This window comes from Anabaena sp. FACHB-1391, from assembly GCF_014696755.1.
Lineage (GTDB): Bacteria > Cyanobacteriota > Cyanobacteriia > Cyanobacteriales > Nostocaceae > Dolichospermum > Dolichospermum planctonicum.
This window is the reverse complement of the sequence record NZ_JACJQS010000020.1, coordinates 1-57,671: the sequence shown is the minus strand read 5'-3', so window position 1 is coordinate 57,671 and position 57,671 is coordinate 1. Positions and strand designations below refer to the sequence as shown.

Below are 57,671 nucleotides of genomic sequence, written 5' to 3'. Positions count from 1 at the left end.
TATAGATATTAATAATAAAACTCTTGTGGTGCGGGCATCTTGCCCGCATAATATTTACCTCACTCAAAGCTACTTGCTGTATCATCTAATTTAAGTTTTAAATCTGCAAATAGAGGAGAAAAAATACTATCTCCTAAACGATATTTTTCTTGTTCATATACTCCATTAATTAATTGACAAATTGTTAACGTCGGTTGTTTGGGGTTGCCAATAAATTGCATTCCACCTAATGCCCAAAAGTCTATTATCCAATATTCTGGTATTTCTAAAAAGGCATATTCTTCTATTTTTCTAGCATAATCATCTTGCCAATTTGTGCTGACAACTTCCGCAACTAATTTAATAGTATTACCATAACAAATTATTGGCTCTTTTTGCCAAAGTGGTTCTTGATTAAGTTTGATTTTATCTAAAACTATCACATCTGGACGCAGTGCTGTAGCTGACGCAGCAGGGGGTTTAATTAAGCAGGTTTTGGGAATTAACCAGTTTAATTTATTATCAATAATCTCGGTGTAAATTCTGCCGGCAATATTTCCCGCAACTTCTTCATGGGGTCCTGTGGGTTCGATGTCTCTGAGTTCTCCGTCAATTAGTTCATAGCGGGTATTGTCCCCATATTCAATTAAAAATTGCTCAAAGGTGAGGGTTTTTACTGGGGTATAGGTCATAGGTTTATATTGTTTCTGATGTTGGTTTTATGTTCACGAATTTTTAAGCTCTATTCAATATAGGACTTACGCAAGATTCATGGAATAACGAACCACAGAGGCACAGAGGTCACGGAGAAATGAGGATTTGAGAGATATTTTGCGTAAGTCCTGTCAATATTACCAATTTTATAGGGTCTTGGTTTCCCGTCAAGTCGCAAAGGAAGATCCTATAATTATCAATTATCAATTATTCTCGTTTTTCCTGTTAACAATTCTTGCATCATTCCCTGTTTTATGGTTTTATATTTGTCGCGTTTTTTTTCTAATGCTTCTATTTCTTTGTCTATGTCTGTTAGTATTTCAGCTATGGCTTTTTGTTCTTCTAAACTTTTTGGAACTGGAAAATTAAAGCCAATGAAATCTTTTTGATATAAATGCGCTATTGTAGATCCTGCTTGAAGTTTTCTTAAAAAATTAGAAAAATAAGAGGAATATAAAACATAATAAAAATAAAGTGGTAAATATATATCGCTTTTAGGTCTAATCACAAAAACCCCACTATTTAAAGTTGCTGGAATTGGTAAAATATCAATATATGCAATTTTGCCAATTGTTCCATCCTTAGTAATTAAAACATCTTCCCTTTTTAATTGGATATTTTTGTCTTGAGAATAGCGTTTTTCATCTACATAAAAACAAGTTTCCCATTTTATTCTTCCATCAAAAAAGTCAGTTCCAGTTATAAGAAAATAATCTCCATTTTTTAAATATTCTGCTGTTGTTAATCCTTGCCATCCAATTCTTGCTTTTAATATTGATGTATCAAAAATATTTATATTTACCCACTTACCGCTAAAACCAGGTAAACGCTTCTTACCCGTGAGGAGTTCCTGCATTGTCCCCTGTTTAAGGTTACGCTTTTTCGTGATCAGTTGATCTATGGCTGTAATTAGGTTATCTACATCACTCAGTGCGTGAGCGATCGCTTTTTGTTCAGCAAGCGGAGGAAGGGGAATTGATATTGAGTAAAAATCATTATGATTTAAATCAGGAATTGTACTTATACCTGCTTTTGTAAGTATTATTTTTTGAACTTTATTGGAACTTAGATATTCAATTAAATATTTTCTATCAAGTAGGCTTCTGTCAAAATTAACTTTAAAAAAATTGTTGTGAAAAATGCCACTTACACCAGATATAACAATTCCAGTATTACCTGTTCTTGTCATTAAAATATCTTCTTCAGAACAACAAACTGACGAAGAATAATCTTTTATAAATTCAATATCCTTTGAGCCATTTAAATATTGAATTGTAATATACTTTTTAGAATTTGGGGTAGGGTACTTTATTCGTTTCTCTATCGCAATTTGTAATCCCTGATTTACTTTACATATTTCTCGAAACTTCTTAACTTCCCAATCATCAGGAATAACCCCCACCTCAGTAACCTTATAACCATCCTTAATATTAATTTCCATTACCAAACCATCCCCATATTTTGCAAATCTGTACGTCGTTTTAAACCTTTGTAGAGACGTTCCATGGAACGTCTCTACCTTTACAAAAGATAACTATCACCAAACCATTCCCATATTTTGCAAATGTCCCTCAACCTTCTGAGTCAAAATCTCCACCTCAGAACTCAACACAGATAAAGGCAGATCATAACGTTCCCCTAACTCCTTAATCCTTTGCGTCAACCGTTGAGAAATCCGATCCATTTCCCTAACTATACCCTGTTTTAATGTCTTCATCCATTTATCATTAACCACCAGAATTTTCACCTCCTCCTCTGTTAAATGTTGATATTTTTTAAGCACCTGATTATGTAAAGATAGAGTCAGATCCTTAATTTTCTTACTCATTTCTGCCTCCGCTTCAATCAATTTCAAATAACTTTTTAACACCTTTAACTCATCTGCATCTGCAAAAAGCGGATTTTTCTGAATTTCCTTCATTCTCACATTAATACTAGTCTTAGTAACTTTCCCACTATCATTAGTCACTTCTGCTAATAAACCCTCTTCTCCACCATATTCTTCTTGCATTTCTTCCTGTTGTCGGACTAGATCATCTTTCTGTATTTCCCACTGGGCAATTTTCCCCTGTTCTGTGAGAAAATAGCGGTTAATCATCAATTCTTCGGGAATCAATTCACAGACATAATCTGTAATAGTCCCCTTTTTATTGGTAATTTCCGTTAATTCCGCTTTCCAACCATCTTCAACTAAAATATAAACATCATCCTTCATTGTTTCTAACCAATAGGTCATCAAATGCTGATAAACATCATACTTATCAATCAGGTTTTTATCTGCAAATGCTGTTAACAAATCTTCCGATAAGGTGTAAATAATTTCCTTGGGTTTATCCCCTGGTTGAATAGCTGTTAATAACGGGGTGTGTTTATTTTCCCAAGTTTGAAAAACCTTGTCAATTTCTTGACTATATTGGATAAATTCAGGATGATTAAAAATACAGGTTTTGACCTCGGAAACCGCAATTTTTAGCTGTACATATCCTGCTCTATTTGTTGCTGCAAATAAATCTTGTTGTAGAGTTGGGTAAACTTGCCAATAATCTTGTAATGCTGCAATATCGCGCTGAGGTATGCCCCCTAATAAATGGGCTGCAATATCTTGAATATCTTCTTCTTCTTGAGAGTCAATATAACGGGGAATATTCAAATTATAATCATTGGCTGCAATTTCTGTAAAAAGCACCATCCGCGAGTATTTGGGAACTTCTAACTGTTTATTGAAAACATCTACTATTTTATGGATATCCTGTTCTCGCAGTCGGTTTTTATTGCCATCTTTAATATAAGCTTTACTTGCATCTATCATCAAAATACTTTGCCGATTTTCGGCGTTTTCTTTATCTATGACAATAATACAGGCCGGTATCCCCGTCCCATAAAATAAATTAGCAGGTAAGCCAATTATCCCTTTAATTATCCGTTTTTGCAGCAGATTTTTTCTAATATCTGCCTCCGCATTCCCCCGAAATAACACCCCGTGGGGTAAAATTATCGCTCCTTTACCATGAGGTTTTAAAGAAGCAACTAAATGTAATAAAAAGGCATAATCACCATTTTTAACTGGTGGAATTCCATAACCCTCAAATCGGTTAAATTCATCTTTGTCTAATTTAATGCCATTACTCCAAGCTTTCACAGAAAAAGGAGGATTTGCAACTGCAAAATCAAAGGTTTTTAACCCACCTTGATCATCTTTAAAATAGGGAGTTGATAAGGTATTATCTTGATAAATTTCCGCACTAGGATGCCCATGTAGAATCATATTCATCCGCGCTAATGCGTAGGTTGCGTTATCTATTTCTTGCCCGTAGATGCTGATATTTACATCGGTTTCATCTGCTGCTTTTAATAATAATGAACCACTACCACAGGTAGGATCATAAATACTTTGTTCTTGACTGGTTGCGGTGTTAATTCCTATGACTTTAGCAATGACGCGGGAAACTTCCCCAGGGGTGTAAAATTGTCCTTTGCTTTTACCTGACTGGGTGGCAAAGTTCCGCATTAAATACTCATAGGCATCACCTAATATATCATCTCCATCAGCGCGGTTTTTACTAAAGTTTAAAGCAGGGGTTTCAAAAATAGCTACCAGGTTAGACAGCCTATCTTGCATTTCCTTCCCTTTCCCCAATTTATCCCCATCATTAAAATCCGCATCATTAAAGATGTTACCTAAGTCATTAGCTGTGGCTAGATTCTGGATGATTTCATTGATTTTCGCCCCTATATCTGGTTTTCCTTTTAAATTGACAATATCCTGAAAACTCCCACCTTCAGGGACTTCTAAGGTGGCATCTTCTACACCTGCATAGCGATCGGAAATGTACTTAACAAATAATAAAACTAATACATAATTTTTATACTGAGAAGCATCCATACCTCCCCGCAATTCGTCGCAACTTTTCCATAAAGAACTGTAAAGTTCACTTTTCTTAATTGCCATTTTGTGTAGTAGCCTCAGAACCCTGATTTTTTCAATTCAATTATTTTCATTAATGTCTTAACTTATCATAAAAGTCCGGGATCTTATGATCATCCTTCCTTATCTGCGTTTATCTGCGTTTATTTGCGTTCAATTATTGATCACAATTTTTCCCTCCTGTTGTTAAGGAGAGGGTTAGGGTGGGGTCAAAACTGGTTTGGTGATCTCTATTTTGGCATTTTGGCGATACTTTGTTAACAACTGTCTATTTTGAGATAGGACAAATGGGGAAAGATTAGCTAAAATGTAAAAACAATCGGTAAAACAGTTACAATTTTTTGATATAAGTAGGTTGGCGTTAAAAATTGTCGTTATGACAAGGGAACTCTTAACTCTTAACTCTTAACTCTTAACTGGGAAGAGGTTTTGGGCAATTTTACTTTTCGTTACTTGTGTCGGTTTTTTTACGTTCACCTACTTAGTTGGTTTTGAGATATTTGGTTTTAAGATAGTTGTGAGTTGGTGCTGTCCGATGATAGAATCACCACAGCAACAGGTAACAGGGAGCAGACAACTAACAAGTGACAACTGACAAATTTCTGTTAAAAATAGTGATATACATAAACTGGATTAAAGATCAGGACTAGGTATATAATGACCTCAGAGCAAGTAATTAGACGTTCGGATATATTAAACACTCAGGTAATTACCCGCGACAACGGTAAGCGGTTAGGTATCGTGAGTCAAGTCTGGGTTGATGTAGATCAAAGAGAGGTTGTGGCGCTTAGTTTGCGAGACAGCCTTATTTCTATTTCTAGTCTCCCTCGCAATATGTATCTTAACACCATTAACCAAATCGGTGATGTCATCTTAGTTGATAATGAGGATGTCATTGAAGATGTGGAAATAGAGATTCTCAGTAACCTCATGAACTGGGAAGTTATCACAGAAACAGGTGAAGTTTTAGGCAAGGTACGGGGCTTTAAATTTAATGGCGAAACAGGTAAAATATACACTATAGTCATTGCTGCTTTGGGATTACCCCAAATTCCTGACCAGTTTTTAAGTACCTACGAACTTTCTATAGATGAAGTTGTCAGCACTGGACCGAGTCGCTTGATTGTGTTTGAAGGTGCTGAAGAAAGAGTTAACCAGTTAACTGTAGGCGTTTTAGAACGGCTAGGTATTGGTAAAGCCCCTTGGGAAAGGGACGCAGAAGAAGAATTTGGTTATACCCCACCTCGGACGGTTGCACCGAGTAATCAATTACCCAGCGGTGTTCCTCTGGAAGCACCTCGGCCCAAGGTGCGTATTCCTGAACCCGTAGCCAAAGAAGAGGAATGGACGGAAGACTACGTAGAGGAAGAAAGGCCTCAGCGTCAAGTTATGAAAGCCCGTTCCTATGAGTCAATTCGGTATGAAGAAGATGAAGAAGATAACTGGAGTGACGCGACGGTCTCTGACCGTTATCAGGAAGCACCTAGATACGAGGCCAAACCTGCTAAAAAGACCTACGCTGACCAGTATGATGACTATGATGATGATTTAGATGGTGATGCTTGGGATGATGCACCAAAGCCGGTAAATATCCCGAAAAAGGTCAAGGAACGACAGGTGGAATACGAAGAAGAAGGCGGATATTAAGTTTTGTAAACCCCCTGATACTGGTAGTCAAGGGGGTTATTTTTTGTATCGGTTTGTTTCTGTAAAGGTGCATTTTTCTTTGTCGGATTTGGAAAATTGAGGATATCCAAACAGTTAAAACTGTCCCCTGTCCCCTGTCCCCTGTCTCCTGTCTCCTGTCCCCTGTTCCCTGCTCTCACAGACGACTTATTCAGCAAGCCCTACTTATAGTTACTTATAGTTACTTATAGTTAAAAATTTAAAATATCTAAAGATGCTTCTATTTCCAATTTTATAATTCTAGCCTGTGTATCTTTATATTCTGCTAATTTTCCCTCTTGCCAATATAAATCTGCTGCTTTATGAAAATCCTCAATCGCTCCTTGTTTATCTCCTATCTCTAATCGGGCATTTCCTCGGTTATAATAAGCATTAATATAGTGGTAATTATAGTGATAATTCATTTTAATTACTTGAGTATATCCGCACTCACTGACCATCTAACTCTATCAATACTACCGTGACGAGATTTGACTTCAACCCCAATTAAAGAGTTAGCGGTGAGGGTAAAATCGCTTTTACCATCACCACCAAAGCGTTTTTCATAATCTATTTCAGTAATAAAATCGGGATACACAACTAACGTAGTTAAACCTTGGTCAAACAGTGTCAATTGCTGATAGTTCGCTCTCTGATTGACCTGACTTCAGGTTCTAGAGTCTGGGGCTTATCCTTGCCCGTTATCGCTTCGGTTTCCATCAAGGAATCCCGAAACTTCTGACTTCTTTCTAACAAGATTTTCTTCACATCGGAATGTTTCATGTATCGAGTGATTTCAACATCACTCATTCTTGCTAGAATATTGTCAGCAGCGTTAGTATCTGAGTGCATTACGACCCCATCGTGTCCGGTAAACTTGTCACCATTTCTACTACCCGTTAAGGTAGCAAATCTGGAGTCAAGTTGTGACGTATACGCACTATTAACACTAACAACCGTGCAACCTGTACGGGTTGAAACTTGTTTGAGAGCATTCGCAACTACCCCCTTGCACCATGAAGAAACATTTCTCTTTATGCGTTTTTTCAAAGGCTTTTTGCTTTTTATTGCTTCCGTCAGATCTTCAAAAGCTACCTTGATTGCATCAGTCATCAAGTGATATGTAGCCGTAAAAACTATTGTTTGAATCCTACCTTGAAATGATGTTTCTCGGTTGTTCCACTTGATTTTACCGAGGTTATTCCGTCTGATTCTATCAGCTTTGGCACTGTTCCCTTTGGCAATAGACTTGTCAAAAACTGATTTGATTTTGTTGCGTTTAACTTGTTTCGCTGTTCTGTAATCAGTTTCTTCTGTTTGGATTTTACCGAAATTATTACCCAAAAATCTAGCACCATCGTTAGATGATGTAGCATAAACTTCTGTATAACCTCTGTCACAGCCAATTATTTTACCTTTGGTCTTTTTTTCGGCTTTTTGAATATCGGTTGTGTAATGTATTTCCCATCTACCATTACGTTTGATTAGCCTTAACTGACATTTTACTTCTGTCGCTAAAGTCGTTGGCAACTTCAGATTTTTACCCTTTGTGAGTCCACCAAAACGCAGCCATACCACGCCTTTATTATCTAATTTAGTATCAAAAGCCTTGACAATAATTTGGTTACAAACTTTTGTGTTACCTCGATACCAGAACTTTCTAACTAAGGTGCAAAGCTTGGGGTGTTTCAACCATTCACGACTTTCTAATGTAAGTTGTAAAACCCCTTTTTTAGACTGAAAGGATTGGAATGATTGACCTAGGGATTTCATCACTTTTTCAATACAAGCAGCCTGAACTAAATGAATATCATCAATTACATCATAAAGGGTTGCTTCCCATAACTTAGCAGGTAATTGGTACTTGTCTTTAGATGTGCGTAGCTGTTTGTCAATTTCAAATTTAGAAATGCCCCAAGCCTTTAAAGAGCCGAACTCATTCCATAAGTCAGAGCGCAGTTGTCCTAAACGCAAAGCAATTAAATCAAGTTGGTTAGATTTCCAAGTATTTAGTTTTTTAGTCCCTAAAATGGCGGTTCTCGTAACGGTTAATTGATTCTTTACTTTGAGTTTCATGAACTTGGTTTGCTACGTCTTTTACTATTATATTCCTATTGACTCGTATTCGCTACTATTTGTTTCATGAATATTTTGCTCTTCGGCTATTTTTTTCTTGTAAGCCCGAAGAAAGTAAAGTTTGGAGGAAAAGCAGTGCATGATAATAAAATCCTGCATTAACTCTTCGTGGGATGATAGCTTGGCATTGTTCACCACAACAATTTTGCAGCCGTGAAGGTTGCAAAACCACTCAACGAATTCAAAACCAAATCTGCATAACCTGTCCTTGTGTCCCACCACAATTTCAGAGATTTGATTTTCCGCAACTTGAGTCATTAATTTAAGAAAGTTTTTCCGCTTCCAGTTCATGCCACTAGCAACATCCTTGACGACTCGACATCCTGGGTAAGTTTTACCTAAAAATTCTATTTGTGTGTCAAGGTCTAACAACTGGGTTTTTGTGCTGACACGGGCGTAAAGAACCCGTTCTTTATCCGTTGGAACTGTTTTGATAAAGGCTGACTCTGGATATCTCCGGTGTCCCCCAGGGAAATACATTCTATTTTCCCTAAGTCAGCCCATTCTGCCGTCGTCTTAGGGTGGTAGCCAAATTGTTTGTAAACTTGTTCTGGGGTTAGGTATTTCATCTTTCGGTTAAATACGATTAACCCCAGTATACTACGTTATTTCGAGATTAGAGAGTATGGCTAATCTTTCTTTAACAACTTCTTCTCCTAATTTACCTTTCAGGTTTTTAATAAAAACATCACGGACTGGGGAGGTGCGTTTATATTTTTCCGTCATTAACCAACAAAATTCCCGTAATGTCTTTAATCTATCACCAGAAATAATAGTTAATTCACTATGTTGACCTTCAACTTCGCAATGAAGTAGACAACCAGATTTTAACCTGTTGAGAAAGTCAGACTGTAGCGATCGCAGTAGAGTAATCCAGTCCATTTTTCATTAACTTATATCATATCTGTCGGGGCTGGTAATTGCTCAGGTTTTCCTCCCTCTTACCCTTTGACAAATGATTATTGAGGATTTTTTCTTTCTTCTTTGATTTGGCGTAACTTTTGGATTAGTTTTTTATGAGACTCAGTATTGCCCGCAAGGGAATTATCTTTATGTGTCGGTAAAGTTACAGGATTAAGAGTATTTACGGTGGCAGTCTCAAGGGTCTTCTTAGTATCCGGGGGTGTAGATACTTTTTCTGGATTGGGAGTTAGTACGGGTTGTGTTTGAGTTGTAGATACTTTTTCTGGATTGGGAGTTAGTACGGGTTGTGTTTGAGTTGTAGATACTTTTTCTGGATTGGGAGTTAGTACGGGTTGTGTTTGAGTTGTAGATACTTTTTCTGGATTGGGAGTTAGTACGGGTTGTGTTTGAGTTGTAGATACTTTTTCTGGATTGGGAGTTAGTACGGGTTGTGTTTGAGTTGTAGATACTTTTTCTGGATTGGGAGTTAGTACGGGTTGTGTTTGAGTTGTAGATACTTTTTCTGGATTGGGAGTTGCAGAAGGTTGAATCTTAGAACTTACTCCAGAAGCATTGAGATTATTTTGGAACTTGAATTGGAAAGGATAAGAGCTAATCAGTTGCTTATCGGCTTGAGGTGGATTATCCTTGAAATATGCTCTTACTTTAGATTGTAACTGAGGCGATATACTGGTCTCTTGGAATTTAATATCTAAAACCTTGCCATCTGAACCTATGAATGCTGCTCCCGAAACTGTACTTTCCATCTCTGCTGTATCACTAGGGATGGTTTCACGAATTACACCTTTTTCTTTGACATTCGGATATTCCTGTTGAATGTTTTGTCTGAAAGCGCGATAAGATTGCAGTTTAGCCACCAATTGCTCAGTTCCCTTACTTTTAAATTCAGACTCGGTTGTGAGTATTTCTGGTGATTTACTTAGAGAATTGTCTGTTAAAGCTATTTTTTCCTGTTCTTGAGGAATTTTAATCACATTATTTTCTGATTTCACTGCTTGTGTTGGTGAAATTTCTGTTGACGTTCTACTGCCAATATCATACTGTGCAGGAGATGGATTATTCAGTGGTTCTCCAGGTATTTCATTATTCTGCTTGAGTTCTGGTAGCCTATTAATTGCTAAGGGTTCGGTTTCTGGGATTCTCTCGCTGAGATTATTGACATCAGGAGACGCTGAGGGAGTATATCTGGCTTCTAATCTAGGTATTTCTCGCTGTGAATTGCTGCGAATCAGTCCCAAGATAGCTTGTCTACTAGGCAGAGAAGAGATGTTATAGTTGGTTGGTGAGCTAGGAATAGGTGAGCTAGGAATAACTGATAATGGTGGATTAAAGGATTCTGGTTGCAAAGGGGGATAGATAGTTGTTAAGTTCCCCAAACTAGCGCCCGGTAGTTGCTGCTGTAGTGGTAGTTGGGGTTGCTGTAATGGAAGCTGGGATATTTTGGGAGGTTGCGGTAATCGCTTTTGATCAGCTGCGCTCAATTCCATGAGCGGAACTGCTTTCGATGGGTCAATCTTCGCAGAATTACTAGAGTTAACTGGCATTAATGGCACAATTAAGGCAATGGCACCATGGATACCAAGGGAAGCTATAGCCGCTATTCCAGTGGGTTGGCTCAATATTTCCGGTATGTTTTTGAGGACGGATACGTAAGACATAATGTTATCGTTTATTGAGATTGGTTAAGGTTGAATAGAAGTTTTATCAACAGAGAATTTAGGACTTATCTTCATGATCAAGTGTGAAGTATCAGTGAAGTATCAATAGTGAGGTTAATGGACATAATGCCCCTCATGCCAAAATTGATTAATTCCCGAATTTGTGTCTTGTGAATTATTTTTTTATATTTTAGACTATTTTGTCATTGCCTGTATCTATCCTAATTCCTAATTAATAATTTCCACTGCGGCTAATTTCAACAGGAAAAATCATGATATTCTAAGTTTCTGTTTTCGTTTCTGTTTTACCGGTTCCCTGTTTTCTAAAGTTGAGGAATCTCGGCTATTTTTCAGTATTACTAGTGTTAATATTTACTTCTTTTGCGCTTACTTAATTATGTTATTATGTTTGCCGTCAGCGTTGGGACTATGATCTATTATCTCATAATAACAAAATAATATATAATTAGATGATAACTGTGTAGATAAGTAATTTTCATTTAACTAATATGCCCAGGCTGCAAAATAGATATAAGTACCAAGAAGGAGAGTTAGGTTAATGATGTTCACCTACGGAATAGAGGGATGCCTCCGCGTTGGTCAACTAGCTCCCGATTTTACAGCAACAGCTGTAGTAGATCAAGAGTTTAAACCAATTAAATTATCTGATTATCGCGGTAAATATGTTGTTCTGTTTTTCTACCCCCTGGATTTTACCTTTGTTTGTCCTACTGAAGTTACTGCTTTTAGCGATCGCTATGCGGAATTTAGCAACCTGAATACGAAAGTTTTCGGTATTTCCGTTGATAGTGAATTTTCTCACCTCGCTTGGATGCAAACAGATCGTAAATCCGGTGGTGTTGGTGACTTAAATTATCCCCTGGTTTCTGACATTAAAAAAGAAATTAGCGCCGCTTACAACGTTCTCGACCCCTCCTCCGGTGTTGCTTTACGTGGTTTGTTCATCATTGACAAAGATGGTATACTTCAACACGCTACCATCAACAACATGGCTTTTGGTCGCAGTATAGACGAAACTTTGAGAATCTTACAGGCAATTCAGCACGTGCAATCTCACCCAGATGAAGTTTGTCCTATTGATTGGCAACCAGGAGATAAAACGATGAATCCTGATCCCGTCAAGTCTAAAATCTACTTCTCTACTATTTAGATAACTGGTTAGATAACTGGTTAGATAACTGGTTAGATAACTGGTTAGATAACTGGGGATTAGGAATTAGTGCTTACAAATTACTTACAAATTACTTAGAAATTACTTACAAATTACTTACAAATTACTTACAAATTACTCTTTATGCTGACTGCAACTGATTTTACTGGCTTATTTAATGAGAGATTTTTCCATAACTTTTTACCTATACCAGCCTTAGATAATTTTAGATTGGGTGTAGGAACACCTGATTTTAAATTATCAGATATTACTAACAACACTGTCATCAAACTCTCTGATTTCCGAGGTAAACAACCTGTAATACTGGCATTTACCAGAATTTTCACAGAAAAGCAATATTGCCCCTTTTGTTATCCCCATATTCAAGCCATAAATGAAAATTATGAACATTTCCAAAATCGGGGAATTGAAATTCTATTAATTACTAGCACTGACAAAAAGCAAAGTCAAATCATCGTCAAAGATTTGGGTTTAAAAATGCCATTATTGAGTGATCCTAGTTGCCACACATTTCGTACTTATAAGACTGGACAAGCATTAGGAGCGCCTTTACCAGCGCAGTTTGTGTTAGATAAAGATGGAAAACTGCTCTACAGGCATTTATTTTCCTTCTTAAATCATAATGCCAGTGTAGAGACACTTCTAGAAAAATATAGCGGTAGGCAATAGTTTGGATTCGCAACGGCTATCTTGTTAATTAGCTCTCAATCGGGACTAACAGGTTCTAACTTACCCGTACGTCGATTATAACGATAACTTTTAGACATGAAACTGGGATGAGGAAGTACACAATATTTTTTACCATCAATCACAATTGATACTACTTTTTCCCCAGAGTTACAGGAGACATCAGTTAATTCCCAACTTTTAATTAGCTCTAAATTGGCATCAACAGGTTCTAACTTACCTGTAGCCCGATTATATTGATACCCCCTAGACATTAAACTGGGATGAGGAAGTACACAGTATTTTTTACCATCAATCACGATTGATACTACTTTTCCCCCAGAGTTACAGGGGACATTAATTACTTGCCAACTTTTAATTATATCCACATTTGGGTCACTAGAAGAATTAGAACTTGGTTTTGGCTGTGGTTCTGCTGGAGAATTAGAACTTGGTTTTGGCTGTGGTTCTGGTAGAGAAACAGGATTTTTAATATAACGTCTTGCAAATATTTCCGAGGCCTTTTGGTAATCTGAAAGTGCATTTTGAAAATCACTAGTTAAAGTGTAAGCTATGGCGCGATTAATGTAAGCATTAAAATCATCAGGATCAATCAGAATAGCTAGAGTTGACACTTTTATAGCTCCTGGATAGTCTTTTAAGTTATTAAGCACATCTGCCTGAATAGTGTACCCATAACTGTTGCGAGGTTCGAGACGAATAGCCTGTTTAGAAGATTCCAAAGCCGCTTGATATTTTCCCATTTTAATATAAGCCATACCTTGATGGGCATAGGCATCGGCATAGTTAGGGTTGAGACGAATTGCGCGGTTAAAATCCTCAAGGGCTGCTTGATCATTTTGTAAGAATAGCTGACTCCAACCCCGGTTGAGGTAGGCATCTAAGTAGTTAGGATCAAGAACAATAGCTTGGTTAAAATCCGTCAGGGCTTCTTGATGTTTGCTGACCCAGGTATATGAATATCCTCTTTTGAAGTATGCTTCTATATATTTAGGGTCTAGCTTAATTGCTTGAGTAAAATCTTCCGCAGCTTCCCGATAATTATATTGATCTAGTTTAGTAATACCCCTACCATAAAAGTCTCTTGCTGACTGAGGATTATTTAAATTATTAGCAGGTTTATTCGTAGGACTATCATCCTTCTTCATGGGGGTGTTTTGAATAATTGGCTCATTTGTAGCTAAAAAAGTATTAATAGGAATCCCGGCATTAAATCCCGTTTTTTGTGTCACCACTGCTCCGGTTTCCGTTTTATTCTTAGCTGAAGTATCAGCTAACCCGTGAATTGCCACAACCCTACCAGCAATATCAAACACCGGACCGCCACTATTACCAGTTATAGTTTTGGCATCATAAATCAAACCATAGCCATTAATAGCTTTACTAGCGCGAGAAACAACCATTCCGGTAGTAAAAGCAAAGTCTCTGGCAGATCCAACTTTACCAAACACCGCTGGAAACCCACCCACAAAGACATCAGCGCCCTCTACCATTTGGTCAGAGTTTCCTAAGGTAGCAATGGGATAATCTTCTGTAGCGACAAAAGTAGCTATAGCTAAATCCGCGTCATTTTTAGTTTTTTGTAAAACTTTAACATCTTTAACAGGGTAATCTTTGCCCGTGTTTGTGCGTACAGAATAGGTAATATCTGTAGCGCAGGTAATTTTTCCTGCCCGTCCTAAATCATCACATACCACATGATTAGCCGTGAGGACAGTGTAAATATTACCTTGTTTAGCAATAATTACACCTGAACCTCCAGGAGTAAGATCACCCTCTGCATTAATTTGGACTGAGGTATTTTTAGCAATTTGAGCAATCTTTTGGGTACTAACAGTATCAGCAGCAGACGTTGGTAGAGAAATTACAATAGTTGCGATTACTGCCGTAGTCAAGATGGTATAATTTACCCTGGTAAAATATAAATTCATATCCTGAGTTTTTTTGTATATCTTGGTAATTATGTTTGATCTTGGTTAACCATTTCTTGTTCTTTGAGAAAATCAAGAACATTGTCAATAGGAATAGCCCAACTAAGAGATTCCATTTGCAAATAATCTTCTTTTTTTGGTATGGTACCATCGGTAAAGGTAAAAGCATCAATACCTTGAAAAGGATACTTTAATAGCCCATTAATCCCAATTAGTTCACCCTGCTGATTTAAGGCAGGTCCTCCACTCATGCCTTGAAAAACATCATTAGTGCTGCCTAATTGATAACCACCAGGGAGAGTTTTGTCCAGCTGCATTTTAATAGTTCCAGTTTTGAGTTGAAAGGCTTTAACTCCCCAATGGCGGGTTTCTTCCATTTTAGTGATCTTCTTACCCTTGAAGACAAAATGCCAAGCGGGAAAACCAGAGGCGTATACTGTTTCACCCTCAGAAATAGCTTTTGACTTTGGCAATGTTACCACTTGATAATCCTCTGGACTAGTAAATTTCACCAGTGCTAAGTCCAATTTTTTTGTATTAACACAATTAACTTGCTCTGCTGGATAAATGTTACCATCAGCAGTCAAAATTTCATAACCATCTTCAGGACTATCAGTAACTACATGATTATTTGTTAATACTGTATAAGTTTGCCCTTCATGTTTAATAACTACCCCTGAGCCAGAACCAAATTTAGTGAAAATTCTGACAGTTACTTGATTGGCAATTTCGGCGGCGGTAATATCAAAATTTATAGAAGACGTAGCACCCAAAACTACCGGGTGGGAATGGGCATACAACTGAATCACAGAAAACGTTGTAATAAATAGTAAAAAGAATCTGCGAGCTATGGGAGAAAACATGATTATTAAACAAAAAATGGGGATTAAATCATGCCTACAAATTATAAGAAATTATATGTTAGCAATTAGGGAAGAGATCAAAACTTCATCTCTTCCTTAACTACTAATTACAAATGACTTTTTTCCTGGATTAACTCAGATAACTAGCAACTTGAGTTAATAATTACAAGCCACGTGAATCATCTCTAACAACAGGTTTTTTCGCGCCTTGGCCAATAGACAGACCACGGTTACTTTTTAGCACATCTTCCAATTTGATCTGCACACGACCTTCTGTTTCCCGAACTACACCGGCGCTACTACCTTCACGACTAATTTGCATGATTTGGGCAAGAACTTGGTCTGCTTTTTTGGCGTTTTCTGGTTTGAGAGTAAACAGAGTATTGCGACCATCACAACCAGTGTCATTTGCGGAAATTACACAAATCACACTGCTTTTGTTGACTCGACCGGTCATCAACACAACATCTTTGAGGCTACCACCACTGTTAGCTACAGCCTCACCTAATTTCTTGGTGACGATTTGGCAACGCTTTTGAGGATTAAATTTATCACCAAAGTATTTTGAAGTTTGAGAAGTCCAGATAATGACGGGAATAGGCTGTCCACCCGGGCGCTGACCAACGGTAGCCACGTTACCCTTACCCTGGGATACACAGCTAAATTTAGTTCCTGTGTTGGCTTCCTCCGATGGGTCTACATTTGAATTATTACTACTAGTATCCACTTTATTATCTACAGGTGGTAAAGCTTGAACTGTAGAACCCAAACCAACAATGCTAGACAAGGCTAAAGTAGCAACTACAATCGCTGTTTTCAATTGATATTTCATAAGACCTCTAAATGTTAAAAAGAAGAAGAAATGAGACTTTTAGGGTTTCCAGTTAAGGATGTGAGAGAATATTTTGAAAGTTGTCAAGTTTACCCATCAAGTTGACTGCATAAGGCCTCCGGGAAACCTTTTCTATGGGGGGAGAGGTTTTGAAACCCCCATTCCCAAAACCAAGGTTTTTCCTTTTCCCTTTCTTCGTCAAATAAGGTTAGGGCGATGGGGGAAACTACAGTCGGAGAATTAGCTTTGCAGGAGCTAATTGTTTTATTGTTTTGAAGCAATTAAACTTAATACTTTCCAAACATCCTCTTACTTATTATAAACCACCAGTAGCTGGTTTAATTCGAGCAGCACTTTTCCCTTTTAGCAAAGCAGTCAATTTGACCTGGACACGACCCCCGGTTTCCCGAATTACGCCAGCACTAGAACCTTGACGACTGATTCGAGCTATTTGGGTAAGAACTTGGTCTGGTCTCTTGGCATTTTTCGGGTTTAAAGTAAACAGAGTATTGCCACCATCACAACCAGTATCGTTGATGGAAAGTACGCAAATGACGGTTTTATTTCCTACCGTACCGCTGGTCAAGACAACATCTTTAAGGCTACCACCACTATTAATTACAGCCTGATTAAATCTTTCTGTCACGATTTGGCAACGGCTTTGAGGACTAACTTTCTGACCAAAATATTTGGAACTGTCTGAAGTCCAAATAATTACGGGAATGGGTTCTCCACCAGGTCGCTGACCAATGGTGGCCACGTTACCATTTTCATCAGATACACAGGTGAATTTAGTTCCTGTATAAGCTTCCTCAGAGGGATCTAGATCTGAATCAGCACTATCATCTATAGTATTATCTACTTTTGGGAAAGCTTGAACTGTAGACCCCAAAGCGAAAATACTGGATAAGGCTAAAGTTGCTACTATGATCGCTGTTTTCAATTGATGTTTCATAAGACCTCGTAAATATTAAAAAAATTGGAAGAGATAATCTAAGACTTTGCTTTTCTGTAACTATTAAATGTCACTTTGATACAGAAACCTATAAACCCTCTCCTGGACGAGACGAAGTAGATGTAGGAGAATCTGCTAAAGCTTTAAGGTTACCAGTAGCCTGATTATATTGGTAACGTTTAGCTGTTAAGTCAGGATGGGGCGTAATGCAGTATCGTCTGCGACTCATGATGATGGTGACTACTTCACTACCAGAGTTACAGTCCATAGGTGTTAGTTCCCATTTTTTTAGCAGTGCTATGTTAGGATCACCGGCGGATAAATCAGCGGTTTGTGAAGAATCAGGTGTTTCTGTCGTTGTGACATCAAACATGGTGTTGTTTTTCGTAGCATTGTGGAAGTTATAACGACCATTATTAGCAATGACATTGCCACCTGGGTTATTACTAGTCCCCAAATCAGGTAAAGCATCATGAATGAGAACAATACCATCACGTTTGTTATTCTGAATTGTGTTTTTACGCACTAAAGGTTTAGCAGATTCAGAAATCACTATACCGTCTTTGTTTTGAATAATTTGATTTTCTGTTAGGGTGGTTGTGGAATCATTACCAATGGCTAAACCAAAGCCGTTATTCTGAAATAAATTATTACGAATTTCCCCCTGGCTTGATTTGGTTAGGGAAATCCCGTTGGCACTATTTCGCACAAATCGGTTATTTTCAATTTTAGGATTTCCTGTACCTGTAACAAAAACTCCTTCTCTAGCATTGTTAATAAAGGTACTGTTTTTGATAGTTGGGTTAGTTGATTCTACCCATACACCTGTACCCCTTTCATTGGTGTTGGTGACGGTTAAACCTTCAATTGTGGTATCTTGATCTGCCAGGATAGTAATATTCTGTTTAGCAAAAATGCTACTGATATAATCACCACCACCAGAAATAACTACCCTCTCACCTTTGCTGGATTCATCACCCCGTAATGTTACCCCTCGTTTGAGTTTGATCGGGAATGATTCGCTGCTATAATTACCGGGAGCTAATTGAATAACTGTACCCGTTTCAGCCCGACTCATAGCATAAGTAATGGTTTTATACGGCTTTGCTGATATTCCAGCTTGATCAGGATCTAAACCATTAACAGGGTCAACATAAATTACTGATGAAACTGGCGGTAATTGGGCTTGTGCTGCAAAGGTGACACCCAGTAAACTAGATATAGCTAAGGTTGTCACTAAAAAAGAGTTTCCTAATCCAAACTTGTTTCTCATTAATTACTCCCTGACTTGAGGAATACATCTTTTATTTATTACATAATACACTATAAATACTAAAATTTTATCAAAGTTAACATATAAATTTTATATAAATTTTTCCCCTCTTTTCGCCTCTTTTCCCTCGTTTCCCAAAAGAGCCAGGGAATGGCAGCGGGAACTTCTACTGTGTTTACTGTATTTGCGGCTTTGCCGCAAATTCTCCTTCCCAGATGGAGTCTGGGAAGGAGTTCATCAGTGCCAGAGGCAGATACAAAAGATTACGGGTACAAGAGGTGATTATCAGGGCTTTAGCCGTGACTAAAAACCAAAAAATTCAAAAAAATTATATTTTTTTGTGCCACTTGCATAAGTCATACCTGAGTCAAGAACCGTTCAGATTTACCGTCCTACAGAGTACGGACTATAAAAACCTGGACTTTGTTAGCATTTTTTAGGTTTTTTAGGTCGGCATAGCCAGCTTTGTCACCTACCACAATTCAGCAACTCCCAGGTATTGTTCAGAGTTGCGTCTGCGTAATTAAAGGTTATTTGATCACAGTTTTCAATTGTTTGAGTATGTCACCAATGCCGACGAAACCGCCATTGCGAGAGAGATTCTTAACAGCTTGCGGTTGACTTTGCAGGATAATCGAGTTGTAGGCAACAATAGCGTCGTTTAGCTTATTGATATTGACACTTATGCCAGCGCTGCCTTGAGCAATGATAGTAACCGGTTTAAAAGGTTTGGTGCTGGCTACTAGCTGTCCTGATGTTGCTAGGGCTAGGGGCTGATTTGGCAAGGAACCTTTAGAAGAAGCAAACAAACCAGTTAGGGCTGTGACTAGTGCTGTTGCTCGTTCCAGGGTAATACCCCCAGCAATGAAGCCGTTTGTTACGTTAGTCGCAGCCTGTTGTGCATCAGCACCACCTGTCAATAGCGTAGTAATGTCAGCAGCATCAACACTTCCTGTTGTACCACCTGTTGTACCACCTGTTGTACCACCTGTTGTACCACCTGTTGTACCACCTGTTGTACCACCTGTTGTACCACCTGTTGTACCACCTGTTGTACCACCTGTTATACCACCTGTTGTACCACCTGTTATACTGTTAAAATTCTGAATAATAGCGGCACCCAACTGATTGATTTCAACCTGGTTTTGTGCGGCAAGGATGAGCACAACAGTCTTTCCCGTTTCACCATCTGTGACAGTGAGGCTAGATGAAGTTGATTCTACGGTCGCTGCTGTAGGTGCAACTGTTGCAGTTGTGTCACCACCTGTAGTTGTAGCCAAGGACAGCTTTCCCTCCGTAGAAATACCAGCTGTAATGCTAATTTTAACACCAGGTATTATAGGAATGGTGACAGGAGTTCCCGCCGTTGTTGTTGCTTGTGTTGTTACGGCTGTTGTTGTTACTGTCTCTCCTCCTATCGTTGTTGTTGTTGTTGTCGTTGCTGCTCCTGGTGCTCCTGCTGCTGCTGCTTCTGTTGCTGGTGTTCCTCCTCCTGCAGCTGCTCCTCCTCCTGTTGGCAGTGCTGCTGGCGGCACTGAGAAAGGGGTAATTGTTGAACCTTGCAAATTATTATTGCCACTCCCAGAGCCAGGTGCATTACCTCCAGCTTGGCTGGGTAATTGCCAGACGGCTAATGTTAATGGACTCAGACCGAGAGCAAAAATGAGATTTCTGATTTTCAACATGATGATTCTTTAAATTCTAAATATTCTAGATATGGAAGTGTTTATTTAGGCAAGAAATTGAAACCATAACCAATGCTAAAGGCAAATATCGTGCCGCCCGTGCTATTATCTGTGAGATCCACACCTTGGAGTGTAATGGTTAAAGGTATGGTTGGTACAGGAACTAGGGAAGCTCCAAGGTTTAAACCAACTCCACTCCAACCTAGACCCACACCGACTTGGGGATGAACTTGCACACCGACTCCACCAAATACACCAGTACTGGCATTACCTTGGCGGAAACTGCCACCCCCAACCCCAGCCGAGAAGGAGACGGGCATTTTATTCACAGAGTCATTAGGCTTCAAAAGGGAGTAACTTGTCACCACACCATAGGCACTGGAAGGTCCGGTAGGGTCAGTACCATAATTGGCAAAGGTATTCCAGCCAGCAGCTACACCAACTCGATTGGTTCCTTTAGCATAGACAATGCGGTGAGCTTTGAGGTCAAAGCTGCCATTAACTCCAAATTTTCTGATACTATTGTTGCTGTAAGCGAATTCCAGACCAACTAGTTTCTGGGAATCTCCTAAACCAAAACCGAGACTAGTACTACCGTCGATCACATTTCTCGTTTTACCAGCGGTCGTTCCTGATAATCCTACAAATGCGTCACTCATGTTAGCCCCGAAGGCACTCGGCCCAGCAAAACTGAGTCCAGGTGGGTAGGTGGGCTTAGGAGCTGGTGCTACTTTGAGCTTAATCAGGGGTTCAATTAGTAAATCCTGGCGGATTTTATTAACATCATCTGGATTACCTTCTCCAGTTTGTGCAATTAGCTGTGGTTGGTTTTGCTCAGGAACAGATGCCACTGTTTTTTCTAATTCTGCGGCGGCGACTACCTGTTTGGTATCGGTTACAGAATTAGCTTTTGCAGTTTTATCGGTGCTTAATTCACTGTTCTGGTTTTCAGTTATTATGTCATCTGCGGCAGATGCGGAATTAACTGAAATGGCTGTGGTCAGGAACAAAGTGGGTAGGGTTAGCGACAAACCCAAGTAGATCAACTGCTTCCAATGATTCCTTAGTATAACAGAATGCTTTTTACTGATCAAAATATCACTCCTCACAAGATGTTTGTTATGCGGTGGCGAAAGTTTATATACAGAAACTTTAATCTAGGACATCTGATGATATACACGGACATAGAGTCCTAAAAACCAAAGTTCTTAACTCGGCATATCGCGCTAACGCGCCGCTACGCTAACGCAATGCTTTGAGGAAAATCCCCAAAGCGCCTTTAATAGTTTTCTGGGCAAATGCCCTGAAGCTATTTTTCCCGGTGTGACTCGGAACCGGTAAACTGTAATACGTACATAAAAGATAACAATTGATCTAGTACGCAAATAAATGCGATCATCAATTGCCCGCCATTATACCATGAACCTAACTTTAAAAGCAAGATAGATCATGAGAAAGTAAGTATATATTTTTGAATAGGGGTGTTCTCAGAAATAAAATGCCCTGTTATGCTGTGGCTAGATTCCATAAGGTAGGAAGTGAAGCATTTTCGAGAGTTTTCACGACTCTGAATTATTAACAGGGGAGAAAAAATGACAATTTTAGCTCATTTTTATGGGGAATATTGTAAACAATCTTTACAATTTAACTTGTGCTAAATGGCTGCGGGGGTTATAGGTACGGATAGCCCTGATTTTCTCATAGTATTCCCGTTCTTGGGGATTGAGGTCTTTTGGCGGAGCGCGATCGCTACTTTGACCAATTGATCACCACGTCCACCCTTAGTTAGCGGCCAACCTTTACCACGTAGGCGCTGAGATTGACCAGAACGAACTCCTGCTGGTAATTTGACATTAACATGACCATTGGGGTTGGGAACATCAATAGCTGCTCCTAATGTAGCTTCGCAAGCTCCGTCACCTACTACAATTCAGCAACTCCCAGGTATTGTTTGGAGTTGCGTTTGCGTAATTAAAGGTTATTTGATCACAGTTCTCAATTGTTTGAGTATGCCACCAATGCCGACGAAACCGCCATTGCGAGAGAGATTTTTAACAGCTTGCGGTTCACTTTGCAGGATAATTGAGTTGTAGGCAACAATAGCGTCGTTTAGCTTATTGATATTGACACTTATGCCAGCGCTGCCTTGAGCAATGATAGTAACCGGTTTAAAAGGTTTGGTGCTGGCTACTAGCTGTCCTGATGTTGCTAGGGCTAGGGGCTGATTTGGCAAGGAACCTTTAGAAGAAGCAAACAAACCAGTTAGGGCTGTGACTAGTGCTGTTGCTCGTTCCAGGGTAATACCCCCAGCAATGAAGCCGTTTGTTACGTTAGTCGCAGCCTGTTGTGCATCAGCACCACCTGTCAATAGCGTAGTAATGTCAGCAGCATCAACACTTCCTGTTGTACCACCTGTTGTACCACCTGTTGTACCACCTGTTGTACCACCTGTTATACTGTTAACATTCTGAATAATAACGGCACCCAACTGATTGATTTCAACCTGGTTTTGTGCGGCAAGGATGAGCACAACAGTCTTTCCCGTTTCACCATCTATGACAGTGAGGCTAGATGAAGTTGATTCTACGGTCGCTGCTGTAGGTGCAACTGTTGCAGTTGTGTCACCACCTGTAGTTGTAGCCACCGACAGCTTGCCATCCGTGGAAACACCAGTTAAAATGGTGATTTTAACACCAGGTATTATAGGAATGGTTACAGGAGTTCCCTCCGTTGTTGTTGCTTGTGTTGTTCCTTGTGTTGTTCCTTGTGTTGTTCCTGTTGGTGTGGAAAAACCACTAGTTTGTGAAGCACCAGTAGCAGCGCCAGCATCAACACCAGCTGTACCTTTACTGGGACTGGAACTCTGGGCTTGGTTTGGTAACTGCCAAGCAAATGACAGTAGAGGACTCAAGCTGAGGGTAAAAATGAGATTTCTGGTTTTTAACATGATGATTATCTAAAATATAGAACTGTTTGACAATTGATGCTATCGTCCCTGATTCCCTGCACTTTTTTTGACTTTAATATCTCTGAAAATCCTTATATCTAAGGTTTTTAGGTTATATTATATGGCTAACGCCATGCTACCCTATCAGCAAGCTCTATTTATTTAGGCAAGAAATTGAAACCATAACCTATGCTTAACGCAAATGTTGTGCCACCTACGCTGTTATCAGTAAGATCCGCACCTTGGACTGTAATTGTTAAGGGTAAAGTAGGCACAGGTACGAAGGAAGCACCAAGGTTTAAGCCAACTCCACTCCAACCTAAGCCCACACCGACTTGGGGGTGAACTTGCACACCCGCTCCAGCAAATACACCAGTACTGGCGTTACCTTGCCTAAAGTCCCCACCTCCAACGCCCAGGGAGAATGAGACGGGCATTTTATTCACAGGATCATTAGGTTTTAAAAGGGAGTAACTTGTTACCACACCATAGAGGCTGGAAGGTCTGATTTCTTCACTACTGTTCTTGGTCTGATACTGAGCAAAGGCTTTCCAGCCAGCAGCTACAGCAATTTGATTGGTTCCTTTAGCGTAGACAATGCGGTGAGCTTTGAGGTCAAAGGTTCCATTAGAACCAAAGTTTTTGACACTACCATTGTTGAACGATAATTCCAGACCAACTAGTTTTTCGGAATTACCTAAACCAAAACCGAGGCTGGTACTCGCGTCTATGTCATTTATAGAGTTACCCCTATTACCAGCGGTTGCCGCTGATAATCCTACAAATGCGTCACTCATGTTAGCCCCGAAAGCACTCTCTCCAGCAAAACTGAGTCCAGGTGGGTAGGTTGGCTTAGGATCTAGTGCTACTTTGATCTTAATCAGGGGTTCAATTAGTAAATCCTGGCGGATTTTATCAACATCGTCCGGATTACCGTCTCCAGTTTGTGCAATTAGCTGTGGTTGGTTTTGCTCAGGAACAGATGCCACTGTTTTTTCTAATTCTGCGGCCGCGACTACCTGTTTGGTATCGGTTACAGAATTAGCTTTTGCAGTTTTATCGGTGCTTAATTCACTGTTCTGGTTTTCAGTTATTATGTCATCTGCGGCAGATGCGGAATTAACTGAAATGGCTGTGGTCAGGAACAAGGTTGGTAGGGTTAGCCATAAACCCAAGTAGATCAACTGCTTCCAATGATTCCCTGGTCTAACAGAATGTTTTTTACTGCTCAAAATATCACTCCTCACAAGATGTTTGTTATGCGGTGGCGAAAATCTGGCGTTGCTGATTTGATGTATGAACATTATTTTTAATGATATTCAACCCTTTGTAGTGGAGACGTGACCTGGCTAGGTATTTTCGGATCTACACATAAATTCATACTTGGTTTCAGCAACGCCGAAAATCTATATAGAGTTAATAGTTTTCTGGGCAAATGCCCTGAAGCTATTTTCCCCAGTGTGACTCGGAATCGGTAAACTGCAATATCGATAAAAAAGACAACAATTGATGTCAGTACGCAAATAAATGCGATCATCAATTGCCCGCCATTATACCATGAACCTAACTTTAAAAAAAGATAGATCATGAGAAAGTAAGTATATATTTTTGAATAGGGGTGTTCTCAGAAATAAAATGCCCTGTTATGCTGTGGCTAGATCCCATAAGGTAGGAAGTGAAGCATTTTCGAGAGTTTTCACGACTCTGAATTATTAACAGGGGAGACAAAATGACGATTTTAGCTCATTTTTATGGGGAATATTGTAAACAATCTTTACAATTTAACTTGTGCTAAATGGCTGCGGGGGTTATAGGTACGGATAGCCCTGATTTTCTCATAGTATTCCCGTTCTTGGGGATTGAGGTCTTTTGGCGGAGCGATCGCTACTTTGACCAATTGATCACCACGTCCACCCTTAGTTAGCGGCCAACCTTTACCACGTAGGCGTAGAGATTGACCAGAACGAACTCCTGCTGGTAATTTGACATTAACATGACCGTCGGGGGTGGGAACATCAATAGCTGCTCCTAATGTAGCTTCATCAGGGGTAATGAAGACTTCGCAGACCAGATGATCACCTTCCATTTGGAAAAAGGAATGGGGTTGTAATTCTACTTTCAAGTATAAATCCCCCCGTTGTTGCGTTTGATGGTTAATTTGGCCTTTTCCCTTAATCCGTAAGCGAGTACCAGCTTTAGCACCAGCGGGGATACGCACATCAATAGTTTCAGTTCCTAAACTAAATCGTTTCTCGACACCGGCAAATGCTTCGCCTAAAGTTAAAGTAATTACTGCTTCTGTGTCTTGTGTTCTAGCAGCGTCTTGAAAAGAAAAATCGTTAAAACCCCCATATCTACCACCTGTTCTCCCAGTGGAGGTAGAATCTGTGGCGGTTTGTCGTCCACTGCGAGGACCAGCGCCACCAAATAATTCATTTAAGAAGTCATTAAAACTGCCGTATTGTCCGAAGTCAAAGCCGCCCATATCGGCACCAGGACCACCGGAGGGGAAACCTTGACCGGCTTGTTTCCAATATTGACCAAATTGGTCGTATTTTTTGCGTTTATCTGGGTCTGATAAGACTTCGTAGGCTTCATTCACTTCTTTGAATTTTGCTTCGGCCTGTTTGTTGTTGGGGTTAACATCAGGATGATATTTACGGGCTAATTTGCGAAAAGCCTGTTTAATTTCTTCCGATGTGGCGGTTTTAGTAATTCCTAAAATTGCATAATAGTCTTTAAAGTCGGTTGCAGCCATTTACTAGCCTCCTGTGGAAATTTAGGTTATGTTTTTTCTAAAATATGAGATCTACTGTTTTCTTGGTCTAATGCCGAAAAGAGTCTAAATATTAAATTAACAAAAAGTTCCCAAAGTTAAGTGTGGTTTTTGCCGAATGTACCAGGGCAATTCCCGCACTCTTGCCATTGTGAACAAGAAATCAACTCATCTATTCCTTCTTCTAAGCTGGGGGGGGCATCCCGGATTTGGCGGTGCATTCGGAAAATGATGTCTTCGGGAACTTGACGAATTCGTCTTTGATTTCGGGCTAAACATAGCCAGATTGGGGTTCTAAGCCAAATTCCGGTAATATGAGTCAAGCCAAAATCACGGGCTAGGGTAATCACTGCTCGACGATTTTTCCTTTGGGCGTTGGTAGCATCGAAAATCACTCCTTGATCCAAGGTTATGGCTTGTTGAAATTGTCGTTCTATTTCCCGCCAAATTAGCGGCCAAGCCCCTTGAATTGCTTCAGAACCAAAAATTTGCCCCCGGATGGCATCTGTGGAAATTAGCTGCATCTGGGAGCATTCTGTTAATAGTTGTTTTGCTAAGGTTGATTTACCGCTACCAGGAAGACCAATCAGCAAAATTAATTTAGTCATTAGTCATTAGTCATTAGTCATTAGTCATTAGTCATTAGTCAAATAACGAACAACTGACTAACTAGATGATTGTTCCATGGGGAATGACAGCGTTTTTGAGAACGACGACAATGCCACTACGAATGTAAAAGCCTTGTTTTTCCCGTTCTGCTTCTTGGACGTTGTCTTTATTGATGATTTTCACATCGTGACCAATGCGGGCATTTTTATCAATGATGGCCCGACGAATAATGGTGTCTGTACCAATACCGACGGGAATATCATTTTCTTCTAGGCTGCATTGTCTCTCTACAAATGGCTGATAATAGTCAGCACCCATGATCAGGGTTTCTTCAATTGTAGTTCCTGATTCTATGCGCGATCGCACTCCTAAAACTGAATGTTGAATCCGGCAATCTTTCAAGATACAACCTTCACCAATCATAGATTCTGTGATTTGGCAATTCAATAGTTTAGAGGGTGGTAGATAACGAGCGCGGGTATAAATTGGTGCTGCTTCATCGTAGAAGCTAAAGGGAGGGAGGGGTTGCTTGGTGAGGGCTAAATTGGCTTCATAAAAAGATTCAATTGTCCCAATATCTTCCCAATAATCATCAAATAAGAAGGCTTGAACGTTATAATCCTTAGCTGCGTCGGGAATAATTTCTTTACCAAAGTCAGTCCGTTCTAAAGATTCTTTTAGCAATTTAATCAAAACATCTTTTTTAAAGACATAAATCCCCATGGAGGCGATATATGGCTGTAATTGAGCTTGTTCTGGCGTTAATCCTAATATGGTAGTATCAACACGCATTTGCGCTAAGGCTTCCCCTTTGGGTTTTTCGCTAAAGTCAATTACTCTCCCGGCTTGATTAATTTTCATTAAGCCAAAATCCGAAGCCCGACGATCATCCATGGGAATTACGGAAAGTGTAATATCCGCATTTGTATCTCTATGACGCTTGATAAACTGACGGTAATCCATACGGTAAAGATGATCACCGGAGAGAATCAGAAATTCCTCTACATCCCAATCCTGTAACATCCAGATATACTGACGCACAGCATCAGCCGTACCTTGAAACCAGTTGGGGTTTTCTGGGGTTTGTTGTGCGGCTAACACTTCTACAAATCCATCGCTAAACCCACTAAAGTTGTAAGCACGAGCAATGTGACGATTCAGGGAGGCTGAGTTAAATTGAGTGAGGACATAGATTTTGAATATTTCCGAATTGATGCAGTTGCTAACGGGAATATCTATTAAGCGATACTTCCCGGCTACTGGTACTGCTGGTTTGGCGCGAAGCTTGGTTAACGGATAAAGCCGAGTACCCGCACCCCCACCAAGAATGATTGCTAAAACTTTTTTCACAAAATTTCTCCCGACTGCTTTTCAATTCTCATCTACAGTTTAGGACTCTATGTAGCAACTGATAAAGATAAAAGCAAAGAATCTTAGGGATGAATTTTCAAGTGGGAGTTAATGGGAAAATGTAGAACTTATGTACTATAATGACGTTTCTATCCAGGATATAAATTACGTACAGCAGCTTTCAGCGGTCAGCGGTCAGCATTAAAGCTTTTTAGTACAATGTCGTTTTGATTTTAGCTTTGATTTTAGTTTGGCTCTCAAATCTCAAGTCAGGGAAAGAGGAAAAAAATTTCAGCCTTGATTTTTTTCGATTGGCAACCAATCATCTAAAATTTGTGCTAGTGAAGCAATGGGGATAAGAGGGAAGATATCAAGGGGAAGTTGAGAACGATCTGATGCTTCTAATCTAGCATCTTGATAACATTGGTCAAATATTTCTAAAATGTAAGGTTTTAAACTTGGACTATCTTTAAGAGATTTCTTAATCTGGTTGCGAAATGTCCTAATTTCTCCTAGCCAATGTCCTTGATTACGTTCTCTTTCACTATCCCAACATTTGAGTTTTAGTAGATGTACAAGCAACTTAGTTAATAAACTTTCAATTGCTCGCTTCTCACTTCTACTTATAGTTTCTAATTCTTCTAATAAATTCTCTAAATCAACAGCAGAAAATTGTCCTGTGCGAAGTTGGTTAATGGTTGTTCTTATCCACAGGTAATAGTCTTGGTCGTATAAGGTTTGAGTTGTGGTTTGTGTTGATGTAACCATATACTGGTGAGGATTTTGCTATTTATTTTATTTTAGCTTAATTTGTTGATGAACTATTAGGACTTCCCACAAGTCACGGAATATAGCTATTTAGCCTAACTTCATAGAGAATCATATACCAACAGAATGCGATCGCTCCCTGAAATTAACTCAAAGCTGAGAGCGATCGCCTTCCGTGGGGTTAAAGTCAGTAATGCGATCGCCAAGTCTATCAATTGGCATTATTCGCTCAAATTCTTTTAATAGTTTCATAAGATAAGCCAGTTGATTCTGCAATAATTTCTATGGCTATATTTTGCTCTTTCAAAGCTTTAGCAACTTTCTCAATACCGGACTTCTCACCTTCTTCAAAGGCTGTATCAAATACATTTTTCACTTCTAAATACTGCACTAAACTCTTCTTATATTGTTCATACTGCTCCACATTTAAGTGAGATATTTCCGCTATTTCAAACCCTTTCTGAAATATTGGTTCATTTAATATCACGGGTATATGATTAAAACTTTCTAAGTTCTTCAAAAAATACAGCCATTTATCAAAATGCGTTATTAATTCATTTTCTTGTTTATTAAATAATGGCATTTGTAAAAATTTAAAGTTTAACTTATCAAAGAAAATATCACCATCTTGATCCTTTAGACACACATCGCGCCTAAATTTAGATGTTATATTTTCGTCATACTCGAAATCTAAAATGGCGATAAAATAGACGGGTAGTAAAAAGAAATTCCAATCGCCTTTTTCTGATTGTTCACGAATGGGGAATGTGGAATAGAATAAAGCTCTATCTTTGAAATTCTTGATTTTTGCTTTTTGCATTTCCACAATAAACTTATCACCAGTTTTACTTTCGCAGTAAATATCAAATATGGCTTTACGTTCTGCTATGGTATCAGCTAGATTTTCCGGATTTTTAAAGGTTAATTGTTGAATTTGATGATGTATTGGTAGAAGTTGGTTGAGAAAATCCATGAGTAGATCTTTACTGCCTTCTTCTCCGAATAGTTTCTTAAAACCGAAATCTGTATAAGGATTAAAATATTTTGTGGACATAACTACTCCTCCAAGATTATTTTATGAAATACTCGCTGAATAACTATGTATTTAGAAAACTCTGTCTAATATTTTCTGAATCAGAACATTAGTATCTAGAACTAGCTTCATAAAATTATCTCAAAAATTTCCTCATCGGTATAACCTGTTTGATTCTTTGCCATCAAATAAGAACGCAAAGCGCGGAATGTGTGGGTAAAAATATAATCCTCAATAGCTTTACCAATGAAACTATCAGGAGATATACCTTCAGCTTGAGTAATTTCTAAAAGTGCTGCTTTTAGTTCTGGATTAATGGTAATAGTCAGGGTATCTTGCATATTTTATTAGCCAGCTACATAATTTATTGTACAGTATCTATCAAGCCTCGGATTACTGATTACGAAGCAAATTCAGATCATAATGACATCAGAAGAAATCAAAGCTTCCATATAATCGCTGTTGTATGCCAAAAAGCATAAATTATTTATTTAAACAGATATTTTTATCTTGATCAAAATCGCTACAATAGCTACCACAGCTAGATTTATTCCCATTTAATTTTTAAGATTGGGGCAATTAAGATTGAATCAAGCTATTTACCTGCCACCAGAAAGCACTAAAATTGATAGACACCTAGCTGAGTTGTACAAACTTTTGAAATTAGGAGTGCATACGTGCCAACACTTGCTAAATACTTGCTGGTTGGATCAGTTGAAGCTTACAGTGGCAAATCTGCAACGGTTTTAGGTTTGTCTCATCAGCTAAAACTTCATGGGTTGGATATCGCTTATGGTAAGCCTTTGGGTAATTTTGTCAAGACACCAACAGGAACAGTAGTTGAGGAAGATGTCCAGTTTATTACTCATAACCTGAACCTTCCAGACAACCGTATTGCTCCCACCTTATTGTCTTTAGATGAAATTACCGTCCAGAAACGCTTACAGGGAGAAGACACAACCAACTATCAACAGTTACTAGTAGAGAAGTATTCACAAATACCAAAGAACAATTTGGTCTTATTAGAAGGACCTGCAAACTTATCAGAAGGAAATTTATTTGGATTATCCTTACTGGAACTAGCAGAAAAATTAGATGCTCCTGTACTCTTAATTAGCCGTTATCAATCACTAACTTCTATTGAAGGGTTGTTGTCTGCTAAACAGCGATTGGGTAAACGGTTAATGGGTGTCGTAATTAATGAAGTACCTGAAGAAAAATCAGAGTTAGTACAAACCCTGTTGCGTCCATTCTTGGAAAAACAGGATATTGCTGTACTAGCAACATTACCCAAAAGCGATATCCTTCGCAGTGTGAGTGTGGGCGAATTAGTTAAGCAGTTAAACGCTGAAGTTCTCTGTCGAAGCGATCGCCTAGATTTATTAGTCCAAAGTCTAGCCATTGGGGCAATGAATGTCAACTCTGCTGTGAAATACTTCCGCAAACGTCAGAATATGGCGGTAGTGACTGGGGGGGACCGGGTGGAAATTCAACAAGCAGCCTTAGAAACATCTACTCAATGTCTGATTCTGACTGGACAACTACCACCTCCTGCATTTATCCTTAACCGGGCCGAAGAGCTAGAAATCCCGATTTTATCCGTGGATCTGGATACTCTGACCACAGTAGAAATCATTGACCGCAGCTTTGGTCAGGTTCGCGTCCATGAACCAATTAAAATAGAGTGTATTCGCTCTCTTATGTCTGAGCATTTTGATATTGATCGTTTATTATCCCAATTGGGATTTAATCCAGCAGGGACAAACCCCCTGTAGTTGCCCCTACTATCATAAATTGCCCAGTTTCCCTTGATTTATGGGAATCAGCAGCGTAAATCCCCTCAATTACTCCTCCTCTGGTTTATTGAATGGGATTTTTTCTGGTAATGCTTCCCCGTCTGGTTTAACTTCCTCAACGTTCATGGCAGGGTTTTGAGTTGCTTCTGTGGTTAATAACTCCGATGTCACTGGATTTGGGGAACTTACTTTTAGTTCAGTGGCAGCATCCTTAGTTTCTGCTTCTAAAACAAGTACCTCAGTCTGAACTATCTCTATCAGAGTTTCAGTTTCTGCTGCTATCAGTGATTCTGAAACAAATACTTCAATTTGAGTTATTTCTGATAGATTTTGAGTTTCGGCTGTCGCAGGTCTTTCTGTTGTCGGAATTACCTGTTCTTCTTGCGGCTGAATAACTGGTGCTGTTGGTGCTAGTTCTACCGTTTCTAAAACAGGTGATGGAGAAAAAGTCTCCTCTGATAAAGCTTGAGTTACAATTGCTGGGGTGACATTTAGCGACTCATCTGGTAATTTTGAGGGTTGAGTTGCTTGAGTTGTACCTGGCTGTAAAATCTCTTGAGTAGTTTTGATAACTGGCTGTTGATTTACAGTCTGTGACGGCTTTCCTTTTGCACCACTAAACACACTACCAATGAATGCGGATAATTGTCGAAATTTCTCTTTCACAGAAAACTTTGACATTTGTTCTTGGAAACTAATTTTAATTAGCTCAGGACTGGGTAAAGGAGTTTGCTGTTCTTCGGGGGCCAACTGTCGCCGTAATGAGAGAGTTTGTGACACAAACCATACTAACAGTGCCACACTGGCTATATGACCCAGTAACAGCCCTCCACTAATTCCAGGTGCAAAAATCCATAGTACCAAGGCGTAGAATAACCCAACTCCACTCCAGATAAAATCATTCTGGCGATGGATTTCTGGAAAAAAGAAGGCTGATAGGTAAATGGCTAAACTACCAAAAGCGACTACCAACGCTATAAAATAGGCCAGCATTTTTTAATACTCCTTACTATTTCATGAAAGAAAGGGAACAGGGAAGAGGGGAGAGGGAAGAGGTGACGGGGGACGGGGGACGGGGGAGAGGGGAGAGGGGACGGGGACAGGGGAGAGGGGACGGGGGACAGGGGAGAGGGGACGGGGGAGAGGGAAGAGATAATAAAGAAAATAGGGGATAGGATAAGGATATTTAATTTTTATTGCCTCTTGCCTCTTGCCTTTCCTTGCACTATGTATTTTAATTTTGCAAATTTTGTCACTAATTTGTCACTAATTTGTTGACTTAAATACAAAATGAAAATAATTATTGATATTGGTCGTAATTTTGGGAAATTCTTGAGAAACTCTTAATATCTTCTTTAGGAGTGAAGCGAAAATCTCGGACTACCCTTAAAGAGAAAGGATCTGCAAGAGAAAGAGCCAAACCCAAACAAAAGATTTGAACACAAACTATGACACTACAAAGCTTTGGTGTGATTGGATTAGCTGTTATGGGCGAAAATATCGCTCTTAACGTTGAAAGAAATGGCTTTCCAATTGCAGTTTACAACCGCTCTCGTGAAAAAACCGATGCCTTTATGGCGTACCGCGCCCAAGGACGGAACGTTAGGGCTGCTTTTAGCCTAGAACAATTTGTCGCCTCATTGGAACGTCCTCGGAAAATTTTGGTGATGGTACAAGCTGGTAAGCCTGTTGATGCGGTAATTCAACAGCTTAAGCCTTTACTACAAGAGGGTGATATTATTATTGACGGTGGTAATTCTTGGTTTGAAGATACAGAAAGACGCACTCAAGAATTAGAACCCACTGGTTTACGTTATATTGGTATGGGTGTGAGTGGTGGTGAAGAAGGAGCTTTAAATGGTCCTTCTCTCATGCCCGGTGGAACAAAAAGCTCTTATGAGTATCTATCCCCGATTTTCAATAAAATCGCGGCTCAAGTTGATGATGGTCCTTGTGTCACTTACATTGGTCCTGGTGGTTCTGGACATTATGTGAAAATGGTTCACAATGGTATTGAGTACGGTGATATGCAGTTAATTGCAGAAGCGTACGATTTACTGAAAAATGTGGCTGGTTTAAATGCAGCACAACTCCATGAGGTATTTTCTCAATGGAATACAACTGACGAACTCAATTCATTTTTGATTGAGATTACAGCGAATATTTTCCCCTATGTTGACCCAGAAACCAAGATTCCCCTCGTTGATTTAATTGTTGACGCTGCGGGTCAAAAGGGTACTGGTCGTTGGACTGTACAAACTGCTTTAGAATTGGGTGTAGCGATTCCGACAATTACAGCAGCGGTAAATGCCCGGATTCTCTCTTCTATTAGAGATGAACGCATTGCTGCTTCTAAGATTATCACTGGACCTAATGCTAAGTATGGTGGCGATATTGCCGCTTTTGTAAACATGGTGCGGGATGCTCTCTATTGTTCTAAAATCTGCTCCTATGCTCAAGGTATGGCGCTGTTGTCTACAGCTTCTAAAACTTACAATTGGGAATTGAATTTGGGCGAAATGGCTCGAATTTGGAAGGGTGGTTGTATTATTCGGGCTGGTTTCTTGAATAAGATTAAGAAGGCTTTTGACGAAAATCCAGCTTTACCTAACTTGTTGTTAGCGCCTGAATTTAAGCAAACAATTCTGGATAGACAAGCGGCTTGGCGGGAAGTAATTGTGACTGCGGCTAAGTTGGGTATTCCTGTTCCAGCTTTCAGTGCTTCTCTAGATTACTTCGATAGTTACCGCCGCGATCGCTTGCCACAAAACTTAACTCAAGCACAACGGGACTATTTCGGCGCTCATACTTACAAACGGACTGACAAGGAAGGAACTTTCCACACTGAATGGGTTCCCATTGCTGAGGCTAAGAAGTAAGATACTTTTAGTTAAGGTTTCACTTTAATTCTTGCTGTTTATTTCAGCAAAATTGTCTATAGGGCGGGGTTTCTCCGCCCTAATTTGTAAGAGTTGGAGAAAAGAAATACTTTTCTATCGCTATTTTAGTAAATTTGGCTTTTAACCGCTTTTTTTACCAAGCATACACACTAAAAATATCAGAACCATTGAGTATAGGTTCTTGTTCAATTTTAATGTTTTTAAATCCTTTGTCTTTTAAACAATGTTCAATTTTTTCTAAACGGAAATCTATATCATGTACTTCTACAAAAACTTGCTTTATTTTTGACCAATCTTCTATTTCAATACCTAATAGCACATCCATTTCACTTTTCTCTACATCAATTTTCAGTAAATCAATTTGCTCAATTTGCTGCTCACGAATAATTTGTGATATTGTTTTCAATTGACAGTTAACTTCTTTTCCTTGAAAAGCAGCGGTTAATTTCCAATTGATAAGACGTGAAAATAAAGACTCTGGTAAATATCGTAACCAGGAAAGAGGAGCAGGAAAATGTTTAAAATTAGCTATAGATATTGATTGAAGTTTATCTATTTCCGCTTGTTGTGTAATGGGATAGGCTGTAGAACCTAAGGTCATATTTGGATAATAAGTAAATTTTACATTTCCAGCTTTTTGAGAAAGTCCACAAGCAAATTCTTTAACATTTTTTAAGCTAAAACGTTGAATGTTTTTATTGAGAACTTCAAAAATATCAGGGATAGGTTCAAAAGCATAAATATTTATTTTCTGATTAAATTTATGTGATAAATAAAGTGCAAATAATCCAATATTTGCACCAACATCAAAAACTGTATCTCCTTGATTTAACCCAATACCATATTTTAAATAATTCTGAACTTCCTGATACATTAATTGTGCTTCATCTTTTTGTAAACACAATATTTTCATCCCATTAGAAAGACGAGTTTATCGAATTACACTTCGCATAAAACTTCTAAACTTAAATAATGCCTGCAAAAACACTATAACACTATATATACCGGATATTAATTATTTTCTTATTTTTTTCCAAAGGCGACACCCGGATTTGAACCGGGGGTGAAGGTTTTGCAGACCCTTGCCTTACCACTTGGCTATGTCGCCGCGCCTACGATTACCTATGATAGCACTATTTTTTTCAATTTGCACTATTTGGGAGAAATTTTTTTAATTATGCTTTTGATTATGAATTTTTTTCACAGACTGGACAGACTGAAAGCCTGTCCAGTATTGGATTTTAGGGATTTAATTTGACTTCTTGGGCAAAATTCCCCCACCGCAGGAAGTAAAAAGGACCAGCGACCGAACCCCAAATATGCTCATCTGTTTCAGGATTTCGCCCTCTGTCGCGGCTGATGAACTTTTCACCATCAATTTCAAAATCACTATCCAAATAGGTTCTTTGCCCGTCACGGATGACAATGCAGCCTTTTCCTGGTTCGACTGTGCCTTTGAATTGGCTGCCAGTCCATTCTACAATCATGTTACAACCAGAAAGCTTTTCTAGGCGATCGCCTGTTAAAGTTTGTAACCGGGGTAAATCACGAGAAGCACCGTAAAAGTCTTTTTCTGCTTTGACTGTATAGTTTTCAATGTGGATTTTATCCCCTACTGTTGTCAGATGTAACACCCGCACGCGGTAGGGTTTATTCAGCATATAGTCGTAAGCTTGTTCTACAAACAAACTCACCCCTGATAATACCTCCCAATTCAGGGGACGCATACATACACGAATATGGGCAAAAAAAGCCGGATTCTCGAAAACTTGGGCTTGATTGCTAAAATCGGCCGCCATCCACCGTGCTAAGGTGGTAATATCTGTAGAATGAGTCATACTAATTTGGGATTTTGCATGAGGAATGCTTATGATTTTAAATCCTGATGAGGCTCAAGCTACATCTTGTATTGAGTTTATTTATCCGTATTTAACCGAAACGTCCAGAAACATAGTCACGGGTACGAGCATCTAAGGGACTACCAAAGATTTGATTGGTAGCACCAAATTCTACCATTTGACCGATGCGACTTTCATCGGTACTAAAAAATCCCGTGAAATCAGAAACACGGGTTGCTTGCTGCATATTATGGGTGACAATGACAATCGTAAATTCTGTTCGCAATTTGTGAATTAAGTCTTCCACTTTCATGGTAGCAATGGGATCGAGGGCTGAACAAGGTTCATCCATGAGTAACACCTTGGGTTTGACTGCTAAAGCCCTAGCGATACAAAGACGCTGCTGTTGTCCACCAGAAAGCCCAAAAGCAGATTGTTTTAGTTTATCTTTGACCTCATCCCAGAGGGCGGCACCTTTAAGCGCGGATTCCACAATTTCATCTAATTCTACTTTCGGACATCGGCCGGCAATTTTTACGCCGTAAGCAATATTTTCATAAATACTCATGGGAAAAGGGTTTGGTTTTTGGAATACCATGCCAATTTCCCGACGCAGACGATTGATATTAATGCGAGGGTCATAGATGTTTTGACCAAAAAATTCGATACTACCTTCAACTTTGACTTTTCCTTCTAATTCACTAATGCGATTAATAGTTTTGATGAATGTAGATTTACCACAACCACTAGGACCAATTAGTGCGGTAACTTGGTTTTTATAGATATCCAATGATATCCCTTGAATAGCTTTATAGTTGCCGTAGTAAAAGCTAAGATTTTTGACTTTGATCGCTGTGGTTAGATTACTCATAATTTAATGCAAGAAACGTTTTTAATTGGCTTTACTTTTCTGAGAGATTAAGCGAGATATCAAGCTAAAAAATAGCACTATGGTCAGAAGAATGATAGAAGTAGTCCAAACTAATTGGTTTACTGCTGGGTCGGGATTATTATAAAGATTAAAAATCAATACTGGTAACGAAGCAGTGGGACTGAATAAACTATCTGACCAATTTTGACTAAATAAAGCGGTAAAAATTAGTGGTGCGGTTTCACCAGCAGCGCGAGCTATGGCCAAGGAGATACCCGTAGTAATTCCGGGAATAGCAGCACTAATAATCACGCGAAAAGTAGTTTGGAAGCGAGTCCCCCCTAAAGCGGCGGATGCGAGACGCTGAGGTATAGGAATTAACTTTAAAGCCTCTTCTGTTGTCAATACTATCACTGGTAGCATGATCACAGCTAAAGCAAAACCTCCAGCAATGGCGCTAAATTGCTTAGTTATTAAAACAATCACACCATAAGCGAACATCCCCACCACAATTGAAGGTACACCCGTGATAATGCTAGTAATAAATCTAACATATTGAGCGACTGGGTTGGTTTGACTAAATTCCGCTAAGAAAATTCCCGTCATTACCCCCACAGGAATACTGAATAATGCACCAATGCTGACCATGAGTATAGTACCAAGAATAGCATTGGCAAAGCCATTTTCAATTAATGGACTAAATAACATCTCCAACCTAAAGCCAGAAAGTCCCCTTTGCAAAATTTCCCACAATATGGACAATAATGGTAGAAGTGCTAATGCAGTTAAACCAAAGGCCAGTCCGTTCATTAAGTATGTAAATACTTGTCTACTGGTAGGTAAGGGCTTGCATAATTCCGATGCTATGGATTGATCTATTTGATTTATTCGGGAATTGAAAGAATCACTCATAATTAACTTTAGATTTTGGATTTTGGATTTTGGATTTTGGAGATTTTAGATTTTAGACAGAAATTTTCATTCTTTCTTCTTCTTGACTCCTTTCATCTATTCTTTTTACCAACCCATTTAACTAATAAAACAGCCCCAATATTGACAGCTAGAGTTAACGCAAATAAAATTAAGCCTAAATAGCTTAACGAACCAATATGTAATCCTGGTTCAGCTTCGGCAAATTCATTAGCTAAAACGGCGGGGATTGTGTATGCTGGATCAAGTAAAGATAGTTTTATTTGAGCGTAATTACCAATTACCATGGTTACTGCCATTGTTTCCCCTAAAGCCCTACCAAGAGACAACATAGCCGCACTTACTAACCCGGAAAATCCTGCTGGTAATAACACCCGAAAAATTGTTTCCCAGCGAGTTCCTCCCAACGCCATAGATGAACTACGTAAATCCTTAGGAATGACCAACATTACATCACGAGAAATAGCTGCCATTGTGGGTAAAATCATAATGGAGAGAATAATTCCCGCTGTCAACATATTATTCCCCGCTGGATCTTCGGTATTAAATAGTGGTATGAATGCAAAAGTGCCACCTAACCATTTTTCCAAAGGTTTTATGACAGGAATAAATACAAAAATTCCCCATAAACCAATAATTACACTGGGGATAGCTGCAATTAGTTCTACCACAAAAGCGAGGGTACTTTTAACCGGAATGGGTAAGAAGTCCTCACTAGTTACTAAAGCTATGGATATACCCACGGGTACAGCTAGTAAGATGGCGATCGTACTACTTACCAGTGTTCCATAAATATAGGGCAACGCGCCGAAAATTTGATTACCTGTATCCCAATCTTGACTCCATAAAAAGCCCAGTCCGAATTGACCAATAGCCGGTTGTGCTTGCTGAAAAATTACCCAAGTCATCACAAATAGAATGGCTACAGTAATACCAGCAAAAATATACACCAGCCAGGTAAATCCTCTATCGAACCAGAAGTTAATACCACTGATCGATATTAAATCAATATTTCCATTATTTAAACTCAGTGAATTCTTATCCCGTTCTTCAAAGAAATTAGTCATAATTAATAACAGGTGGAGGAAATAAAAGGAATATACATTTTATAGGGTATTTGAAACAGGGTATTTGCAAAGTTTTAGTTAGTGATATTACTCCCCCCAGTCTCCCCAATGCTTTAGGAAGAGATTATTCCCTCCCCTTGACAAGGAAAGGGTGGGGTGTGCTACTTATAACTGTGTGTAAAAATTACTTGACAGTGCTATTTACAGTCTTTAATACACGATTGACAACATCACTGGGAATTTTAGTGTAGTTGAGGTCATCATTATATTGTTGACCGTCATTGAGAACCCAGTTAATCCATTTTTTAATTGCATCAGCTTTAGTAGGATTAGAATACTGTTTGTAAACCATCATCCAAGTTAAACCAACAATAGGATAACCTTGTTCTGGGTCTCCAATAAAAACGCGGTAGTTGTCAGGAAAAGTTACATTTGATAAAGCTGAGTTAGCAGATGCTAGGGAAGGAGCGACAAATTGTCTTTTCTTGTTTTGCACTTCTGCCGATTTTAGATTGTTTTTGGTAGCATAGTCATATTCAACATAACCAATAGATCCGGGATTGCTTTTCACCAATGCAGCTACCCCTGGATTTCCTTTACCTTTGAGGGCGTTTGGTAAAGTCCATCTGGGAGCAGTATTAGCACCAATTCTACCTTTGAAATAACCGCTAATAGAACTTAAATGGTTAGTAAAAATGAATGTTGTACCACTACCATCAGCGCGAACCACAAATTTAATTGGTTGATTTGGTAGATTTACACCAGGGTTATCCGCTTTAATTTTCGCGTCACTCCAGTTAGTAATTTTTCCAGAGAAAATATCTGGTAATGTAGTCCGAGATAATCTGAGGTTGTTGACACCAGGTACATTATAAACAACGGAAACAGCACCACCAGCAGTAGGTACTAAGATGACACCATTTTTAACTTTACCAATCTCATCATCTTTCATGGCTGCATCACTAGCACCAAAGTCCACAGTTCCCGCAATGGTTTGACGAATACCACCACCACTACCAATGGCTTGGTAATTAACTTTCAAATCAGGATATTTTTTCCTAACTTCACGGGCATATCTTTCGTAAAGAGGAGCGGGAAATGTTGCTCCTGCACCGTTCAAAGTCTGAGCTGATGCTATTTTACTCAAGACTGGACTTAACGCAACAGCCCCTGTTAATAGCGAAGTAGTAATAACACGATTCATCAAAACACTGGTTAAAAAAGTCATACTGCCTCTTAATTTTTAGAAATACCTGGCGAAAGCCAATTACATCTTGAACTAAGGGTGATTGCCTATGGTTAAGGATATATTAAATAAAAGTAAAGGAAAGTTTAAGCTATGTTTAAAATTATGCTGGTAACATCAATAAATGTAGAAACTAAAAGATAACCCATCTGATGATTTATTTATCATCGTAGTAAATTTTAAGTTGAAATTAAGTGAAAATTTTAACTTAATTGTGCTACAAGTTGATTTTCTACTAAAATAGTATTTGTTAAAAGGAAAGGGTGAGGGTGTGGTAGTTATGACTGTGTGTACAAAATTACTTGACAGTGCTATTTACAGTCTTTAATACACGATTGACAACATCACTGGGAATTTTAGTGTAGTTGAGGTCATCATTATATTGTTGACCGTCCTTGAGAACCCAGTTAATCCATTTTTTAATTGCATCAGCCTTAGTAGGATTAGAATACTGTTTGTAAACCATCATCCAAGTTAAACCAACAATAGGATAACCTTGTTCTGGGTTTCCAATAAAAACGCGGTAGTTGTCGGGAAAAGTTACATTTGATAAGGCTGAGTTAGCAGATGCTAAGGAAGGAGCGACAAATTGTCCTTTCTTGTTTTGCAATTCCGCCGATTTTAGATTGTTTTTGGTAGCATAGTCATATTCAACATAACCAATAGATCCGGGATTGCTTTTCACCAATGCAGCTACCCCTGTTCCTTTACCTTTGAGGGCGTTTGGTAAAGTCCATCTGGGAGCAGTATTAGCACCAATTCTACCTTTGAAATAACCGCTAATAGAACTTAAATGGTTAGTAAAAATGAATGTTGTACCACTACCATCAGCGCGAACCACAAATTTAATTGGTTGATTTGGTAGATTTGCACCAGGGTTATCCGCTTTAATTTTCGCGTCACTCCAGTTAGTAATTTTTCCAGAGAAAATATCTGGTAATGTAGTCCGAGATAATCTGAGGTTGTTGACACCAGGTAGATTATAAACAACCGAAACAGCACCACCAGCAGTAGGTACTAAGATGACACCATTTTTAACTTTAGCAATCTCATCATCTTTCATGGCTGCATCACTAGCACCAAAGTCCACAGTTCCCGCAATGGTTTGACGAATACCACCACCACTACCAATGGCTTGGTAATTAACTTTCAAATCAGGATATTTTTTCCTAACTTCACGGGCATATCTTTCGTAAAGAGGAGCGGGAAATGTTGCTCCTGCACCGTTCAAAGTCTGAGCTGATGCTATTTTACTCAAGACTGGACTTAACGCAACAGCCCCTGTTAATAGCGAAGTAGTAATAACACGATTCATCAAAACACTGGTTAAAAAAGTCATACTGCCTCTTAATTTTTAGAAATACCTGGCGAAAGCCAATTACATCTTGAACTAAGGGTGATTGCCTATGGTTAAGGATATATTAAATAAAAGTAAAGGAAAGTTTAAGCTATGTTTAAAATTATGCTGGTAACATCAATAAATGTAGAAACTAAAAGATAACCCATCTGATGATTTATTTATCATCGTAGTAAATTTTAAGTTGAAATTAAGTGAAAATTTTAACTTAATTGTGCTACAAGTTGATTTTCTACTAAAATAGTATTTGTTAATAAGTCTTCAATAGTCATTCTTAAAAACCTTTGTTCATCAACCTGAAAGTAAACTTTAATACGATCACTACCGGGAAAGCCAGGTGGTGTAAGTTTAGCAATTTTACTGGCTTCTGTGTTATCATTCAATGGTTTGACCATGGTTGCTGGACTATCAAGCTGACGAGTAATCAATCTATCTCCATCAAAATATACCTCTGTTGCACCGCTTTCTATTCCTAGTTCTCCAATAATTAATTCAATACTCGGTTGATTTTCAACAGAAGCACCCAAAGTTAATTCTACTGGTTGAGTCATGGGGTAAGGTTGTCCGGTTTTAATGATAGGATGCCAATGATGACGTTGATGACGACGATCCCAATAACGCACACCATAACTATGATAAAGATAGTCTTTAATTTCTATTCCTTGAGTTATTTGTAATGCTCCGTGAGCAATAGCTTCAAAAGGCAATTGACGACGGATTTTTTCTGGGTTAAAATATTGTTGTATCCATGTCTGTATTATTGGTAGTTGCACCGTTCCACCAACTAATAATACTGTATTAATATCATCAATTTCTATACCGTAATTTTGTCCTTGTTGTAATAGCGTCATCATCACACTATCCAGTTGAGCAAAAAATCCGTTTTCCCGTAAAATATTTTCTAGCGTATCACGATTCAGGTTCATTTCATAACTTGTAAAAGTCTGATCATCAAAATAAACTTCAGTAACTTGATCTTGAGTTGATAGCTGAATTTTTACCTTTTCTGCTAACCGCGCGGTCAATGAACTCACTGGTAGTCCTTGGCTTTTCGCAAAATAATCTACTATCCAGTTATCAATATCAGTTCCCCCCAGATTTTGCCCTGCTTTCGCCAAAACGCGGGCTGTTTTCGTTTTTTGTTTAGAATCTTCACTCAAATTTCTTTCACCCCATTTGAGCAGAAATCCCAGGGGTTTGTTTTTGGCTGGTGTTCCTTTATCTAAGCTGACTAAAGACAAGTCTAATGTTCCACCACCAAAGTCAACAACTAATAAAGTTCCTTTATCTGTTAAACCGTACCCTAAAGCCGCTGCGGTGGGTTCATCTAACATCCGTATCTGTTCTACTGGTAGTGATTGACAAACTTTGCCTAACCAGTGACGATAAGCTTCAAAACTGTCTACTGGTGCGGTCAAAACCAAGGAATCTATACTTCCTTCGATGATGGCTAATTCGGTAATTACTTGAGTTAAAAACCATTTTCCCACTAGTTCAAAAGTAATATTTTCATCATCAAGTTCGGGTAAAAACCCTTGGATATCTGCACCAATTCCCCGTTTAAAGTTTCGGAAAAATCTGGTATCAGTTTTCATGTCCAAACCGCGATCGCGTACCTGCTGACCTGCTATAATTTTACCTAAGCTGGCATTTTCTATGTACACTAAACTGGGAATTAATGGGGGGTTAAGATGCTGTTTTGTTGACAAACCAGGTAACTTGAGGGTTTCTGGTTGTTGGGTGACTGGGTTCCAACGAGTGATGACTGTATTACTTGTCCCAAAATCAATAGCGATCGCCATATTATTATAATAGTATATTTTATAATTTTATATTATTTCAGGAAATAGAGAATAGGGAATATTCCCGACTCAGCTGTTGTGTATTTAATTTGTATAAATTTGGCGGGCAAGAGTTGTACTGATCTGGCAATGCCCTGAGCTAGTTGAAGGGTCAAAGTATACCCACTCTACAAGATTTAACCATTTTAGGATTATACAATTTAGGTGCGTAACAGCTTATCAAACTATATCAGATAAAATTAGATAAAATTAGATAAAATTCCCACTATAATTATCCGGGTAGATGAGAAGAACTAGTGGATACTGTAACAGTAGATGCACCTTAATTAAACCATGACCCTCAGCTTTTAGTTAGTTGAGGGGATTTTTTTAATTTTTGGTGGTTATTTTAACAACTTTTCACCAGAAAGATCAAATATTTCATTTGAAAATAGAAGGCAACAAATTGGGCGCTAACCATGCAGCATAACCAATAAAACCAAACAGTAGCGTAATTAAAAGAGTGACAACATAGCTAATACACATGAGTAACCCATCCGATTCAATGGTAGCAACTGCCAGAAGTAAAATCCCCACGGTTGGGATAGGATTAGTGAAGGGAACGGGAGAAATCAACAATATTGTCAACCAAGAGATACACAGCCCGTTAAATCGCCAAATCCAAGGATGATTAGCCAATTTCTGGAATCGGGGACGGGCAATTTTTTCCAAAATTCTAGTAACCCGGCGCAAATTTTGTAAAATAATTTGGGCGAAAGCGTTAGGAAATTGATAGTTAGCGATTTTTTTCGGTAGCCAAGGTGTTCTTCTGCCTAAAACCATTTGCAGGGATAATAACAAGCAAGCACCGCCCAGGGGACTGCTTAATCCCGGTGGCATGGGAAACAAAAAGGGTAATACCAATAATGTAATTACCAGGCTAAAACCCCGTTCTGACGTTTCTAAGAGAATATCACCTAAAGTCAGAGGTTGTTCGCTTAAGCGTTGCAGTAGAGATTTAATTTCTTGAGAAAACCGTAGATTCATAGCTATGATTCAAGGTTGAGATGATTTTTGTGATGATGATTTCAGGTATCATCGAATAAATCATAACTATGATTGAGATAATTTTTGTGATGATGATTGTAATGTTATCAATATCCAGCAAAATTCAGAAGTGAAAATCCCTAACTGCCTGTTAAAATATGATCAAGTAAATCATGTCAATCAGATAAATCATAGTCAAGATTATACATCAGGAACGAAAATAGCGATCGCTTGAGGAATCACCCGAAAAATAGCGGGAGTATAGGTTGTGATTTCTCCATCAGTATTAATAGAATGGGGTTTGCGGGTATATACTGTAATTTCCTGACCATAAAGGGCGCGGACATTTGGCCATTGAATATGTCGCCCTCGACGCATGGCTGGAAGTAGGGGGAGAATTTGCCACCAATGATCCATTTCCAAACTATAAAGATCCAGTCTTTGGTCATCTATAGCAGCATCATGAACTACAGCCATACCACCACCATAATAACGGCCATTACCCACAGCAATCTGTACAGTTTTCACTAAAAATGATTGGTCATTGATGCGAATTTCTGCACTAAAAGGACGAGATTTCCAAATTACTTGCAACGCAATAACAGCATAGGCAAATATACCCCAACGGCGTTTAATTTCTTTAGTCAATTGTTGAGTAATATTCACACTCAACCCTAAACTAGCAACATTAAAGAAATACTTATTATTCACCCAACCTAAATCAATTCGTCGTAACTTTCCGGCTGCGATAATTTTACAAGCTTCCGGTAGAGAATTGGGAATAGCCAAAGTTCTTGCTAAATCGTTAGCAGTTCCTAAAGGTAAAATTCCCAAAGGTAATTGAGTCTCAATTATTGCCTCTATGGCAGCATTAAGTGTACCATCACCACCACCGATAATTACTAAATCTATTTCCTCTTGATAGTGGCGAATAAATTTACCTAATTGTGTAGCATCTTCGGTAGATTCTGCAATTATTGTTAAACCCAGGCGATTTAAACAATTTATTACTTCTTGGTACCGTTCTTGTCCTTGACGAGAATTACGATTTACTAACAATAGGGCGCGGGTACTCATTAGTAATTTCCTTTAATCACAATTCATCAGGTTACAATAAAAACGCTCCTGAATCTATGGGATTATTTCTCATAAACTTGGTGCGTTATATCGCGTATTTAATTTAATAGCCCCATTTTATCATTTTTTAGCGATGTTAACGCACCCTATATACTTTATTTCCGTAGGTTGGGTTTTCTCAAACCAACCTACATGACTACGTAACTAACCGACATCATCATGGGCGAAACGGTTAAACAAGAAATCTAAGGCATAATTTCGCAATTGATAATATTGCGGATCTTCCATAATTCTGGCTCTATCTCTAGGCCGAGAAAAAGGAATTTCCATCACTTCCCCAATTTTTGCATGGGGTCCATTGGTCATCATGACTAACTTATCCGCCAAAAATAAAGCTTCATCAATATCATGGGTAATCATCAAAACTGTACAACGATTATCACCCCAAATTTTCAACAATTCCTCTTGTAATTCTTCCTTGGTAATTGCATCTAACGCCCCAAAAGGTTCATCTAAAATTAGGACTTTGGGACGAATAGCTAAAGCCCTGGCAATAGATACCCTTTGTCTCATTCCTCCAGACATTTGCATGGGTTTTTTTTCCATTGCGTCCCCTAAACCCACCATAGCTAAATGTTCTCTGACAATAGCCCTTTTTTCTGCTTCTGGCTTAGTTGGATAAACTGCATTTACAGCTAAATAAATATTTTCAAAAGCTGTTCTCCAAGGTAATAACGCATAGTTTTGAAATACCACCATTCTATCTGGACCTGGTTTAGTAATTGGTTGTCCTTCTAATAAAACTTGTCCAGTGGTGGGAAAATTAAAACCAGAAACCATGTTTAATAACGTTGATTTACCGCAACCAGAATGGCCAATAACGCAAATAAATTCACCTTGTTCAACGTTGAGATTAACACCATCAAGAACGGTAAATGGTCCTTTTTTAGTGGGATAAACTTTACAAACTTCTTTAATTTGTAGGAAGGGTTGACGGTTAATTGTCTTGGTGGTTTTGAGGTTTTGCATTGTTTAGTAATTGGTAGAAGGTTTCGTGCAAACGAAAAAAGATGATTTTATGAGTTTTGTGGGATATCTCGTTCCCAGTCTCAGGCTGGGAATGCTGTCAAGAGGCTCTGCCTCTGGTGTAATTGAAGTATAATCGAAGGCAGATCCTTCCGTAATTAATTTCCATACAGAATATGGGAACGAGAAAAGATGATTTTGTTAGTTTTGTGGGATGGGCGAGAAAAGATGATTTTGTTAGTTTTGTGGGATGGGCATCTTGCCCGTCCTGTCCACCCCACAAGATTTTGATTTTCCTGGATTTTTGGGCGGACAGGATGTCCACCCCACAAGATTTTGATTTTCCTGGATTTTTGGGCGGACAGGATGTCCACCCCACAAGATTTTGATTTTCCTGGATTTTTGGGCGGACAGGATGTCCACCCCACAAGATTTTGATTTTCCTGGATTTTTGGGCGGACAGGATGTCCACCCCACAAGATTTTGATTTTCCTGGATTTTTGGGCGGACAGGATGTCCACCCCACAAGATTTTGATTTGCCTGGATTTTTGGGCGGACAGGATGTCCACCCCACAAGATTTATTGTGATTTAAGCTGCGGTTTTTCTGGGGGCTTCTAAAACGACTTCAGCTATGGAGAAATCCCGTTTAATTTCTAGGTCGTTAAGATAGCTAATGGGATCATCGGCGTTAAAGGGTTTATGATCAAATAGTTGAATGGGTTGACGGGTATAACTGATATCTAAACCTAGTTCTCTGGCTGCTGTACTAAAAACACGCACTCGACACACTCTTTCAACTATTTCTACCCAATTTCTAGGGAAGGGAGTATCACCCCACCGCGCTAATTGAGTCATAATCCAAATTTGTTCGGTGCGACTAGGGCGATTAATAGCAGAGTCGGAATAAAATTGATGATGGGCATATTCTCGCATGGGATGATCTAAGTCACAGGTAGCGTTATTTGGATCTTCAATTTGGATATAATCAATGTCTGTACTGACATATTCCCGACTTGCTAAAATTTGCCGCACTTCTTGGGCGTTATCAGGATTTGCACAATATTGGCAGGCTTCTAACAAGGCTTTGGTTAAAGCAATATGGGTGTTAGGATAAGTTTCTGCCCAGTCTTCTCTTACTCCTAAAACTTTGCCAGGGTGTCCTAACCAAACTTCTAAATCTGTAGCAATGGTAAAGCCTGAACCTTCTACCGCAGCCCGATAATTCCAAGGTTCACCTACACAATAACCGTCAATGGTTGCACCTTTTAAATCTACTACCATTTGGGCAGGAGGAATATTTTTCATATCTACGTCAATGTCGGGATCAATTCCTCCTGCTGCTAACCAATAACGGAGAAGTAAATTGTGCATTGATGCGGGATGAACTACACCCATTCTATGTTGTTGGTCACGGGTTTTTAGTAGGTAGTTTTTGAAGTCTGATAAACTGTGGACTCCGGCATCATAAAATCTTTTTGCTAAGGTAATGGCGTTACCATTGCGAGTCATTGTTAAGGAGGTAACAACTGGCAAAGGTTCGTTTTTATGCCCGCCTAAAGATAACCACATTGGCATTCCAGAGGGCATTTGGGCTGCATCTAAATAACCACCAGTCATCCCATCCACAATTCCCCGCCAACTGCTTTCTCTGACTAAATTAACTTCGTCTAAACCATGTTTAATAAAGAAGCCTTTTTCTTTGGCTATAGCCAGGGGGGCGCAAGCGGTAAGGGGTAGAAAACCAATTTCTAAATTAACTTTTTCTAAGCCATGACGGACAACTGCTGCGGTTTTTCTGGCGCGGATTTTCTTAACACGTTTTTGTTGGTTAAGGAAGTAAATCATTTCACTTCGCAAACTGTAGTAACTAGGATGTTCTACGACTTCCATTCGTTTACGAGGTCGGGGAATATCAACTTCTAAAATATCCCCAATTTTCGATTCGGGTCCGTTAGTTAACATGACAATTCTATCGGATAACAAAACGGCTTCATCTACATCATGGGTCACCATAACGGCGGTAACTTGATTTTCTTCACAAATTTGCATTAATTGTTCTTGCAAATTACCGCGAGTTAATGCGTCTAATGCCCCGAATGGTTCGTCTAATAATAATAGTTTAGGCCGAATTGCCAAAGCGCGGGCTATAGCTACCCGTTGTTTTTGTCCCCCTGATAACATTCCTGGTTGTTTATCAGCATGGGGACGCAAACCTACCATATCTATATGTTTTTCGATAATGGCTTTACGTTCTGCTTCTGGCATTCCATTTAATACTGAATCTACTGCTAAGGCAATATTTTCTCTGACTGTGCGCCAAGGTAAAAGGGAATAGTTTTGAAATACTACCATTCTATCAGGACCTGGTTTTTTAATCCTTTGTCCTTCTAAGGTTACTAAACCTTCTGTGGGTAAATCTAACCCGGCAATCATATTTAAAAGGGTTGATTTACCACAACCGGAGTGACCAATTAGGGAAATAAATTCGCCTTTTTTAATTTGCAAATCAATACCTTTAAGGGCGATATATTGTCCACCACCAGTTAATTCAAAGACTTTATTAATTTGATCAACGGCAACAAATACTGACATAGTTTTAATGATTGGTAATGGGTAATGGGTAATGGGTAATGGGTAATGGGTAATTTATTTACTAACGACCAATAACTAATGACTATTTTTGTTCTGGTAAAATCCAGTTTTGTAACCAAGCCATGAGTTTATCTAGAATTAAGCCAACAACACCGATATAAACTAGTGCTAAAATGACTTCACTCACGTTGTTATTTTGATAAGCATCCCAGATAAAAAAGCCAATTCCCACAATACCAGACATAACGATTTCTGCGGCAATAATTGCTAACCAAGCTAAACCAATGGCAATTCTTAAACCTGTGAAAATGTATGGTAGTGCTGAAGGAATTAAGATGTTAAAGAAATACTCTTTTTTAGAAAGTTGCAGAACTTTAGCGACGTTGTTGTAATCTTGGGGAATTTGAGTTACACCCACCGCAGTGTTAATTAAAATCGGCCAAATTGCGGTGATGAAAATTACGAATAATGCCGCTGGTTCGTTTTGTCTTAAAGCTGCTAAGGAAATAGGCACCCAAGCTAAGGGCGGTACTGTTCTTAATAACTGAAATAGAGGATCTAATGCTTTAGATATGGTTTTATTGACACCAATTAAAACTCCTATGCCAATGCCAACAATTGCTGCTAATGTATAGCTAATAGCCACCCGTTGCAGACTAGCAAAGATTTGCCAAAATAGCCCTTTGTCTGTTCCACCTTTATCATAAAATGGGTACAAAATCAAAATCCAAGTATCTTGAATAACTTGAATTGGTCCTGGTAATGTTGCCCCTGGTGTCCAAGAAAATATTTGCCAAATAGTCAGAAATATAGCAATTGCAATAGCAGGAGGTGCAAGTTCGGGAAATTGTTTTTGCAAACTTGATAAAAAGCTATTTTCAAATTTAGAACTGTTGGCGCGTTTTTGGGCTAATGTCATGAATTTTTCCTCGAATTTACTAATGACTAATGACTAATGACTAAATACCAGCTTTTTTGATTTTCAAACTCTTGAGATATTCTTCGGGGTTTTCAGGATCAAATTTAATCCCATCAAAAAATGTTTCTACTCCACGAGATGTACTACTGGGAATATCGGCCGCAGCTATTCCTAATTCTTTGGCTGCCTCTTGCCAAATATCTTCCCGGTTGACTTTTTTGATTAATTCTTTGGCTTTGGCTGCACCATTAGTAATGTAATCTTTGGGCAAAAATCCCCAACGTACATTTTCTGTGATAAACCATAAATCGTGACTTTGGTAAGGATAGGAAACACTACCTTTTTGGTCTTTCCAGTAATAAGCAGCCATTGATTTATCATCAATTTTTCGACCATCCCCCATGTCATATTTACCTTGGTAGGGATTAGCTAAAACTGCTGGTGAAGATAAACCAAAGTATTTTTTGGCGGCGAGAATTTGCGCTGCTTCTTGGCGATTTTCAAATTTATCTAGCCATTGCTGGGCTTCCATTATTCCTTTTAATAAGGCTTTTGTGGCTTTGGGATTTTGATCAACCCAATCACCTCTCATGGCAAAATATTCTTCGGGGTGATTTTTCCAAATTTCGGCGGTTAATGCGGCCATAAAACCGATTTTGTCATTAACTAAGCGGAATGGCCAAGGATCACCAGTGCTAAAAGCATCCATTGTCCCGGTTTTCATGTTGGCGACGGTTTGCGCCGCAGGTACTGTTAATAATTTGACATCTGTGTCTGGGTCAATGCCACTGGCTGCTAACCAGTACCGAAGCCATAGGTCTTGGTTAACATGAGGGAAGGTAAAGGCTGCTGTAAAGGGTGTGTTGGCTGATTTGAGTTGGGATAATAGGGGTTTAGCAGTATCCAGTTTTAAGCTAATTCCTTTCCCTAGATGTTTGTTAGCGATCGCAATTCCGTTACCATGAGTAATTAACTGCGCTAAAACATACATGGGTATAGGTTTATTTCCTTTAGTAATTAAACCTTCTGTAATCAAGTGCGGCATGGGCATTTGCCATTGACCACCATCAATACCACCCCCTTGAGAACCAATTTCGAGGTTATCCCTGGCTGAACCCCAAGAAGCTTGTTTAGAAAGTTCTACTTCTGTCATCCCATATTTAGCAAAAAAGCCTTTTTCTTGGGCAATAATTAATGGTGCTGATTCAACTATGGGAATATATCCCAGTTTGGCTTTTGTAATTTCGGGTTTTTGTTCTGGTTTAATATTAGCTACTGTTTGAATAGAGGATTTTGTACCACTATTGCCTGTTTCTGGTGGATTTCCTAAACAGCCTTTGAGTAAAACTGCACTGGCTGAAATTCCAGCAGTGACAATAAATTTACGCCGAGAAACTTGGTTAAAAAATTCTGTCATTATATCTCCTTACATCACAATTTATTTTTCTAACCATGAAAATATGGACAAAGAAAATAAATCATTTCTTTGCTTTATTATTCAAATTTCCAGTTATATCTAGGTATTAAAAATAGACCCTTTTGAGAGTAAAAGGGGTTAGTTTATATACTTAGTAATAAACGTGGTTTAATTTCTGAGCCTGGGGTGATCAAGTATCACTTGGCTAGTAAAAACTAGTTTACAGTGTTCGTGATCAAAGTGATCATTTCTCAACTGGAATTATTAAACAAATATTTAATTGGATACATAAGTAAAAACTTATCTATTAACCTGAAACCTACGAAATGACTCTAATATATAGATTATTTTCTATGATAATAATATCAATATCCCTGACTTCTTAGATAAGTCGGGGATCTGAACCTCTCAATGTGGAAAAATCAAATATTATTCCTATATATTTCCTATATATTAAGTAGGATGTGTTACGGCTAGACAATATTGGGGAGTTTGAGAGATTAATTATTAGCCGTAACGCACCGATACATCAGGCGTGTTAAGTTAAAACTGTTACCCTTTTAATATCTCTACAGTACCCTTGTATCCATCAATTCGGACTTGTTGACCATCCTGGAGTATATATGTAGCATTATGTACGTCCATGACAGCAGGAATACCGTATTCACGGGCGATAATTGCCCCGTGGGAAAGTTTACCACCTGCTTCGGCAATTAACCCCCCAGCTTGAACTAGAACAGGGACCCAACCGGAATCTGTATAAGGGACAACAAGGATAGTGTTTTTATCAATATCATGGACTGTTTGTAAAGTTCGTAACACTTTTACCTGTCCTTGAATTTGTCCAATACTTGCTGGAATACCTAACAATATATTATCAGCGGGATTAATGACAGGAGTGATAGGTTGAGGCGGGTTATAACCGTAAACAACGGGGGGAATTTGGGGAATTTGACTATCTTGGAGAAATTGCGATCGCCTGTGTGCTATTAATTCCAATAGGCGATTTCTGATCGCTTCATCTGAATAGATCACTAAATGGCGAATTTCATCTAACTCCAAAAAGAAGATGTCTCCTGGCTGTAATAACAGCCCAGACTGAAGCCAAATCTGTTCTAAGCCCAAAAATGTCCAACGTAATTCAGCCAACAAGCGGGAATAAACTTCCGTCACCCTACCTTTAAGATTCACTCGTTTTTGGGCTAAATTTAAATTTTTCTGTTGGCGACGAGAATCATCTAAATTTGGGATTTCCCCTGCTTTGATTAATTGCACAAACAATTGTCTAACTGGTTGGGGATTTTCTAGCCAAGTGGGAACGGAAATATCTGTACCTACTTCGCTTAAATAACCATAATCCTGAATTAATTCGTCAAATTCAGATAAAATCCTTTCTCCAGCCGTCGTTTTTGCTAATTGCTCAAATATTTTTTCTGGTTCACAATTGTAGTCAATATGATCATCATCTAAGATTTGTTTAGCATCGGCGGCTAGAAAACTCATGGCTCTTAATGATGCTACCTCTGGGGTGACACTGTTATCAATTTTTTCGGATTTGATGCCCAAAAGCGATTGACGGATAGCTGCACTCAAAGGGGCTAAAATACTGTAGTAAGTACCTTGGCGGAGTAAATCAAGAATTAAGTCTATTCTAGTTAATAACTGATCTATTGACAATTCGGCAATGACAATGTTGGATAATTCTGTTAATGCCGGAATAAAAACTTGACGATAATCCGATTTAAAGTCTTTTTCTAAGTCAATTTCTCGTTTCAGCAACCTTGTTAGTCCAGGTAAATTAGCCAAAGTAGAATTTAGAGGAGGTTTAGTCATGGTTGCACCTCTAGTTAAAAAGTCCAGACTTTCTGGGGGTAATCCCATGGCTAAAAAGATTTCTCCTAACAAAGAAGCATTAAAATAAGCTCTAGAGTAGTGTAGTGTGGCTGTTTTAGCGAAATCTAAGTTTTTAGCACGTTCACCTAAAACGATAGTAAAAATTTCTCCCCACACACCACAGGTTAAAGGGTAATTAATAGACCAGGTTAAAGGATGAATAACTCCAGGAATCACTTCTGCGGCAATTTTTCTAGTCCAAATTGGTAAGAGTGTAGTGATAGGTCTTGACTGTAATACCCACAGGTTTTGACCATCATAACTCCATTCTATATCTTGGGGAATACCTAAATAACGTCTTTCTAAACGACGGGCTAAATATGCAACTTGTTTAATTAATGCTTGGGGTATTTTACCATGGCCGTGAAATTCTAGAAAAGATAACTTTTCATCACTAGCAATTACTACTTGATATTGTTCTGGTGTGATTTTTCCTGATACAATTTGAGTAGGACTACCCGATACAGCTTCGATAACTACGGCTTCACCTTGTTGAGAAATAGGATCTCGACTGAAGGCCACGCCAGAAAATACGCTTTGAACTTGTTGTTGAATGAGTACCCCCATGGCGGCTTCTTTTAAATTACGATGACGACGGTATTCGACGGCACTGGGGTGATTATAAGAAGCTTGGACTTGGGCTATGGCTTGTCGAAGTTCTGCTTTGTTGGTAACGTTTAAGATAGTTTCATACTGTCCCGCAGCGGAGGCTTGTTGGGAGTCTTCGCCAATAGCGGAAGAACGGACTACCAAGGGTGAAAGTGGGGACGGTTGCAGAAATTCAATTAACTGGGTAGGATCATCATCAGGAGCTAATACCCAACCTTTAGGAACTGAATAACCCCAACGTTTAATTTGCGATAATGTAGCGGATTTAGCTCCCACCACTTCCCCATCTAATTCTTCCTCTAGGGTGATAATCCTATCCTCATTATTGCTTAAATATTGCATCATTCCCAGAGATTGTGGAGATGCTCCCTCGACGGGGAGGTGAAGATCGTCGGGAATTTGGCTATAAATCCAGTAGATTAACCCCGATAAGGCAAAGGCGGCAATGATTCTGGATAAATCCTCTGAATGGAGGATACCCACAACTAGGGGAAACATTACCAATACCCCTAGTTTAATTGTTTCTTGAGAACGAGTGATCAAAAAACCAATAGCTGCAAGTAAGCCGACCAATGCAGTTACTAACGGATCATGTACCACTAATCCCCAGGAGACGTTTGTGATTCCCGCGCCTTTAGTTGTGACGTATCTACCGACAACTAAGCCGATTAAAGCAATAATTTCCCAGACTGGTTGTGAAGGAAAAAAGTATTGGGCAATTGTGACAACAGCAATGCCCTTAGTTGCTTCTGAAATTACGGACAAAATTCCCGCTAATTTTCCACCATGATAAAAGGCGGCTGCAACGCTAATATTTCCTGTACCGACATTAGCTAACCACTTTCTACTCACGGCATAAGTAATCCAAGGAATTAGCGGTATTGCCCCTAACAGTGGACAAACAATTAAAATAATTAAGATCCCCAAAAAATTAATCATTATTTTCTGATTTAAAATTTAAAATTTGATGACACACTCCAAGTTTGTTATTAACAAAAATGAATATTTATATGATATAGGAAACAAAAGAGCAAATAGAAGTTTTGCCCTCTTGTCTCCTAAATGTTATGCAAAGAATCTAACCTATTGCATAAGCGAAATTAAGCGCCCAAAGGATCAGTCCAGCAATTGATCCTAAAAGTACCACGGTGGAGATTGTAATCAGTTTAGGTGAATCTGCACCTTCAAATTTCATGATTCCGCGATTTAAATCGGACATTGTTTTTAAGCCTCCTTGACTGTATGGCTAGTCTGTCCGTTATGATTTTAGTCTTTCTGTTGGCCAATGATGTTAAATTCTTCTTATATTTTCCTTGAGGTTGACAACAGTGAAAAAAGAACAGGGAAAAGGAGTAAGAGTGAAACCCTCAACCAAGCTGAGAACTAAAATAGCGACTGATAATGGTGATAACTGCTCTGAGACGAGAAATTGGCTTTATCAGTTCCCATGACATGAGATCAAAACTCGTTAGCATCTGAGTTATTTTGTCAAAGCCAAGTAAAAAAGTTCATAAAGGGGATAGATAACCGACTTTTTAGAAAGGCCGATTATCGCAGAATTAAATATTATATTTTTTTAGATTAATTTTCTCTAATCCAAAGTGCTAAACCACCTCCACGTCCACGGGCAGCGATTATATCTTCAGTCACTAAAAAGAAAGCAAAAAAGGGTAATTTAGCTATAGGTTGATCATAAAAATCTTCACGTTCAACCTGACCAAAACGAATTTGTTTATTGATAAATATCCAATTAAATGAACTAATTTGTAGTTGGATAAAATCAAAAGCCAATAAGTTCTTTTTTCCTAAGTATTTTGTTAGTCCTGTTAATTTCAATAAAATCGCTCCCAATTGTATTTGATTAGTAATTTCCCCTGTTCCTAAAGCCCCATCTTTGCTAGGATTAAAGCACAGCAGAATTTTTATAAATTTCGGCATATACCAGCCCTTACCTAAAATAATTCCGCCTCGGTTTCTGACTTTTTTAGTACCAGTAGCAAAACAAAGTCGCCATTTACCGTTGAGAGATTCAAAGGGATAATTTAACTTTTGCACCTTGGCGGTTTTTTCCGCTTCTAGCAGCGCATTTACGACTATTTCAGCTGGGGGAACTTGATTTCCTTCTCGATAAGCAGCAGCGGCACGGGATAAGGTATTCATGAAATCAGAGGTGGAGTTAGATATTAAATTAGTTGTCATACAAGTATTGTTGATGTAAGTATTGCTATATTTTTTCATAAAGTAACTAAATTGTAACGTTTATTGAATTATCTTCTTGATCAGAGTACAATGAATACAGGATTTTAGCTAAAATTCTAGTAACTGGAAACTCAAATAATTGTCTGTGGTTTGGGAAGTGTAATAACTCACCTAGAGACGCAATGAGGTGGAATAATGGATACTAAAAAACTCCTGAAGTCATATAAATCAGGAGAGAGGAATTTCCCGGGGATAAATCTGCACCAAGCTAAGTTAAGTCATGTTGATTTGAGGGGAATAAATTTAGAAGCGGCGGATTTAAGTGGTGCGGATCTTAGTCAAACAAATTTGAGTGGTTGTAACCTCAGTAGAGCGAATTTAACTAATGCTGATTTAAGTAGGGCAAATTTGCAAAGTGCGAACTTAAGCGAAGTTAACTTAATTGGTGCTGATTTAGTTAAAGCCAACCTCGAGAAAACTAACCTGAGTGCTGCTGATTTACGAACTGCAAATTTAACCTTAGCAAACTTAGTAAATGCAAACCTGAGTCAAGCGGAAATCAGTGGTGCTGACTTTAGTGGCGCAAATCTCCATAACACAAATTTAATTGATAGTAATATCAATGAAGCAGAATTTATGGGAGTTGATTTAACAACAACAATTATGACAGAATTGGAGATAACAGGAGAAATTCTGCATATAGGTTTATCTCATAAATGGGTAACTTGGGCTGGTAGTTATTGATATTTTGACAAGTTCAAAATCAATAATACACCAATTGAAAAAAGAATCAAATAGATTTATATAGGCGGAATTTACCCGCCTTTTATTTGAAAATAAATAAACAATTAACTTATAATTTTCATATACCTTTAATTCTTTACTCTCTTCTCTGGGTAAGATACAAAAATATAGTTCATTTATTTAAAAATATTCATAAATAGCAGATGATATTTTTAAAAAAAAGTAAAATGTCCGCGAAAGCGGACACTTTTAGGGCTTCTGTCACTTTTATTGGCTACAATCATGTCTGGAACATGATGTTTTTATTGTTGATGATCAGAATCAAAAAATCAAGTCTTTTTCAGATACAGCACTTCCCGGTGTTATGAGGTACAGTAACAACAATTAGTGAACCAATTTTTTAAATGTTGAGGATTCATCAAATCGAGAGCAACAGAAATAACTTTATCAACTATTTC

47 protein-coding genes, 1 tRNA gene and 4 pseudogenes are annotated in these 57,671 nt (G+C 38.7%); 8 read left to right on the top strand and 44 right to left on the bottom strand.

Features of this window, described 5'->3' with window-relative positions:
* Positions 1–59 precede the first annotated feature (59 nt).
* From H6F62_RS11550 to H6F62_RS11540, 3 genes are all read right to left on the bottom strand, one after another.
* Positions 60–671 carry a Uma2 family endonuclease gene (locus H6F62_RS11550; RefSeq protein ID WP_190372113.1) on the bottom strand — a complete coding sequence of 204 codons (612 nt, stop codon included), beginning with the start codon at positions 669–671 and terminating at the stop codon, positions 60–62.
* 218 nt (positions 672–889) lie between these two features.
* On the bottom strand, positions 890–2,134 hold the full coding sequence (locus tag H6F62_RS11545) for a restriction endonuclease subunit S (protein WP_190372112.1): 1,245 nt from the start codon (positions 2,132–2,134) through the stop codon (positions 890–892).
* A gap of 96 nt (positions 2,135–2,230) precedes the next feature.
* Positions 2,231–4,642, bottom strand: coding sequence for a type I restriction-modification system subunit M (locus H6F62_RS11540; protein WP_190372111.1), 2,412 nt, complete (start codon positions 4,640–4,642; stop codon positions 2,231–2,233).
* A 633-nt stretch (positions 4,643–5,275) separates the two neighbouring features.
* Between H6F62_RS11540 and H6F62_RS11535 the strand changes: the two genes are divergently transcribed.
* Positions 5,276–6,265 (top strand): PRC-barrel domain-containing protein, encoded by a 990-nt coding sequence (locus tag H6F62_RS11535; RefSeq protein ID WP_137907234.1) that lies wholly within the window; start codon positions 5,276–5,278, stop codon positions 6,263–6,265.
* A gap of 230 nt (positions 6,266–6,495) precedes the next feature.
* On the opposite strand, the gene H6F62_RS11530 is transcribed toward H6F62_RS11535, so the two are convergent.
* The 6 genes and pseudogenes from H6F62_RS11530 to H6F62_RS11505 all read right to left on the bottom strand — a co-directional run bounded on the left by H6F62_RS11530 (position 6,496) and on the right by H6F62_RS11505 (position 11,001).
* The gene (locus tag H6F62_RS11530; protein ID WP_228036604.1) at positions 6,496–6,708 is read right to left on the bottom strand and encodes a hypothetical protein; all 213 of its coding nucleotides are present in this window, start codon (positions 6,706–6,708) and stop codon (positions 6,496–6,498) included.
* A 5-nt stretch (positions 6,709–6,713) separates the two neighbouring features.
* Positions 6,714–6,917, bottom strand: a complete 204-nt coding sequence (locus tag H6F62_RS11525) for a hypothetical protein (protein ID WP_137907233.1) — start codon at positions 6,915–6,917, stop codon at positions 6,714–6,716.
* Positions 6,914–8,359 (bottom strand): addiction module component, encoded by a 1,446-nt coding sequence (locus tag H6F62_RS11520; RefSeq protein ID WP_190372110.1) that lies wholly within the window; start codon positions 8,357–8,359, stop codon positions 6,914–6,916. Before H6F62_RS11520 ends, H6F62_RS11525 begins: the two co-directional genes overlap by 4 nt.
* A gap of 27 nt (positions 8,360–8,386) precedes the next feature.
* A complete protein-coding gene (locus H6F62_RS11515) occupies positions 8,387–8,899 on the bottom strand; it encodes an IS607 family transposase (protein WP_242025991.1) in 513 nt (170 codons plus the stop codon).
* Between the two features lie 147 nt (positions 8,900–9,046).
* Positions 9,047–9,301: pseudogene (locus H6F62_RS11510) on the bottom strand (hypothetical protein); the annotation flags it as partial.
* Positions 9,302–9,378: 77 nt separating this feature from the next.
* Positions 9,379–11,001, bottom strand: a complete 1,623-nt coding sequence (locus tag H6F62_RS11505) for a hypothetical protein (protein ID WP_190372109.1) — start codon at positions 10,999–11,001, stop codon at positions 9,379–9,381.
* 559 nt (positions 11,002–11,560) lie between these two features.
* Between H6F62_RS11505 and H6F62_RS11500 the strand changes: the two genes are divergently transcribed.
* Positions 11,561–12,172 (top strand): peroxiredoxin, encoded by a 612-nt coding sequence (locus H6F62_RS11500; protein WP_190372108.1) that lies wholly within the window; start codon positions 11,561–11,563, stop codon positions 12,170–12,172.
* Positions 12,173–12,316: 144 nt separating this feature from the next.
* Complete coding sequence (locus H6F62_RS11495) at positions 12,317–12,862, top strand: redoxin domain-containing protein (protein ID WP_137909592.1); 546 nt, start codon at positions 12,317–12,319, stop codon at positions 12,860–12,862.
* Between the two features lie 35 nt (positions 12,863–12,897).
* Here H6F62_RS11495 and H6F62_RS11490 read toward each other — a convergent pair whose 3' ends face one another.
* The 16 genes and pseudogenes from H6F62_RS11490 to H6F62_RS11415 all read right to left on the bottom strand — a co-directional run bounded on the left by H6F62_RS11490 (position 12,898) and on the right by H6F62_RS11415 (position 30,243).
* Entirely contained in the window at positions 12,898–14,775 is a 1,878-nt protein-coding gene (locus H6F62_RS11490; RefSeq protein WP_242025989.1) for a tetratricopeptide repeat-containing serine protease family protein, read from the bottom strand.
* A 65-nt stretch (positions 14,776–14,840) separates the two neighbouring features.
* Positions 14,841–15,674, bottom strand: a complete 834-nt coding sequence (locus tag H6F62_RS11485) for a serine protease (protein WP_137909590.1) — start codon at positions 15,672–15,674, stop codon at positions 14,841–14,843.
* A 163-nt stretch (positions 15,675–15,837) separates the two neighbouring features.
* Positions 15,838–16,506, bottom strand: coding sequence for a COP23 domain-containing protein (locus tag H6F62_RS11480; protein WP_190372106.1), 669 nt, complete (start codon positions 16,504–16,506; stop codon positions 15,838–15,840).
* A 316-nt stretch (positions 16,507–16,822) separates the two neighbouring features.
* Complete coding sequence (locus tag H6F62_RS11475) at positions 16,823–17,461, bottom strand: COP23 domain-containing protein (protein WP_190372105.1); 639 nt, start codon at positions 17,459–17,461, stop codon at positions 16,823–16,825.
* Between the two features lie 379 nt (positions 17,462–17,840).
* Positions 17,841–18,647: pseudogene (locus H6F62_RS11470) on the bottom strand (DUF1565 domain-containing protein); the annotation flags it as partial.
* A gap of 617 nt (positions 18,648–19,264) precedes the next feature.
* Positions 19,265–20,419: a hypothetical protein gene (locus tag H6F62_RS11465; RefSeq protein ID WP_190372103.1), complete on the bottom strand. Its 1,155-nt coding sequence runs from the start codon at positions 20,417–20,419 to the stop codon at positions 19,265–19,267.
* Between the two features lie 41 nt (positions 20,420–20,460).
* Complete coding sequence (locus H6F62_RS11460) at positions 20,461–21,456, bottom strand: hypothetical protein (RefSeq protein WP_242025988.1); 996 nt, start codon at positions 21,454–21,456, stop codon at positions 20,461–20,463.
* A 600-nt stretch (positions 21,457–22,056) separates the two neighbouring features.
* Positions 22,057–22,325: pseudogene (locus tag H6F62_RS11455) on the bottom strand (DnaJ C-terminal domain-containing protein); the annotation flags it as partial.
* A 72-nt stretch (positions 22,326–22,397) separates the two neighbouring features.
* Positions 22,398–23,366 carry a hypothetical protein gene (locus tag H6F62_RS11450; RefSeq protein WP_190372101.1) on the bottom strand — a complete coding sequence of 323 codons (969 nt, stop codon included), beginning with the start codon at positions 23,364–23,366 and terminating at the stop codon, positions 22,398–22,400.
* A 158-nt stretch (positions 23,367–23,524) separates the two neighbouring features.
* Complete coding sequence (locus H6F62_RS11445) at positions 23,525–24,598, bottom strand: hypothetical protein (protein WP_190372100.1); 1,074 nt, start codon at positions 24,596–24,598, stop codon at positions 23,525–23,527.
* 542 nt (positions 24,599–25,140) lie between these two features.
* A complete protein-coding gene (locus H6F62_RS11440; RefSeq protein WP_137909294.1) occupies positions 25,141–26,124 on the bottom strand; it encodes a DnaJ C-terminal domain-containing protein in 984 nt (327 codons plus the stop codon).
* Positions 26,125–26,240: 116 nt separating this feature from the next.
* Entirely contained in the window at positions 26,241–26,750 is a 510-nt protein-coding gene (locus tag H6F62_RS11435) for an AAA family ATPase (RefSeq protein ID WP_137909295.1), read from the bottom strand.
* A gap of 61 nt (positions 26,751–26,811) precedes the next feature.
* Entirely contained in the window at positions 26,812–28,101 is a 1,290-nt protein-coding gene (locus H6F62_RS11430) for a glucose-1-phosphate adenylyltransferase (protein WP_137909296.1), read from the bottom strand.
* Between the two features lie 291 nt (positions 28,102–28,392).
* The gene (locus H6F62_RS11425) at positions 28,393–28,869 is read right to left on the bottom strand and encodes a DUF29 domain-containing protein (protein WP_137909297.1); all 477 of its coding nucleotides are present in this window, start codon (positions 28,867–28,869) and stop codon (positions 28,393–28,395) included.
* Between the two features lie 229 nt (positions 28,870–29,098).
* The gene (locus H6F62_RS11420) at positions 29,099–29,923 is read right to left on the bottom strand and encodes an Rpn family recombination-promoting nuclease/putative transposase (protein WP_137909298.1); all 825 of its coding nucleotides are present in this window, start codon (positions 29,921–29,923) and stop codon (positions 29,099–29,101) included.
* Positions 29,924–30,030: 107 nt separating this feature from the next.
* Complete coding sequence (locus H6F62_RS11415; RefSeq protein ID WP_137909299.1) at positions 30,031–30,243, bottom strand: hypothetical protein; 213 nt, start codon at positions 30,241–30,243, stop codon at positions 30,031–30,033.
* Positions 30,244–30,579: 336 nt separating this feature from the next.
* On the opposite strand from H6F62_RS11415, the gene H6F62_RS11410 reads away from it, so the two are divergent.
* Positions 30,580–31,677 (top strand): phosphotransacetylase family protein, encoded by a 1,098-nt coding sequence (locus tag H6F62_RS11410; RefSeq protein ID WP_137909300.1) that lies wholly within the window; start codon positions 30,580–30,582, stop codon positions 31,675–31,677.
* Between the two features lie 603 nt (positions 31,678–32,280).
* Here the strand turns inward: H6F62_RS11410 and H6F62_RS20975 are convergent.
* Positions 32,281–32,691, bottom strand: a pseudogene (locus H6F62_RS20975) (Ycf66 family protein); the annotation flags it as partial.
* Positions 32,692–32,714: 23 nt separating this feature from the next.
* Between H6F62_RS20975 and H6F62_RS11400 the strand changes: the two are divergent.
* The gene (locus H6F62_RS11400) at positions 32,715–32,873 is read left to right on the top strand and encodes a hypothetical protein (protein WP_190372098.1); all 159 of its coding nucleotides are present in this window, start codon (positions 32,715–32,717) and stop codon (positions 32,871–32,873) included.
* 273 nt (positions 32,874–33,146) lie between these two features.
* Positions 33,147–34,577 carry an NADP-dependent phosphogluconate dehydrogenase gene (gene gndA / locus H6F62_RS11395; protein WP_137909302.1) on the top strand — a complete coding sequence of 477 codons (1,431 nt, stop codon included), beginning with the start codon at positions 33,147–33,149 and terminating at the stop codon, positions 34,575–34,577.
* A 154-nt stretch (positions 34,578–34,731) separates the two neighbouring features.
* On the opposite strand, the gene H6F62_RS11390 is transcribed toward gndA, so the two are convergent.
* From H6F62_RS11390 to H6F62_RS11335, 12 genes are all read right to left on the bottom strand, one after another.
* Positions 34,732–35,502, bottom strand: coding sequence for an FkbM family methyltransferase (locus H6F62_RS11390; RefSeq protein WP_199306419.1), 771 nt, complete (start codon positions 35,500–35,502; stop codon positions 34,732–34,734).
* A gap of 133 nt (positions 35,503–35,635) precedes the next feature.
* A tRNA-Cys gene (locus tag H6F62_RS11385) sits at positions 35,636–35,706 on the bottom strand.
* A gap of 133 nt (positions 35,707–35,839) precedes the next feature.
* Complete coding sequence (locus H6F62_RS11380) at positions 35,840–36,436, bottom strand: chromophore lyase CpcT/CpeT (RefSeq protein WP_190372097.1); 597 nt, start codon at positions 36,434–36,436, stop codon at positions 35,840–35,842.
* Between the two features lie 91 nt (positions 36,437–36,527).
* Positions 36,528–37,307: a phosphate ABC transporter ATP-binding protein PstB gene (pstB, locus tag H6F62_RS11375; protein ID WP_190372096.1), complete on the bottom strand. Its 780-nt coding sequence runs from the start codon at positions 37,305–37,307 to the stop codon at positions 36,528–36,530.
* A 21-nt stretch (positions 37,308–37,328) separates the two neighbouring features.
* Entirely contained in the window at positions 37,329–38,219 is an 891-nt protein-coding gene (pstA, locus tag H6F62_RS11370) for a phosphate ABC transporter permease PstA (RefSeq protein ID WP_190372095.1), read from the bottom strand.
* A gap of 92 nt (positions 38,220–38,311) precedes the next feature.
* Complete coding sequence (gene pstC, locus H6F62_RS11365; RefSeq protein WP_137909306.1) at positions 38,312–39,304, bottom strand: phosphate ABC transporter permease subunit PstC; 993 nt, start codon at positions 39,302–39,304, stop codon at positions 38,312–38,314.
* Between the two features lie 184 nt (positions 39,305–39,488).
* Positions 39,489–40,532 (bottom strand): phosphate ABC transporter substrate-binding protein PstS, encoded by a 1,044-nt coding sequence (pstS, locus tag H6F62_RS11360; RefSeq protein ID WP_190372094.1) that lies wholly within the window; start codon positions 40,530–40,532, stop codon positions 39,489–39,491.
* Positions 40,533–40,848: 316 nt separating this feature from the next.
* A complete protein-coding gene (pstS, locus tag H6F62_RS11355; RefSeq protein ID WP_190372093.1) occupies positions 40,849–41,889 on the bottom strand; it encodes a phosphate ABC transporter substrate-binding protein PstS in 1,041 nt (346 codons plus the stop codon).
* Between the two features lie 221 nt (positions 41,890–42,110).
* The gene (locus H6F62_RS11350) at positions 42,111–43,709 is read right to left on the bottom strand and encodes an Hsp70 family protein (protein WP_190372092.1); all 1,599 of its coding nucleotides are present in this window, start codon (positions 43,707–43,709) and stop codon (positions 42,111–42,113) included.
* 420 nt (positions 43,710–44,129) lie between these two features.
* On the bottom strand, positions 44,130–44,735 hold the full coding sequence (locus H6F62_RS11345) for an exopolysaccharide biosynthesis protein (RefSeq protein WP_190372091.1): 606 nt from the start codon (positions 44,733–44,735) through the stop codon (positions 44,130–44,132).
* A 201-nt stretch (positions 44,736–44,936) separates the two neighbouring features.
* The gene (locus H6F62_RS11340) at positions 44,937–45,812 is read right to left on the bottom strand and encodes a lipid kinase (RefSeq protein ID WP_137909310.1); all 876 of its coding nucleotides are present in this window, start codon (positions 45,810–45,812) and stop codon (positions 44,937–44,939) included.
* 204 nt (positions 45,813–46,016) lie between these two features.
* Positions 46,017–46,841 (bottom strand): nitrate ABC transporter ATP-binding protein, encoded by an 825-nt coding sequence (locus tag H6F62_RS11335; RefSeq protein WP_137909311.1) that lies wholly within the window; start codon positions 46,839–46,841, stop codon positions 46,017–46,019.
* Positions 46,842–47,014: 173 nt separating this feature from the next.
* Here H6F62_RS11335 and H6F62_RS11330 point away from each other — a divergent pair, with 173 nt between their 5' ends.
* Positions 47,015–47,227: a hypothetical protein gene (locus tag H6F62_RS11330; protein WP_190372090.1), complete on the top strand. Its 213-nt coding sequence runs from the start codon at positions 47,015–47,017 to the stop codon at positions 47,225–47,227.
* A gap of 201 nt (positions 47,228–47,428) precedes the next feature.
* Here the strand turns inward: H6F62_RS11330 and H6F62_RS11325 are convergent, their stop codons facing one another.
* The 6 genes from H6F62_RS11325 to H6F62_RS11300 form a co-directional block, all read right to left on the bottom strand.
* Positions 47,429–49,432, bottom strand: coding sequence for a nitrate ABC transporter ATP-binding protein (locus tag H6F62_RS11325; protein WP_137907800.1), 2,004 nt, complete (start codon positions 49,430–49,432; stop codon positions 47,429–47,431).
* Between the two features lie 82 nt (positions 49,433–49,514).
* Positions 49,515–50,351 (bottom strand): nitrate ABC transporter permease, encoded by an 837-nt coding sequence (gene ntrB / locus H6F62_RS11320; protein WP_137907801.1) that lies wholly within the window; start codon positions 50,349–50,351, stop codon positions 49,515–49,517.
* Positions 50,352–50,391: 40 nt separating this feature from the next.
* Positions 50,392–51,768 carry a CmpA/NrtA family ABC transporter substrate-binding protein gene (locus tag H6F62_RS11315; RefSeq protein ID WP_190372089.1) on the bottom strand — a complete coding sequence of 459 codons (1,377 nt, stop codon included), beginning with the start codon at positions 51,766–51,768 and terminating at the stop codon, positions 50,392–50,394.
* A 552-nt stretch (positions 51,769–52,320) separates the two neighbouring features.
* Positions 52,321–55,209 carry a glycerol-3-phosphate acyltransferase gene (locus H6F62_RS11310; protein ID WP_190372088.1) on the bottom strand — a complete coding sequence of 963 codons (2,889 nt, stop codon included), beginning with the start codon at positions 55,207–55,209 and terminating at the stop codon, positions 52,321–52,323.
* 139 nt (positions 55,210–55,348) lie between these two features.
* A complete protein-coding gene (locus tag H6F62_RS11305; RefSeq protein ID WP_168358921.1) occupies positions 55,349–55,489 on the bottom strand; it encodes a hypothetical protein in 141 nt (46 codons plus the stop codon).
* 362 nt (positions 55,490–55,851) lie between these two features.
* Positions 55,852–56,469: a hypothetical protein gene (locus tag H6F62_RS11300; RefSeq protein ID WP_190372087.1), complete on the bottom strand. Its 618-nt coding sequence runs from the start codon at positions 56,467–56,469 to the stop codon at positions 55,852–55,854.
* 195 nt (positions 56,470–56,664) lie between these two features.
* On the opposite strand from H6F62_RS11300, the gene H6F62_RS11295 reads away from it, so the two are divergent.
* Positions 56,665–57,213: a pentapeptide repeat-containing protein gene (locus H6F62_RS11295; RefSeq protein ID WP_137907805.1), complete on the top strand. Its 549-nt coding sequence runs from the start codon at positions 56,665–56,667 to the stop codon at positions 57,211–57,213.
* Positions 57,214–57,671 lie beyond the last annotated feature (458 nt).

What these genes read in the sequence shown, in the direction of transcription:
- H6F62_RS11550 (WP_190372113.1), bottom strand. Translation starts at nt 671, where the DNA reads ATGACCTATACCCCAGTAAAAACCCTCACCTTTGAGCAATTTTTAATT.
- H6F62_RS11545 (WP_190372112.1), bottom strand. Translation starts at nt 2,134, where the DNA reads ATGGAAATTAATATTAAGGATGGTTATAAGGTTACTGAGGTGGGGGTT.
- H6F62_RS11540 (WP_190372111.1), bottom strand. Translation starts at nt 4,642, where the DNA reads ATGGCAATTAAGAAAAGTGAACTTTACAGTTCTTTATGGAAAAGTTGC.
- H6F62_RS11535 (WP_137907234.1), top strand. Translation starts at nt 5,276, where the DNA reads ATGACCTCAGAGCAAGTAATTAGACGTTCGGATATATTAAACACTCAG.
- H6F62_RS11530 (WP_228036604.1), bottom strand. Translation starts at nt 6,708, where the DNA reads ATGAATTATCACTATAATTACCACTATATTAATGCTTATTATAACCGA.
- H6F62_RS11520 (WP_190372110.1), bottom strand. Translation starts at nt 8,359, where the DNA reads ATGAAACTCAAAGTAAAGAATCAATTAACCGTTACGAGAACCGCCATT.
- H6F62_RS11515 (WP_242025991.1), bottom strand. Translation starts at nt 8,899, where the DNA reads ATGTATTTCCCTGGGGGACACCGGAGATATCCAGAGTCAGCCTTTATC.
- H6F62_RS11505 (WP_190372109.1), bottom strand. Translation starts at nt 11,001, where the DNA reads ATGTCTTACGTATCCGTCCTCAAAAACATACCGGAAATATTGAGCCAA.
- H6F62_RS11500 (WP_190372108.1), top strand. Translation starts at nt 11,561, where the DNA reads ATGATGTTCACCTACGGAATAGAGGGATGCCTCCGCGTTGGTCAACTA.
- H6F62_RS11495 (WP_137909592.1), top strand. Translation starts at nt 12,317, where the DNA reads ATGCTGACTGCAACTGATTTTACTGGCTTATTTAATGAGAGATTTTTC.
- H6F62_RS11485 (WP_137909590.1), bottom strand. Translation starts at nt 15,674, where the DNA reads ATGTTTTCTCCCATAGCTCGCAGATTCTTTTTACTATTTATTACAACG.
- H6F62_RS11480 (WP_190372106.1), bottom strand. Translation starts at nt 16,506, where the DNA reads ATGAAATATCAATTGAAAACAGCGATTGTAGTTGCTACTTTAGCCTTG.
- H6F62_RS11475 (WP_190372105.1), bottom strand. Translation starts at nt 17,461, where the DNA reads ATGAAACATCAATTGAAAACAGCGATCATAGTAGCAACTTTAGCCTTA.
- H6F62_RS11465 (WP_190372103.1), bottom strand. Translation starts at nt 20,419, where the DNA reads ATGTTGAAAATCAGAAATCTCATTTTTGCTCTCGGTCTGAGTCCATTA.
- H6F62_RS11450 (WP_190372101.1), bottom strand. Translation starts at nt 23,366, where the DNA reads ATGTTAAAAACCAGAAATCTCATTTTTACCCTCAGCTTGAGTCCTCTA.
- H6F62_RS11440 (WP_137909294.1), bottom strand. Translation starts at nt 26,124, where the DNA reads ATGGCTGCAACCGACTTTAAAGACTATTATGCAATTTTAGGAATTACT.
- H6F62_RS11435 (WP_137909295.1), bottom strand. Translation starts at nt 26,750, where the DNA reads ATGACTAAATTAATTTTGCTGATTGGTCTTCCTGGTAGCGGTAAATCA.
- H6F62_RS11425 (WP_137909297.1), bottom strand. Translation starts at nt 28,869, where the DNA reads ATGGTTACATCAACACAAACCACAACTCAAACCTTATACGACCAAGAC.
- H6F62_RS11420 (WP_137909298.1), bottom strand. Translation starts at nt 29,923, where the DNA reads ATGTCCACAAAATATTTTAATCCTTATACAGATTTCGGTTTTAAGAAA.
- H6F62_RS11415 (WP_137909299.1), bottom strand. Translation starts at nt 30,243, where the DNA reads ATGCAAGATACCCTGACTATTACCATTAATCCAGAACTAAAAGCAGCA.
- H6F62_RS11400 (WP_190372098.1), top strand. Translation starts at nt 32,715, where the DNA reads ATGAAAGAAAGGGAACAGGGAAGAGGGGAGAGGGAAGAGGTGACGGGG.
- gndA (WP_137909302.1), top strand. Translation starts at nt 33,147, where the DNA reads ATGACACTACAAAGCTTTGGTGTGATTGGATTAGCTGTTATGGGCGAA.
- H6F62_RS11380 (WP_190372097.1), bottom strand. Translation starts at nt 36,436, where the DNA reads ATGACTCATTCTACAGATATTACCACCTTAGCACGGTGGATGGCGGCC.
- pstB (WP_190372096.1), bottom strand. Translation starts at nt 37,307, where the DNA reads ATGAGTAATCTAACCACAGCGATCAAAGTCAAAAATCTTAGCTTTTAC.
- pstA (WP_190372095.1), bottom strand. Translation starts at nt 38,219, where the DNA reads ATGAGTGATTCTTTCAATTCCCGAATAAATCAAATAGATCAATCCATA.
- pstC (WP_137909306.1), bottom strand. Translation starts at nt 39,304, where the DNA reads ATGACTAATTTCTTTGAAGAACGGGATAAGAATTCACTGAGTTTAAAT.
- pstS (WP_190372094.1), bottom strand. Translation starts at nt 40,532, where the DNA reads ATGACTTTTTTAACCAGTGTTTTGATGAATCGTGTTATTACTACTTCG.
- pstS (WP_190372093.1), bottom strand. Translation starts at nt 41,889, where the DNA reads ATGACTTTTTTAACCAGTGTTTTGATGAATCGTGTTATTACTACTTCG.
- H6F62_RS11350 (WP_190372092.1), bottom strand. Translation starts at nt 43,709, where the DNA reads ATGGCGATCGCTATTGATTTTGGGACAAGTAATACAGTCATCACTCGT.
- H6F62_RS11345 (WP_190372091.1), bottom strand. Translation starts at nt 44,735, where the DNA reads ATGAATCTACGGTTTTCTCAAGAAATTAAATCTCTACTGCAACGCTTA.
- H6F62_RS11340 (WP_137909310.1), bottom strand. Translation starts at nt 45,812, where the DNA reads ATGAGTACCCGCGCCCTATTGTTAGTAAATCGTAATTCTCGTCAAGGA.
- H6F62_RS11335 (WP_137909311.1), bottom strand. Translation starts at nt 46,841, where the DNA reads ATGCAAAACCTCAAAACCACCAAGACAATTAACCGTCAACCCTTCCTA.
- H6F62_RS11330 (WP_190372090.1), top strand. Translation starts at nt 47,015, where the DNA reads ATGGGAACGAGAAAAGATGATTTTGTTAGTTTTGTGGGATGGGCGAGA.
- H6F62_RS11325 (WP_137907800.1), bottom strand. Translation starts at nt 49,432, where the DNA reads ATGTCAGTATTTGTTGCCGTTGATCAAATTAATAAAGTCTTTGAATTA.
- ntrB (WP_137907801.1), bottom strand. Translation starts at nt 50,351, where the DNA reads ATGACATTAGCCCAAAAACGCGCCAACAGTTCTAAATTTGAAAATAGC.
- H6F62_RS11315 (WP_190372089.1), bottom strand. Translation starts at nt 51,768, where the DNA reads ATGACAGAATTTTTTAACCAAGTTTCTCGGCGTAAATTTATTGTCACT.
- H6F62_RS11310 (WP_190372088.1), bottom strand. Translation starts at nt 55,209, where the DNA reads ATGATTAATTTTTTGGGGATCTTAATTATTTTAATTGTTTGTCCACTG.
- H6F62_RS11305 (WP_168358921.1), bottom strand. Translation starts at nt 55,489, where the DNA reads ATGTCCGATTTAAATCGCGGAATCATGAAATTTGAAGGTGCAGATTCA.
- H6F62_RS11300 (WP_190372087.1), bottom strand. Translation starts at nt 56,469, where the DNA reads ATGACAACTAATTTAATATCTAACTCCACCTCTGATTTCATGAATACC.
- H6F62_RS11295 (WP_137907805.1), top strand. Translation starts at nt 56,665, where the DNA reads ATGGATACTAAAAAACTCCTGAAGTCATATAAATCAGGAGAGAGGAAT.